Origin of the sequence: Marinobacter santoriniensis NKSG1 (assembly GCF_000347775.1) — a bacterium.
GTDB classification, from domain to species: Bacteria; Pseudomonadota; Gammaproteobacteria; order Pseudomonadales; family Oleiphilaceae; genus Marinobacter; species Marinobacter santoriniensis.
Window position 1 is genome coordinate 224,310 of record NZ_APAT01000005.1, and the last position, 56,430, is coordinate 280,739.

53 protein-coding genes (2 of these 53 running past the window's edge) are annotated in these 56,430 nt (G+C 59.5%); 32 read left to right on the top strand and 21 right to left on the bottom strand.

The genetic code is table 11. The features are described from left to right. From MSNKSG1_RS01845 to MSNKSG1_RS01870, 6 genes are all read left to right on the top strand, one after another. On the top strand, window positions 1-485 hold the 3' portion of the coding sequence (locus tag MSNKSG1_RS01845) for an enoyl-CoA hydratase (protein ID WP_008937532.1). It extends 295 nt beyond the left edge of the window; 485 of the gene's 780 nt are visible here — the last part of the coding sequence; its start codon lies beyond the left edge, outside the window; the stop codon is at window positions 483-485. A 19-nt stretch (window positions 486-504) separates the two neighbouring features. Then, window positions 505-1,584 carry an enoyl-CoA hydratase/isomerase family protein gene (locus MSNKSG1_RS01850; protein WP_008937533.1) on the top strand — a complete coding sequence of 360 codons (1,080 nt, stop codon included), beginning with the start codon at window positions 505-507 and terminating at the stop codon, window positions 1,582-1,584. An 11-nt stretch (window positions 1,585-1,595) separates the two neighbouring features. After that, complete coding sequence (mmsB, locus tag MSNKSG1_RS01855) at window positions 1,596-2,483, top strand: 3-hydroxyisobutyrate dehydrogenase (RefSeq protein WP_008937534.1); 888 nt, start codon at window positions 1,596-1,598, stop codon at window positions 2,481-2,483. A 168-nt stretch (window positions 2,484-2,651) separates the two neighbouring features. Further along, window positions 2,652-4,778: a type VI secretion system Vgr family protein gene (locus tag MSNKSG1_RS01860; RefSeq protein WP_008937535.1), complete on the top strand. Its 2,127-nt coding sequence runs from the start codon at window positions 2,652-2,654 to the stop codon at window positions 4,776-4,778. Next, window positions 4,741-5,610 carry a DUF4123 domain-containing protein gene (locus MSNKSG1_RS01865; protein WP_008937536.1) on the top strand — a complete coding sequence of 290 codons (870 nt, stop codon included), beginning with the start codon at window positions 4,741-4,743 and terminating at the stop codon, window positions 5,608-5,610. The genes MSNKSG1_RS01860 and MSNKSG1_RS01865 overlap by 38 nt, the downstream gene beginning before the upstream one ends. Then, complete coding sequence (locus tag MSNKSG1_RS01870; protein ID WP_083870914.1) at window positions 5,591-8,059, top strand: LysM peptidoglycan-binding domain-containing protein; 2,469 nt, start codon at window positions 5,591-5,593, stop codon at window positions 8,057-8,059. Before MSNKSG1_RS01865 ends, MSNKSG1_RS01870 begins: the two co-directional genes overlap by 20 nt. Here MSNKSG1_RS01870 and MSNKSG1_RS01875 read toward each other — a convergent pair. From MSNKSG1_RS01875 to MSNKSG1_RS01885, 3 genes are all read right to left on the bottom strand, one after another. After that, on the bottom strand, window positions 8,056-9,003 hold the full coding sequence (locus MSNKSG1_RS01875) for a formylglycine-generating enzyme family protein (protein WP_008937538.1): 948 nt from the start codon (window positions 9,001-9,003) through the stop codon (window positions 8,056-8,058). The genes MSNKSG1_RS01870 and MSNKSG1_RS01875 overlap by 4 nt on opposite strands. A gap of 105 nt (window positions 9,004-9,108) precedes the next feature. After that, window positions 9,109-10,038, bottom strand: a complete 930-nt coding sequence (locus MSNKSG1_RS01880) for a formylglycine-generating enzyme family protein (RefSeq protein ID WP_008937539.1) — start codon at window positions 10,036-10,038, stop codon at window positions 9,109-9,111. A 63-nt stretch (window positions 10,039-10,101) separates the two neighbouring features. Continuing rightward, window positions 10,102-11,031 carry a formylglycine-generating enzyme family protein gene (locus MSNKSG1_RS01885; protein WP_008937540.1) on the bottom strand — a complete coding sequence of 310 codons (930 nt, stop codon included), beginning with the start codon at window positions 11,029-11,031 and terminating at the stop codon, window positions 10,102-10,104. A gap of 166 nt (window positions 11,032-11,197) precedes the next feature. On the opposite strand from MSNKSG1_RS01885, the gene MSNKSG1_RS01890 reads away from it, so the two are divergent. The 18 genes from MSNKSG1_RS01890 to MSNKSG1_RS01980 all read left to right on the top strand — a co-directional run bounded on the left by MSNKSG1_RS01890 (window position 11,198) and on the right by MSNKSG1_RS01980 (window position 31,093). After that, the gene (locus MSNKSG1_RS01890) at window positions 11,198-12,298 is read left to right on the top strand and encodes an AI-2E family transporter (RefSeq protein WP_008937541.1); all 1,101 of its coding nucleotides are present in this window, start codon (window positions 11,198-11,200) and stop codon (window positions 12,296-12,298) included. A gap of 116 nt (window positions 12,299-12,414) precedes the next feature. Beyond that, window positions 12,415-13,557, top strand: a complete 1,143-nt coding sequence (locus MSNKSG1_RS01895; protein ID WP_008937542.1) for a zinc-binding dehydrogenase — start codon at window positions 12,415-12,417, stop codon at window positions 13,555-13,557. Then, complete coding sequence (locus MSNKSG1_RS01900) at window positions 13,557-14,618, top strand: proline racemase family protein (RefSeq protein WP_008937543.1); 1,062 nt, start codon at window positions 13,557-13,559, stop codon at window positions 14,616-14,618. Before MSNKSG1_RS01895 ends, MSNKSG1_RS01900 begins: the two co-directional genes overlap by 1 nt. Window positions 14,619-14,759: 141 nt before the next feature. Further along, window positions 14,760-16,409 carry an AMP-binding protein gene (locus MSNKSG1_RS01905; RefSeq protein ID WP_008937544.1) on the top strand — a complete coding sequence of 550 codons (1,650 nt, stop codon included), beginning with the start codon at window positions 14,760-14,762 and terminating at the stop codon, window positions 16,407-16,409. Continuing rightward, window positions 16,406-16,831 carry a PaaI family thioesterase gene (locus MSNKSG1_RS01910; protein ID WP_008937545.1) on the top strand — a complete coding sequence of 142 codons (426 nt, stop codon included), beginning with the start codon at window positions 16,406-16,408 and terminating at the stop codon, window positions 16,829-16,831. The genes MSNKSG1_RS01905 and MSNKSG1_RS01910 overlap by 4 nt, the downstream gene beginning before the upstream one ends. An 81-nt stretch (window positions 16,832-16,912) precedes the next feature. Continuing rightward, a complete protein-coding gene (locus tag MSNKSG1_RS01915) occupies window positions 16,913-17,704 on the top strand; it encodes an ABC transporter ATP-binding protein (RefSeq protein WP_008937546.1) in 792 nt (263 codons plus the stop codon). Continuing rightward, complete coding sequence (locus MSNKSG1_RS01920) at window positions 17,701-18,423, top strand: ABC transporter ATP-binding protein (RefSeq protein ID WP_008937547.1); 723 nt, start codon at window positions 17,701-17,703, stop codon at window positions 18,421-18,423. Before MSNKSG1_RS01915 ends, MSNKSG1_RS01920 begins: the two co-directional genes overlap by 4 nt. 79 nt (window positions 18,424-18,502) lie before the next feature. After that, entirely contained in the window at window positions 18,503-19,714 is a 1,212-nt protein-coding gene (locus MSNKSG1_RS01925; protein WP_008937548.1) for an ABC transporter substrate-binding protein, read from the top strand. 60 nt (window positions 19,715-19,774) lie between these two features. Beyond that, window positions 19,775-20,662, top strand: coding sequence for a branched-chain amino acid ABC transporter permease (locus MSNKSG1_RS01930; protein ID WP_008937549.1), 888 nt, complete (start codon window positions 19,775-19,777; stop codon window positions 20,660-20,662). A 77-nt stretch (window positions 20,663-20,739) separates the two neighbouring features. Next, entirely contained in the window at window positions 20,740-21,660 is a 921-nt protein-coding gene (locus tag MSNKSG1_RS01935) for a branched-chain amino acid ABC transporter permease (RefSeq protein WP_406564588.1), read from the top strand. 118 nt (window positions 21,661-21,778) lie between these two features. After that, window positions 21,779-22,435, top strand: a complete 657-nt coding sequence (locus tag MSNKSG1_RS01940) for a CerR family C-terminal domain-containing protein (RefSeq protein ID WP_008937551.1) — start codon at window positions 21,779-21,781, stop codon at window positions 22,433-22,435. Further along, complete coding sequence (gene hlyD, locus MSNKSG1_RS01945) at window positions 22,432-23,409, top strand: secretion protein HlyD (protein WP_008937552.1); 978 nt, start codon at window positions 22,432-22,434, stop codon at window positions 23,407-23,409. The genes MSNKSG1_RS01940 and hlyD overlap by 4 nt, the downstream gene beginning before the upstream one ends. Beyond that, on the top strand, window positions 23,406-25,082 hold the full coding sequence (locus MSNKSG1_RS01950; RefSeq protein ID WP_008937553.1) for an ATP-binding cassette domain-containing protein: 1,677 nt from the start codon (window positions 23,406-23,408) through the stop codon (window positions 25,080-25,082). Before hlyD ends, MSNKSG1_RS01950 begins: the two co-directional genes overlap by 4 nt. Beyond that, window positions 25,075-26,172, top strand: a complete 1,098-nt coding sequence (locus MSNKSG1_RS01955; RefSeq protein WP_008937554.1) for an ABC transporter permease — start codon at window positions 25,075-25,077, stop codon at window positions 26,170-26,172. The genes MSNKSG1_RS01950 and MSNKSG1_RS01955 overlap by 8 nt, the downstream gene beginning before the upstream one ends. A 1-nt stretch (window position 26,173) precedes the next feature. Then, window positions 26,174-27,256: an ABC transporter permease gene (locus MSNKSG1_RS01960; RefSeq protein WP_008937555.1), complete on the top strand. Its 1,083-nt coding sequence runs from the start codon at window positions 26,174-26,176 to the stop codon at window positions 27,254-27,256. A gap of 130 nt (window positions 27,257-27,386) precedes the next feature. Further along, window positions 27,387-28,532 carry an HlyD family secretion protein gene (locus MSNKSG1_RS01965; protein WP_008937556.1) on the top strand — a complete coding sequence of 382 codons (1,146 nt, stop codon included), beginning with the start codon at window positions 27,387-27,389 and terminating at the stop codon, window positions 28,530-28,532. Beyond that, window positions 28,529-30,088 (top strand): DHA2 family efflux MFS transporter permease subunit, encoded by a 1,560-nt coding sequence (locus MSNKSG1_RS01970; RefSeq protein ID WP_008937557.1) that lies wholly within the window; start codon window positions 28,529-28,531, stop codon window positions 30,086-30,088. Before MSNKSG1_RS01965 ends, MSNKSG1_RS01970 begins: the two co-directional genes overlap by 4 nt. A gap of 216 nt (window positions 30,089-30,304) precedes the next feature. Further along, window positions 30,305-31,093: an OmpA family protein gene (locus tag MSNKSG1_RS01980; RefSeq protein WP_040886523.1), complete on the top strand. Its 789-nt coding sequence runs from the start codon at window positions 30,305-30,307 to the stop codon at window positions 31,091-31,093. 31 nt (window positions 31,094-31,124) lie between these two features. Here the strand turns inward: MSNKSG1_RS01980 and MSNKSG1_RS01985 are convergent, their stop codons facing one another. Further along, window positions 31,125-32,168, bottom strand: coding sequence for a fatty acid desaturase family protein (locus MSNKSG1_RS01985; protein ID WP_008937560.1), 1,044 nt, complete (start codon window positions 32,166-32,168; stop codon window positions 31,125-31,127). Between the two features lie 69 nt (window positions 32,169-32,237). Beyond that, window positions 32,238-32,753, bottom strand: a complete 516-nt coding sequence (locus MSNKSG1_RS01990) for a hypothetical protein (protein ID WP_008937561.1) — start codon at window positions 32,751-32,753, stop codon at window positions 32,238-32,240. A gap of 203 nt (window positions 32,754-32,956) precedes the next feature. On the opposite strand from MSNKSG1_RS01990, the gene MSNKSG1_RS01995 reads away from it, so the two are divergent. After that, window positions 32,957-34,450: a M17 family metallopeptidase gene (locus tag MSNKSG1_RS01995; protein WP_083870917.1), complete on the top strand. Its 1,494-nt coding sequence runs from the start codon at window positions 32,957-32,959 to the stop codon at window positions 34,448-34,450. A 26-nt stretch (window positions 34,451-34,476) separates the two neighbouring features. Here the strand turns inward: MSNKSG1_RS01995 and MSNKSG1_RS02000 are convergent, their stop codons facing one another. From MSNKSG1_RS02000 to MSNKSG1_RS18625, 5 genes are all read right to left on the bottom strand, one after another. Next, the gene (locus tag MSNKSG1_RS02000; protein WP_008937563.1) at window positions 34,477-35,442 is read right to left on the bottom strand and encodes a zinc-binding metallopeptidase family protein; all 966 of its coding nucleotides are present in this window, start codon (window positions 35,440-35,442) and stop codon (window positions 34,477-34,479) included. A gap of 23 nt (window positions 35,443-35,465) precedes the next feature. Further along, window positions 35,466-35,849 carry a DUF2750 domain-containing protein gene (locus MSNKSG1_RS02005; protein ID WP_040886525.1) on the bottom strand — a complete coding sequence of 128 codons (384 nt, stop codon included), beginning with the start codon at window positions 35,847-35,849 and terminating at the stop codon, window positions 35,466-35,468. 108 nt (window positions 35,850-35,957) lie between these two features. Continuing rightward, window positions 35,958-38,594, bottom strand: a complete 2,637-nt coding sequence (gene mprF / locus MSNKSG1_RS02010) for a bifunctional lysylphosphatidylglycerol flippase/synthetase MprF (RefSeq protein WP_152638689.1) — start codon at window positions 38,592-38,594, stop codon at window positions 35,958-35,960. Between the two features lie 16 nt (window positions 38,595-38,610). Then, complete coding sequence (locus tag MSNKSG1_RS02015) at window positions 38,611-39,405, bottom strand: COG4705 family protein (RefSeq protein ID WP_008937566.1); 795 nt, start codon at window positions 39,403-39,405, stop codon at window positions 38,611-38,613. Window positions 39,406-39,420: 15 nt separating this feature from the next. Continuing rightward, complete coding sequence (locus MSNKSG1_RS18625; RefSeq protein ID WP_008937567.1) at window positions 39,421-40,074, bottom strand: hypothetical protein; 654 nt, start codon at window positions 40,072-40,074, stop codon at window positions 39,421-39,423. Between the two features lie 185 nt (window positions 40,075-40,259). On the opposite strand from MSNKSG1_RS18625, the gene MSNKSG1_RS02025 reads away from it, so the two are divergent. Both MSNKSG1_RS02025 and MSNKSG1_RS02030 read left to right on the top strand, forming a co-directional pair. Further along, window positions 40,260-40,931 carry a winged helix-turn-helix domain-containing protein gene (locus MSNKSG1_RS02025; protein WP_008937568.1) on the top strand — a complete coding sequence of 224 codons (672 nt, stop codon included), beginning with the start codon at window positions 40,260-40,262 and terminating at the stop codon, window positions 40,929-40,931. Continuing rightward, on the top strand, window positions 40,928-42,298 hold the full coding sequence (locus MSNKSG1_RS02030) for a sensor histidine kinase (RefSeq protein WP_008937569.1): 1,371 nt from the start codon (window positions 40,928-40,930) through the stop codon (window positions 42,296-42,298). Before MSNKSG1_RS02025 ends, MSNKSG1_RS02030 begins: the two co-directional genes overlap by 4 nt. Here MSNKSG1_RS02030 and MSNKSG1_RS18815 read toward each other — a convergent pair. Continuing rightward, window positions 42,190-43,200, bottom strand: coding sequence for a DMT family transporter (locus MSNKSG1_RS18815; protein ID WP_008937570.1), 1,011 nt, complete (start codon window positions 43,198-43,200; stop codon window positions 42,190-42,192). The genes MSNKSG1_RS02030 and MSNKSG1_RS18815 overlap by 109 nt on opposite strands. Window positions 43,201-43,326: 126 nt before the next feature. Between MSNKSG1_RS18815 and MSNKSG1_RS02040 the strand changes: the two genes are divergently transcribed. Beyond that, window positions 43,327-44,217, top strand: a complete 891-nt coding sequence (locus tag MSNKSG1_RS02040) for a LysR family transcriptional regulator (protein WP_008937571.1) — start codon at window positions 43,327-43,329, stop codon at window positions 44,215-44,217. A 1-nt stretch (window position 44,218) separates the two neighbouring features. On the opposite strand, the gene MSNKSG1_RS02045 is transcribed toward MSNKSG1_RS02040, so the two are convergent. The 3 genes from MSNKSG1_RS02045 to MSNKSG1_RS02055 are packed head-to-tail and all read right to left on the bottom strand — an operon-like array spanning window position 44,219 to window position 47,430. After that, window positions 44,219-44,674 (bottom strand): universal stress protein, encoded by a 456-nt coding sequence (locus MSNKSG1_RS02045; RefSeq protein WP_008937572.1) that lies wholly within the window; start codon window positions 44,672-44,674, stop codon window positions 44,219-44,221. A gap of 13 nt (window positions 44,675-44,687) precedes the next feature. After that, the gene (locus MSNKSG1_RS02050) at window positions 44,688-45,848 is read right to left on the bottom strand and encodes an HlyD family secretion protein (RefSeq protein WP_008937573.1); all 1,161 of its coding nucleotides are present in this window, start codon (window positions 45,846-45,848) and stop codon (window positions 44,688-44,690) included. 1 nt (window position 45,849) lies between these two features. After that, entirely contained in the window at window positions 45,850-47,430 is a 1,581-nt protein-coding gene (locus tag MSNKSG1_RS02055; protein WP_008937574.1) for a DHA2 family efflux MFS transporter permease subunit, read from the bottom strand. Between the two features lie 189 nt (window positions 47,431-47,619). Between MSNKSG1_RS02055 and MSNKSG1_RS02060 the strand changes: the two genes are divergently transcribed. From MSNKSG1_RS02060 to MSNKSG1_RS02075, 4 genes are all read left to right on the top strand, one after another. Next, window positions 47,620-49,395, top strand: a complete 1,776-nt coding sequence (locus MSNKSG1_RS02060) for a sensor domain-containing diguanylate cyclase (RefSeq protein WP_008937575.1) — start codon at window positions 47,620-47,622, stop codon at window positions 49,393-49,395. 159 nt (window positions 49,396-49,554) lie between these two features. Continuing rightward, complete coding sequence (locus MSNKSG1_RS02065) at window positions 49,555-50,631, top strand: TauD/TfdA dioxygenase family protein (RefSeq protein WP_008937576.1); 1,077 nt, start codon at window positions 49,555-49,557, stop codon at window positions 50,629-50,631. Between the two features lie 89 nt (window positions 50,632-50,720). Next, complete coding sequence (locus MSNKSG1_RS02070) at window positions 50,721-50,930, top strand: hypothetical protein (RefSeq protein ID WP_008937577.1); 210 nt, start codon at window positions 50,721-50,723, stop codon at window positions 50,928-50,930. Between the two features lie 261 nt (window positions 50,931-51,191). Then, the gene (locus MSNKSG1_RS02075; protein ID WP_008937578.1) at window positions 51,192-53,669 is read left to right on the top strand and encodes an amidohydrolase family protein; all 2,478 of its coding nucleotides are present in this window, start codon (window positions 51,192-51,194) and stop codon (window positions 53,667-53,669) included. 176 nt (window positions 53,670-53,845) lie between these two features. On the opposite strand, the gene MSNKSG1_RS02080 is transcribed toward MSNKSG1_RS02075, so the two are convergent. The 7 genes in view from MSNKSG1_RS02080 to MSNKSG1_RS02110 are tightly spaced (at most 40 nt apart) and all read right to left on the bottom strand, a layout consistent with a single transcriptional unit that may run on beyond the window. Then, complete coding sequence (locus MSNKSG1_RS02080; RefSeq protein WP_008937579.1) at window positions 53,846-54,220, bottom strand: DUF2306 domain-containing protein; 375 nt, start codon at window positions 54,218-54,220, stop codon at window positions 53,846-53,848. Beyond that, window positions 54,217-54,822 carry a GNAT family N-acetyltransferase gene (locus MSNKSG1_RS02085; RefSeq protein ID WP_008937580.1) on the bottom strand — a complete coding sequence of 202 codons (606 nt, stop codon included), beginning with the start codon at window positions 54,820-54,822 and terminating at the stop codon, window positions 54,217-54,219. Before MSNKSG1_RS02085 ends, MSNKSG1_RS02080 begins: the two co-directional genes overlap by 4 nt. A 21-nt stretch (window positions 54,823-54,843) precedes the next feature. Further along, window positions 54,844-55,209 (bottom strand): cupin domain-containing protein, encoded by a 366-nt coding sequence (locus MSNKSG1_RS02090; protein ID WP_008937581.1) that lies wholly within the window; start codon window positions 55,207-55,209, stop codon window positions 54,844-54,846. 40 nt (window positions 55,210-55,249) lie between these two features. Next, the gene (locus MSNKSG1_RS02095) at window positions 55,250-55,513 is read right to left on the bottom strand and encodes a hypothetical protein (protein ID WP_008937582.1); all 264 of its coding nucleotides are present in this window, start codon (window positions 55,511-55,513) and stop codon (window positions 55,250-55,252) included. Window positions 55,514-55,551: 38 nt separating this feature from the next. Then, window positions 55,552-55,971, bottom strand: a complete 420-nt coding sequence (locus MSNKSG1_RS02100; RefSeq protein WP_083870920.1) for a GNAT family N-acetyltransferase — start codon at window positions 55,969-55,971, stop codon at window positions 55,552-55,554. Window positions 55,972-55,992: 21 nt separating this feature from the next. Further along, window positions 55,993-56,310 (bottom strand): antibiotic biosynthesis monooxygenase family protein, encoded by a 318-nt coding sequence (locus MSNKSG1_RS02105; protein ID WP_008937584.1) that lies wholly within the window; start codon window positions 56,308-56,310, stop codon window positions 55,993-55,995. Between the two features lie 38 nt (window positions 56,311-56,348). Beyond that, a protein-coding gene (locus tag MSNKSG1_RS02110; protein ID WP_008937585.1) for a hypothetical protein crosses the window boundary here: on the bottom strand, window positions 56,349-56,430 show its 3' end. The gene runs 392 nt beyond the window's last position; only the last 82 of its 474 coding nucleotides appear in the window; the start codon falls outside the window, past its right edge; the stop codon is at window positions 56,349-56,351.

Consider the following 56,430-nt stretch of genomic DNA (forward strand, 5'->3'; position numbering starts at 1 on the left):
TCGCTGCGATGAACGGCTACGCCATGGGCGGTGGCCTTGAGGTCGCCATGTCCTGCGACATCCGCATCGCCGAAGAGCACGCCCAGATGGCCCTGCCGGAAGCAACCGTGGGCCTTCTGCCTTGTGGTGGTGGTACCCAGAACCTGCCCTGGCTGGTGGGTGAAGGCTGGGCCAAGCGCATGATTCTGTGCGGCGAGCGAGTGAAGGCAGACAAAGCCCTCGAAATCGGACTGGTTGAAGAGGTTGTGCCAACCGGTAAATCGCTGGAGAAGGCGCTGGAGCTGGCGGAAGGCGCCTGCGGTCAGAGCCCGTCTGCCGTTGCCCGCTGCAAGAAGCTGGTGATGAGCGCCCGGGATGGTCGAAGCCATGAGGACGGCTGGCGCATGGAGCGGGAGCTGTTCGTCGAGCTGTTCTCCACCGAAGACCAGCGGGAAGGCGTCAACGCATTCCTCGAAAAACGGAAACCGGAATGGAAGAACCGGTAAGTCCGGCGTGGGGTCCAAGATGAGTGATCAACCAATAGTATTCGAAGAATGGCAGACCGCCGACGATGCGATCATCGCCGTGGCGCGGATAAACACGCCACGCAATCTCAATTCGCTGTCGCTGGATATGATTCGTCTGCTCAAGCCGCAGCTCAGCCGGTGGGCGGAAGATCCGAAGATCTGTGCGGTCTGGCTTGAGGCGGAAGGCGATAAGGCCTTCTGTGCCGGCGGTGACATTGTTTCGCTGTATCGGAGCATGACCGAGCCGGGCGACGCGGAGCTGGGAAAAACCTTCTTCACCGAAGAGTACGAACTGGACTACCAGATCCATACCTTCCCAAAGCCACTGGTGTGCTGGGGCCACGGCATTGTGATGGGCGGTGGCATCGGACTGATGGTCGGTGCCTCCCACCGGGTTGTGACTGAGAGTTCCAAAATGGCCATGCCCGAGGTGAACATCGGGCTGTATCCGGATGTAGCGGGGGGCTGGTTCCTGAACCGGATGCCCGGACGAACCGGCTTGTTCCTGGGACTGACCGGCGCACGGATCAACGCAGCCGATGCGCTGTTCGTGGGAATGGCCGATCGTTTCATCAAGCACGAACTGAAGGCGCAGGTGATCCAGGCGCTGCAGGATCGGCAGTGGAACGGTCAGGACGCGCACCAAGTGGTGGGTGCCGTGCTCCGGGAGTTCGAACAGCACAGTGGTGGTGCCATGCCGGCGTCCTCGGTGCGGGACTACCTTGATGAAATCAATCGGGCTGCCGATGGTGACTCGCTGGAACAGGTGGTGCAGCAACTGATGGAGTTGGGCAGCCGGGAAGACTGGCTTGGCAAGGTGACTCACAGTCTCGGCAACGCGTCACCCACATCGCTGGCGCTGGTCTGGAAACATCTGCACAGCTGTCGTCTCGACAGCCTCCGGGAAGTCCTGGACAAAGAGCTGGTGATTTCCTGCAACTGCCTCGACAAGGGCGAGTTTGCCGAAGGCGTCCGGGCTCTGCTGATCGACAAGGATCTGCAGCCGAGGTGGCGCTATGCCTCGCTCTCGGAGGTTGATGGCAACTGGATTGACGATTTCTTCACAGTACAACAATAAGGGGAAGAACCATGGCAAAGATTACGTTCATTGGTCTGGGCAATATGGGTGGGCCCATGGCCTCCAACCTGATCAAGGCGGGGCATGAGGTGACGGTTTTCGATCTGTCCAAGGCGGCGGTCGAAGCGCTGGTAGCCGAAGGCGCCAAAACGTCCGATACCGCTCACAGTGCTGCAGACGGTGCGGAATGTGTCATCACCATGCTGCCCGCCGGCCAGCACGTGGAAGCTGTCTACCTCGGTGACGATGGACTCCTGGCGCGCTTGCCGGCAGATACGCTGATCATCGACTCGTCCACCATCGCGCCGGAAACCGCCCGTGGTGTCGCCGAAGCCGCGAAAGAGAAGAATCTGCCGTTCATCGATGCACCGGTGTCCGGTGGTGTTGGTGGTGCCAAGGCAGGAACCCTGACCTTCATCTGCGGCGGGGAAGAGGATACGTTCAACCGTGCCAAACCGATTCTGGAGGCCATGGGCAAGAACATTTTCCACGCCGGTCCCCACGGCGCCGGCCAGGTCGCCAAGATCTGCAATAACATGCTGTTGGCCATCCTGATGTCCGGCACCAGCGAAGCGCTGGCGCTGGGCGCCAAAAACGGCCTGGATCCGGCAGTCCTGTCGGAAATCATGAAGCAGAGTTCCGGCGGCAACTGGGCGCTGAACGTCTACAACCCATGGCCGGGCGTGATGGAGGGGGCTCCGGCTTCCCGGGATTACCAGGGGGGCTTCCTGGTGAAGCTCATGACCAAGGACCTGGGCCTCGCCTTCGACAATGCGGTGAAGAACCAGGCCTCCATCCCCATGGGCTCGCTGGCCCGTAACCTGTTCCAGCTGCACGCCGGACAGGGCAACGAAGACCTGGATTTCTCCAGTATTCAACGTCTGTACCGCGGCGAGTAACGCTCGCCGTTCACCAGTGCCTGACCGCAAGGGTTGTGGTCGGGCACTGGATTTTCCGGCAACGGGCTGGTAATTTGCTGACCTGTGAACCGGGACTGCCATCAAGGATGGGATGGCTGAAGGCCCCGGTGCTCAACGGATGACATCGCAGCTTCAAGGATTGAAGACATGCCCCATGCAAGCGGATTGCAGTTCACCGCCCGTGTCGGTGACTTTGCCCCTGATCATTTCGTCGTCGTCGGCTTTACGTTGACGGAGGCGCTCTCCGAACTCTTCCTCGGCCGAATCGACCTGGCCAGTACCGATCCCCGCGTAACCGCCGAGTCTGTTCTGGAACAGCCCGTGGATCTCGTGGTCTGGCAGGACAGTGAACCCCTGCGTCGTTTCACCGGCGTGATCAACGAATTTGCCCGGGGCGACAGTGGTCATCACCGGACCCGGTACGAAGTTGTCTTCCAGCCGGCCCTGTGGCGTCTTGGCCTGATGCACAACAGCCGGATTTTCCAGGGCCAGGCGACGGACGCTATCGTCCGGACCCTCTTGGAGGAACGGGGCATCGTCGATGCCGTGATGGATCTCAAGCGCCAGCCATCCGAACGGGAGTATTGCGTACAGCACCGGGAAACCGATCTGGCGTTCGTGGAGCGGCTTGCGGCCGAAGAAGGCTGGCATTACCGCTACCAGCATGGTGACGTCGACGGTGATACGGCACCGGGCCTGATTTTCGCCGATCATCATGGCAATGCACCGGAACTGTCACCAGTAACCTACAACGCCCGTGCCGGCGGAAGCGTTCGAACCCCCTGCGTATTCCGCTTTGAGTACCGTGAGCGGGTGCGTGCGGCGTCTGTTGTGCTCAAGGATTACACGTTCCGGAACCCCGCATACGCCCTGATGCATGAGCGCTCGGGCACAACGAACTCGCGGCATGATTATCAGCATTTTGATTATCCGGGGCGCTACAAGGCCGATGCCAGCGGCCAGCCATTCGCTGCGGCCCGCCGGGATGCCCTGCGCAATGATGCCTGCACCGCCCGGGGTGAGAGTAATCGCGCGGATTTTTTCCCGGGCGCCCGTGTGGCTCTCACGGACCACGAAGAAGAGCGTCTGAATCAGGACTGGCTGATCACGGCGGTGACTCACTCGGGGCACCAGCCCCAGGCCCTTGAGGAAGAAGGGGGCTCGGAGCCCACCCGCTACCATAATTTTTTCAACGCCATTCCCTCCGATCGGACCTGGCGACCGCTGTGTGAACATCGCCCTCTGATGGATGGTCCCCAGGTCGCCATCGTCACCGGCCCCGAGGGTGAGGAAATCCACTGTGATCAGTACGGTCGGGTCAAAGTGCGGTTCCCGTGGGACCGGTACGCCGGCAACGACGAAAACAGCAGTGCCTGGCTTCGGGTCAGTCAGGCCTGGGCCGGTGGCCAATACGGTTTCATGGCGCTTCCCCGAATCGGTCATGAAGTGATTGTCTCGTTCCTCGATGGCGACCCGGACCAGCCGATTATTACCGGCCGAACCCATCATGCCACCAACCTGTCCCCCTACACACTGCCCGAACATAAAACCCGGACCGTACTGAAAACCCGGACCCACAAGGGCGAAGGCAGCAATGAACTGCGATTCGAGGACGAAGCAGGGCAGGAACAGGTTTTTGTCCATGCCCAGAAGGATCTGGATCTGGTGACCGAAAACAATCGGACCGAGGTGGTCCGTAACGACAGCCACGTTACGACGGGCAATCACCGTTTCAGTGAGGTGGGCGGAGACAGGCATGACACCGTCAAGGGTGAACACCGCACACGGGTCGGCGGCGATTACAGTCTGATCGCGAATGGGAGTCTCCACAGTCGGTTGGGCGAAAGTCAGCTGGTGGAGGCAGGTTCCGAGATTCATCACCAGGCCGGCATCAAGGTTGTGATTGAAGCGGGGGCCGAAATCACACTCAAAGCCGGTGGCAGTTTCCTGAAAATCGATCCCGGTGGTGTGACCATCTCCGGGCCCGCTATTCGCATCAACTCGGGCGGCGCCCCGGGGAGTGGCGCGGGGCAGGCGGCCAGGGAGCCCCAGGCGCCCCAATCCATTCACTCTGACCAGCCGGTTTCCGGTGCATCGCCGGACCTGGCCCAGACGTCAACCCGAGACCTTGCGGCGCCCGCGGGGTTTGTTCCACCGGCATTGTCGGATGAACGCGGAAAACTCCTGGCCGAGGCCGCCCAGCAAGGCGCGCTATCCCTTTCGGAATGTGATTACGATGAGCATGGACGCTGCAGACTGCATCAACACTCTTGAACACGTGGCACCCCCGGTTTCCTTACCCGATGCAGCGGATTTTGCCATTGTTGACCTGGCCGCGGACGAGCAATCCCTGCAGTGCATCTACGACGCGATGATCGGGGAATCGATCCACTGGCTCAGTCTCTTCCAGAACACGCCCTGGTTTCCGCAATGGAAGCAGGGGCCGGTGCTCCTGGATCTGCGACAGGCACCGGTATTCCGGAATGCATTGATTGAACGCATGGTGACTGTTCCGAGCGGGTTGCTGGTCCGGACAAACTGGTCCATGGACGAATTTCACGCACATATCAGTCATTGCATTCACGACGGCGTGCCGATGGACGGGCACCTCCTGCGCCTGCATGAACCCCGCTGGTTTGGACCACTGCTCTGTGCCGTGGGCGACAGGCAACGCCAGGCCATCCTTGCGGCCGGAACGCACTGGTTCTGGTATGACAGCCACACCTGGCGTACAGCGATGCCGGATCCCCACGATCCGGCACCCGGAGAGCGCCCACTGCCCCGTTTATCCCTCGACAGGCTCGAGGCAACGACACCCTACTGGCTGGCGGCCGAAGCGAGGGGGTATCGCGCTCACTATGAATCGGTATTGCCGCAGGATGTATCGGCCACAGCCTGGATCCTGACCCGATTGCAGGAAGCCCATGAAGCCGGCTTTCGTCAGAGCGATTACCTGGAGCGCTGGCTCCGACTCGCCATCCGACAGGGGGCCGGGTTTCACCGTCGTTCACCGTACTCCGTGTTTCTGGAAGATGAATCCAAGACCCCCGGTTACCGATTGAGCGCCATGGAAGGCGCCATGGAGAATGCAAATGCCACACTATGAAGTACAGTCCGGAGATACCCTGTCGGCCATCGCCCGCGACCATCAGGTCAGCATTGCCGCGCTCAGGGCCGAGAACCCCCGAATTAAAGATGCGGATCACATCGAGGCCGGGTGGACCCTGTCGATTCCGCCGTCGTCTTCAGGGGCCCTTGCGATGCCGGAGCCAAAGACCGCCGGGCAACCGACGTCTTCCGAGTGCGCGGCCAAAGCCTGTCGCACGGAATATGCGGACATCATTCATGAAATGGGGGCGGGTGATGAGGCCTGGTGCCTCGCCTTGCCGGATGCCGCGGCCGAAGAGCTCTATCGGGAAATCGAGGAGATGGATGCCTTGATGGCCGAGTTCCGGGCCGCCCAGAACAAAGCTCAGGATCCAGGGAGCGACCAGCCATCGCCCGAACGTCAATGGATGATCAAGGCGGCGGAAAAAGGCGTGATCCAGCCAGACTCCGATGATCAGGAAGAACAGGAACCGGACAAGGTATCCCCGATTCGTTCCCGGATTGCCGCCATAGATGAGCAGATCCGCTGGTTCGATGACTACGATACGGATTATATCTGGTCGGCCATCAGCGCAGACGACGAGAAGCGGGAGGAAATCCTGACCACGGCCAGAAACCGGCGCCTCGCTATGCTTCGAAAACAACGAGAGGCGCTTCAGGCCCAATTGGAAGAGACGGATACGAACCGGGGCGTCCGTGGCCAGGGCGTCCAGTCCCGCGACTTTGACCCGCGCCGAAGTAACCGCGTTGAGGCGGGCATTATCGAGATCATGGTATTCAGCCGCCCCGGTCGCTGGCATTACGTCCGGAAAGGGGTTTATCGGAGGATCCTGGCCAGTTATGCCTCGATCCGTTACGTCCGTAAAACCCGGGCCATGGCGGATATGCTCAGCAACAAGTCGGCGACAGCGCGGGAGCTGATCGGCAAGATCCGGGACGATCTGAAGACCGATGCGGCCAAGAGCCCCATCGGCAATATCGAAGTCAAATTCGCGGAAGCAAAAGAAGATTTCTATCTCCTGGGCAAGGAACATTCGAAACTGACCTGGAATTCCAGCAAGGGTGAGGCGCCTTCCGAGAACCAGTTTCAGGTAGGCGCCGAGGCGCAGCTCATGCGATTTGTCATGCAGGCCAGTGCCGGTGTCAATAACTTCGATTTGAGCACCGGAGAAATCGATATCGGCACCCGGGCCAGCGCGTCCATGGCGTTACTCGAAGCCGAGGCGAAACTGGCGGAAGTGTTTGTGCCCGACGAGGCAGGCTGGGACTGCCGGTTTACCTTTCGGAATCGAAACGGGGAATTGTCGGACCTGGCGTTCGGTGCCTTTCGTCTCTCCGGCGACATCACACTCAACTGCTTCGTCGGCGGCCGGGCCGGCGGCGAAGCCAGTGCCCGGCTGAGTACCGGTGCGGCGACCTTCCTTCTCTCCGATCAGAAACGCATCAAGCCCGATCCGAATGCCGGGTTGTCGGTCTCCGGCAACGCCTTTGCCGGCGCCGAAGCTGGTGGTGCCGTCAGCGGCAAGTTCAGCTGGGTGCATCCGGATGAGCAGTTCAATACCAATGCAAACTGGCAGGAGCTGCTGAAGATCGAGGCAGGGGCGACTGTTGCGGCGGGTGTTGGGGCCGGGATGGATTTTGAGTTGGAGTTGCGTGGTGGCGAGCTTCATTTGAGCTGTAGTGGTCGTTTGGTTTTTGGTCCCGGTGCAAGCGGGAATTTTGGTACAAAGGTGGACGTAAATGCAGGTTGGGCTCTTTGCAAAGCAGTTATGGGAGTGCTTCGCGATCTTGATTATTCATACATTGAAAATATTCAAGAGGACGTGTTCAGACGGTGGTATCAAAGTCTCTACCTGTCATTAGTTGCTGAGGCGAGAGCCGCAGCAACTTTGATAAATGCACCATTCCTTGTATTTCAGAACGCCTTGGCCGGGCGAAACTCGCTTCGAGAAGAGGCGTTCACTCTTGCGAAAAAAATCCGAGAGAATCGTTTGTCTGAGGTTCTAGAATCTGATCAGGGATCTCTGACTATATATGATTTGCCACCAGAAACGCTCGGAATGTTGTGCCACACGCTGGTAGAAACGTTCATAGATACTTGGGAGGAAGAGCAGGAGAAGGCACTAATTTATATATTCTCTCACGTCTCGACCTGGCGGAAATTTTTTGAGGTCCTTCAGCATATGACGGCTGATGGTTCAAAATGTGATGCTATGCAATCCCTAGAAAAGATCTGCGCAATTCTCGACGATGGTCTGTCAAAAGGTGACAACCAGCTCAGCCGATTTCATCATTGGATTAATCATGAACTGGGATCCAATCCTAGCGATTCTCCATCTCGTGAACTGGCTTGGCTGCCGAGTGTTGCCCCCAAGGATTGGAATCGTATCCGACAAAAACTAACGGCATATAATACAAAATATGGTGGCCCCATTTCGCTAGCTTAATTATTCATAGCGCACCGAAAACTGACTAGGTTGGAGTAGAACTCAAGAGTTTTTTGATGTTCTCTAAAAACTGAAGTGTTGGCATGAGGAGCATTTATGAAGCTGCCTCCGCGAACGACATGGGACTCACCATGGAGGGGGCCTTTCGGGTTTTTGGTGGCGCTTTTATGGTAATAATCCTCTGAATAGAGATCATTAACCCATTCTGTTGCATTGCCCGTTAAATCATATAGACCTAGTGGGTTTGGTGGATACGTCCCGACGGCGCTTGTGATTGAGGTGAGCTTGGCTGAAGGATAATTTTCACCCAGATCGATTTCCCCTGTATCGGTGGCATAGAGTACATTTTGGCCTCGGTTGCGCGCCGCATACTCCCACTGGGCTTCTGTCGGTAGATCCACGGGGCGGTCGGACAGTTCGCCGACCCAAAGGCAGTAGTCTTTGGGTTCCTGCCAGTTCTTGGTCCACGCAGGCTTGTTTGGACCAAACCAGTCTTTCCTGTGCTCACGTTTGCGTAACATTCTCTTGTAAGGGGCTTTTCCCTGAATCTCGCGGAATAAATCAAAGTCGGATATTGTCGTCTCGTATTTTGCAAGGAAATAGTCGTCCAGGACGACTTTGTGGGCGAAATCGTTGTCCCGGTCGAAATCGCTCATGCAGAGCTGATCGGATCCGGGCTCACAGGGCACCTTGAATTCGCCCATCATGAAGCTCCCGCCCTCGAGGGGGACCATGTTGTCGAGTGCCCGAACCACCAGTTCGATGACCTGATGTTGCTTGCTGGACGAGAGGTCGGGGTAACGATCTTCTACCCGGGTCTGGATGGCGTCGATTTCGCTGTCGGAAAGGGTCGTGCTGGTGATGTTCGATGAACTGCTGCAGCCGGCAAGTGACAGTACCATCAGAAAAATTGAAATACATTGCATGGAATTTTCGTTTTCCATAATTGAGATCCTCATTGCGAAAGCCCACCGAGTATTGTTCTAGGTCTCACTTGGGAGTATTCCGCGTTTATTGCTATTGCCGTTTGGGGAGCGGCTACCAATTGCCTACGCTTCAGATGCGCATCTGAAACTGGTTACCGAGTCATAAAAATCGAGTGTCTTGTCGTGGTTTCGATTGACAGTGGTGCTTATCGATGGCGAGTCCAGGTTGCTGCCGCCTCTGATAACGTGACCGATCCCTTTTGGTGGGCCTTGGGGGTTAAGGTCGTCGCCCTGCTCGTAGTAATCCTCGTCGTACCGATCTTTAACCCACTCCGATGCATTGCCCATAAGGTCATATATGCCCAGAGGGTTGGGAGGGAATAAACCTGTCTTCTGTGTTTTTAGTCCTTGACCTTCGGCCCGATAGTTTTTTCCCAATTCGACCTTTCCCGTGTCTGTCGCATACAAAACATTCTGCCCCCGATTCCGCGCCGCAAATTCCCACTGGGCTTCGGTCGGCAAATCGACGGGCCGGTCAGCCAGTTCGCCAACCCACTGGCAGTAATCCTTGGGTTCCTGCCAGTTCTTTGTCCAGGCGGGTTTGTCGGGTTCAAACAGATATTGCCGGTCTTCCCGCCCCCTCAGGTCCGGTTCGTAGGGCGTTTTCCCCTGCAGTTCCCGAAACAGATCAAAGTCGGACATGGTGGTTTCGTACCTGGCGAGCGCGTAGTCGTCCAGGACGACTTTATGAGCGAAATCGTTGTCCCGGTCGAAATCGCTCATGCAGAGCTGATCGGATCCGGGCTCACAGGGCACCTTGAATTCGCCCATCATGAAGCTGCCGCCCTCGATGAAGACCATGTTGTCGAGTGCCCGAACCACCAGTTCGATGACTTGCTGTTGTTTGCTGGAGGAGAGATCGGGGTAACGGCTTTCGACCCGGGCCTGGATGGCGTCGATTTCGCTGTCGGAGAGGGTCGTGCTGGTGGTGGTCGATGAACTGCTGCAGCCGGCAAGCGACAGTGCCAGCAGAAGAGCTGAGACGCGATGCATGGAAACTCCATTTCCTAAAAGGTACTTTCCCTGGCTGTACCGAAACTTTAATTTCTCACAGGATTAGTGACTGATTCCGCAGCGAAAACTGTAAAGATCGGAATAGAAATCGAGTGAGCGCTCGTTACTCCTGAAAACTGAGGTGTTAGCCTTCGGTGAATTTACAAAGCTGCCACCTCGGGTTACATGCCCATTCCCTCGACTAGGCCCAGTGGGGTTTCGCTCTGGGCTAACTTCGTAGTAGTTCTCTGAATAGCGATCATTAACCCACTCGGTAGAATTTCCGATTAGGTCGTATAGGCCTAGGGGGTTGGGAGGGAAAGCCCCAACAGTCTTAGAGTCTGAGAAACCGTGATCTGCAGAATAGTTTCGGCCCAGGTCTATTTTCCCATTATCTGTCGCATACAAAACATTCTGCCCGCGATTCCGTGCGGCAAACTCCCACTGGGCTTCTGTCGGAAGATCCACGGGGCGGTCGGCCAGTTCGCCAACCCACTGGCAGTAGTCTTTGGGTTCCTGCCAGTTTTTTGTCCAGGCGGGTTTGTCGGGTTCAAACAGGTACTGCCGGTCTTCGCGCTCCCTCAGGTCCTGTTCATAGGGCGTTTTCCCCTGCAGTTCCCGAAACAGATCAAAGTCGGCCATGGTGGTTTCGTACCTGGCGAGCGCGTAGTCGTCCAGGGTGACCTTATGGGCGAAGTCATTGTCCCGGTCGAAATCGCTCATGCAGAGCTGATCGGATCCGGGTTCACAGGGCACCTTGAATTCGCCCATCATGAAACTGCCGCCCTTGATGGAGACCATGTTGTCGAGGGCCCGAACCACCAGTTCGGTGACCTGCTGTTGTTTGCTGGAGGAGAGGTCCGGGTAACGGCTTTCGACCCGGGCCTGGATGGCGTCGATTTCGCTGTCGGAGAGGGTTGTGCTGGTGATGGACGATGAACTGCTGCAGCCGGCAAGCGACAGTGCCAGCAGAAGCGCTGAGACGCGATGCATGGAAACTCCATTTCCTGTTAACCGATATCCTTTTCGGCGGCCATTCTACCAAAAACCCGATTCGGCGTCCCGGTAGCACATTACGGTTGTCTCATCCTGAACAGGGTGGCAAACGGGCTTGTCTAGGCACTACACTGGCCGGTCTACCGGCAGAAGGGTAAGCATCATGGACGAACAGGAATCATCACGCTCATCGCAGGAAGCGGAAAACCGGCTGATCCCCGCTGACCTGTCCATGCCGATCTATGGACTGTTCGTTCTCGGCATCTTGTACACCCTCTATGTGGCCCACCAGATCATCCTGCCGATTGTGATCGGTGTCCTGACGAGCCTGCTGCTTGCCCCCGTGGTGAAAAAGCTTTACCTGAAGTGGCGGATTCCACGCATGGTCAGTTCGCTGGTGCTGGTGTCGACAGTCCTCGCTATCCTGGTGGGCGTGGGTATGGCGGTCGCCACGCCGGCCCTGGAATGGGCGCAGAAAGCACCGGAGGGCCTGTCCAGGCTCCTGGTGGGTGACAACGAAATCATGCAGCAGATCGACAAGGTCAACCGCTCGGCGCAGCAGGTCGAAAAGTCGGTCAAGAAGCTGTCCGAGGGGGAAGCGGCAGAGCCGAACACCGTTGTCCTGCAGACAGATTCCTGGCGTAGCCAGCTCATGTCCCAGGCCCGGAATGGCATCGCTGGCCTCGCGCTGACACTTGCGTTGACCTACTTCCTGCTGGTCAGTGGTGACTCGCTGATCCGTAACTTTGTCCGGCAGTTGCCCCGAAAGCATCGCAAGACGGTGTTGAGGATCACCCATGGTTCTCAGCGGGAAATCGCCCGTTACCTGGCCGTGGTCAGCCTCAGCAATGGTTCTGTCGGGGTGCTGACTGGCCTGATCTGCTGGGCTGTGGGGCTGCCGGATCCCTCTGTCTGGGGGCTCGTGGCCGGCCTGGCACGGTTCATTCCCTACCTGGGCAACATGCTGACCATCGCCTTGCTGGCCACCGTCTCGGCCACGACGCTGGACGTTGCCTGGATGATGCTTTTGGCACCTGTGAGTTTCATTGTACTGACCACCATCGTCGGCTTTTTCCTGGAACCCTGGATTCACGGTTTCCGCATGGCCATTAATCCGGTCATTATTTTCGTCGCGATTTTCTTCTGGGGCTGGCTCTGGGGACCTCTGGGCGTGCTGCTGGCGGTGCCGCTGATGACGGTGATCCAGGTGGTTCTCAAGCAGATTCCATCGCTCCGTCCGGTTTACCGCGTGATCGCCCGCTGACGGCTTCCCGGGTGGACTAATGGATATCCGTAACACCCCCCTGACACTGACGGACCGGTCACCTATGCTGATCAGAATATCCGACCGTCAACCAACAGAGGGAGGTTTCGTTCCCAATGATCCCGAACACCATGAAAGCCATGGTTCTGACCGGCCACGGTGGCATCGAAAAGCTTGAGTACCGGGACGTCGAGACACCTCGCCCGGGGCCCGGTGAGGTCCTGGTTCAGGTAACGGCAACGGCCAAGAACAACACCGACCGGAAGGCAAGGGAAGGGCTCTATCCCACCAAGAAAGGCGAAATGACGTCGTTCCAGATGGGCGGCAAACCGACCCTGACGTTTCCTCGCATTCAGGGTGCGGATATCGCCGGGCGGGTGGTCGCCGTGGGTGACGGCGTTGACAAGGTCCGGGTTGGACAGCGCGGGCTGCTCGATTTCAACATCTATGCCGATGGCCGTCGGGACATCAACCTGACGCCGGACTATTACGGCCACGGCGCCGATGGGGGCTACGCCGAGTATGTAGCCCTGCCATCGGATCAGTTTCATCACATTCCCAATCCGGAACTGAGCGATGCGGAAGTGGCCTCCATGGGGATGTGTTCCTACCAGACCGCCATGCACATGCTCACCTCGGCCAATGTCCGCGCCGGTGAGCGGGTCCTGGTGACCGGCGCCAGCGGTGGCGTCGGGACTGCACTGATTCAGCTCTGCCGCATTATGGGGGCCATTCCCTACGCGCTCAGCAAGCAGGACAAGGCACAGGCTCTGCTGAACCTGGGGGCGGAGGCCGTGCTGGATCGCTCCGACATGGGCAGCTTTGTGGAGCGGGTCAAGTCGGAAACCGGCGGCAAGCCGATCGACGCGGTCATGGATCTGGTGGGTGGTGAAATGACGGATATCTTCATCGACACCATGATCTTCGACATGAATGCCCGCGGAACCTATCCGCGGCTGAGCATCGCCGGCGCCAGTGGCGGCAACATCAGCGAAATCCTCTGGACGCGCATCTACCTGTATCAGGTACAGATCTTTGGTGTCTCCCACGGCACCCGGGAAGAGGCGGAGCAACTGATGGCCTGGATTCGCGACGGCCATCTCAAGCCGGTACTTCATGGTGCGTTCCGACTGTCGGACCTGCATCACGCGGAGGCATACTTTGTGAACCGGGGCAGCAACTACCTCGGCAAGATTGTGATCGTTCCCGACGCCCAGTGGGACGAACACGGCCAACCCTTCGCCCTGGAGACTGCCTGATGAAACCGGAACTGACCATTCAGCTCATGGATACCCACGCCGGTGGCGATGTCAGCCGGATCGTGACGGGCGGTATTGACCTGCTGCCCGGCGACACGGTTCGCGCGCAGATGGAATACCTGCGGGACGATGCCGACGGATTGCGCAAGCTGCTGCTGGAAGAGCCGTATGGCATTCCGGAAATGTCCGTGGACCTGCTGGTGCCGGCCACCGATCCCCGTGCTGCCGCGGGCTACATCATCATGGAGGTGATGGGGTATCCGATCTACTCGGGGTCGAACACCATCTGCACCGCAACTGCCGTGCTCGAAGCCGGCATTGTGCCCAAACAGGAGGGGCGACAGCAGTTCGTGCTGGAATCCCCCGCCGGCCTGGTGCAGATCGAGGCCACCTTGCACGACGGTGTTGTGGAAGCCATTACCTGTGAGGGCCTGCCCAGTTACATCCACACCTATCAGGCGCAGATCGACGTGCCTTCGGTCGGTCGGGTGACCTACAGCGTGGCCTACAGTGGCGGATTCTACGCGCTGGTTGATGCCTCCGAACTGGGGTTTGATCTGACCCTGGACGAGGAGCGCCGGCTGGCGGAAACCGCTCATGCGATTGTTGAGGCCATCCAGGCGGAAAGGGGGTTCTCCCATTACACGCTGGGGGACGTCGGGCCACTGCCATTCCTGCATTTCATGGGGCCGGTGGAGCATGTGGCTGACGGCTATTACCGTTCCCGGTCGGCCACCTACGTTCATCCCGGCGTGATCTGTCGGAGCACCACCGGAACCGGGACGTCCGCGAGACTGGCGCTGATGAATTACCAGGGGTTGATCCGCCCCGGCGACAAGCTGGAGACGGTCTCGCTCCGAGAAACCGGATTCATCGGTGAATTCACGTCCGTACAGGAAGAGGGTGAGTACCAGGTGGTGAACAACACCATCACCGGCAAGGGCTATGTGATTGCCCGGTCGGATATCGTGGTCAATTGTGACGATCCGATGGTCGACTGCGACGGCCTTCATCATATTCTGTCCAGCCGGAAAAAAGGAGACGTCGCGCCGAGCGGCTGATTTCAGGGCCCGTAGGCCGGAATAGACCAAGATTCCAGTCTACGGGTTTTCTCTTATTCTAAAGTTGACCTTTACGTAAAGTGAACCCTGTGCTAAATCTTCAACTCGTGAATCTGATGATAAAAACAACAGGAGTTGACGATGAGCCTTCCGCAATACACCGAGGTGTACAACAACTTTGATGCGGCCGCACTGGAAGCGGACATCCTGGACGGACGTCTTGATAGCGGTCTGAACGTGTGCCACGAGATCTGCGACAAGTGGGCCACAGATCCGAACAAAGTTGCACTCTATTACGAGAAGACCGATGGCGGCGACGGCACAATGACCTTTGCCGAGCTGAAAGCGGCTTCTGCGCGATTTGCCAACTATCTCGCCAGCCAGGGTGTCGGGAAAGGGGATCGGGTTGCCGGTCTGCTTCCCCGGGGGCCGGAGCTTCTCGTGGTCATTGCGGGGGCGCTGCGTCTGGGAGCCGTCTATCAACCCCTGTTCACAGCGTTCGGCTCCGGTGCCATCGAGTACCGGCTTGAGCGAGCCGGCACAAAGCTGGTGGTGACCGATCCCGTAAACTATCCGAAACTGACCGAGGTCAAAGATTGTCCACCGGTCCTGTGCGTGAATGCATCTGATACAGGGGCAGAGGTGGCGGACTTCGAGGCCACCCTGGCGTCGCAATCGGATGAGTTCGAGCCGGTCATGATCAAGGGAACCGATCCATTCCTGCAGATGTTTACCTCCGGCACGGTTGGCAAGGCCAAGGGTGTTGCGGTGCCGGCCCGTGCGCTGCTGGCGTTCTACGTGTACATGAAGTACGCCATCGACCTGCGCGAAGACGACAAGTTCTGGAACGTTGCGGATCCGGGCTGGGCCTACGGCCTCTACTACGCCGTGGTCGGGCCATTGCTGATGGGGCACGCGACCCACTTCAACCCCGGTGCGTTCACGCCCGAATCCACTTACGACATGATCCGCAAGTACAAGATCACCAACCTCGCGGCGGCGCCCACGGCTTACCGGCTGCTGAAGGCCAACGATCAGGTCCTGCCGGAGGGTGAGAATCTCGGGTTACGTGTGGCCAGCAGTGCCGGCGAGCCGCTGAACCCGGAAGTGGTCAACTGGATCAGGAACCGTCACTACTGCCCGGTCAAAGACCATTATGGCCAGACCGAGACCGGCATGACCTGCTGCAACTTCCATGCGCTGGAACATCCGGTCCGTCAGGGTTCCATGGGGTATTCCTCCCCCGGCCACCGGGTGGTTGCCCTGAACGAGAAGAACGAGGAAGTGGGTGAGGGCGAAATCGGCCAGTTGGCCGTCGACGTCAAAGCGTCGCCGCTGTTCCACTTCGACGGCTACACCTGGGGCGAGAAAGACCCGTTCGTGAAGGGCTACTACCTCACCGGCGACATGGTGATCTCCCACGGTGATGGCAGCTACTCCTTCAGCGGTCGTGACGACGACATCATCACCACTGCCGGTTATCGGGTCGGTCCCGCCGACGTTGAAAGCACACTGCTTGAGCATGCGGCCGTGGCAGAATCCGGTGTGGTTGCCAAGCCGGACGAAAAACGTGGCTCCATCATCAAGGCCTTCGTGGTCATCAAGGCGGGTCAGGAACCGGCTGACGAGCAGGCGTTGAAGGACGAACTCCAGGAGCTCGTTCGGCACCGTCTGTCCACCCACGCGTTCCCTCGTGAGATCGAATTCGTGGATGAGCTGCCCAAGACGCCCAGTGGCAAGATCCAGCGGTTTGTATTGCGGAATCGGGCCAAGGACGAAGTTAACGCATGATCATCACGTTTGAGGAGCTCCAGGCTTTCCTCGACGAGCAGTTTCCGCAGGGGGCCGCATTCGGCTCCCTGCAGAAGCTCGGGGATGGCTGGGCGGAAATGAAGCTGGAGGTGGATGAAGAACATCTCAGGCCCGGCGGCACGGTGTCGGGCCCGGCGATGATGGGGTTGGCGGATGTCACCATGTACGCTGCACTGCTCAGCAAGATCGGGCTGGTGCCGTTGGCGGTGACCACCAATCTCAACATCAACTTCCTGCGGAAGCCGGCGGCCCATGCGCCCATCTGGGCACGCGCCAACCTTTTGAAGGTGGGGCGCACCATGGGAGTGGGGGAGGTGTTCGTGTATTCCGAAGGCGTGGAAGAGCCGGTCGCCCATTCCACCATGACGTATTCCATTCCGCCGGAAAAATATCGCAATTAGGTATTGACGTTTACGTATACGTCAATCTAATCTTGGGATAGTTAAGAAATACAACAATAACAAAAGGCAAGAATAATGCCCATGAGTGAACAGTACGTTCTCGAAACCCGTAACCTGGTCAAGGAATTCAAAGGCTTCGTCGCTGTCGACGACGTCAATCTCAAGATCCGCCAGGGCGACATACATGCGCTGATCGGCCCTAATGGCGCCGGCAAGACCACGGTCTTCAACCTGCTGACCAAGTTTCTCATCCCGACCCGGGGCAGGATCCTGTTCAAGGGTCAGGACATCACCGCGATGAAATCGGCCGCCATTGCCCGCAAGGGCGTTGTGCGCTCCTTCCAGATTTCAGCCGTGTTCCCCCACATGACGGCCCTGGAGAATATCCGCATCGCACTGCAGAGCTTCGAAGGCAATTCCTTCAGCTTCTGGCAGTCCGGCAACCGTCTCAACAAGCTCAATGAGCGGGCCATGGAACTGCTTGATGCGGTCGGGCTGACCCGCTACGCCAATACCACCACCGTTGAGCTGGCCTATGGCCGCAAGCGGGCGCTGGAGCTGGCCACCACCCTGGCCATGGAGCCGGAGTTGCTGCTTCTGGACGAGCCGACACAGGGCATGGGCACCGAAGACGTGAACCGCGTCGTGGAACTGGTGCGCAAAGCCGCCGAGGGGCGCACAGTGCTGATGGTTGAACACAACCTGGGCGTGGTGAGCAAACTGTGTGACCGGATTACCGTGCTGGCCCAGGGCGCCGTCCTCACCGAAGGTGACTATGAAACGGTATCGGCAGATCCCCGCGTTCGCGAAGTCTATATGGGCACTGATGCCAGTGGTGAGCGCGGTGCGACAACAACGGAGACCGAAGCATGAGCCAGGGAACAGGCAGGGAATACGAGCAGTTGCGCATTTCCGGGCTGCACGCGTTTTATGGTGAATCCCACATCCTGCACGGGATTGATCTGGTGGTGAACCGCGGCGAGCTGGTGACCCTGCTCGGGCGCAACGGTGCCGGCCGCAGTACCACCCTGAAAGCCATCATGAACATGGTGGGCCGCCGCACCGGCTCCATCATGATCAACGGGGAGGAGACCATGTCTTGCGCTCCCCATCATATTGCCAGGTTGGGTGTCGGGTATTGCCCCGAACATCGGGGCATTTTTTCGTCACTCAACGTCCAGGAAAACCTCACCCTGCCACCGGTGGTGCGTAGCGGTGGTATGAGCCTGGAAGAGATTTACACCATGTTCCCCAATCTCTACGAACGTCGTTTCAGCCAGGGCACCAAGCTCTCCGGTGGCGAACAGCAGATGCTGGCCATGGCCCGCATCCTGCGCACCGGCGCCAACATGCTCCTGCTGGACGAGATCACCGAGGGCCTGGCCCCGGTGATCGTGGAGAAACTCGGGGATGTCCTGATCGCTCTGAAGGAAAAAGGGCTGACGATTGTGTTGGTGGAACAGAATTTCCACTTCGCGGCGCCTTTAGCCGACCGCCATTACGTGGTCGAGCATGGTCAGATCATGGAAGAGATACGCGCCGACGAGCTGAGTGCCAAACAGTCGGTGCTAAACGGCTATTTGGGGGTCTGACCCCGGATAGAAATGCTAGCGCAAGCTAAAAAAGCAACAACAACCCGAACCGACGCAAGACAGTAGCGGAGATACAACAATGACAATGATTAAAAAGCTTCTGACCTCAGCCGTTGCATCCGCCCTCATGGTGAGTGGCGCCCAGGCGGAGATTAGCGACAACATGGTAAAAATGGGTTACCTGGCGGATATGTCCGGTACCTACCGGGACCTGGCCGGCCCGAACGGCCTGAAGGCCATGGAAATGGCCATCAAGGATTTCGGTGGCTCGGTCAAGGGCGCCAAGATTGAAGTCGTCAGCGCCGACGACCGGAACAGCCCGGACGTGGCGTCGAGCACCGTTCGCCGCTGGGTTGAAAACGACAAGGTCGACATGATCGGCGGCATGGTCGCATCGTCCGTGACCATCGCGGCCACCAAGATCCTGGAAGAGAACAACAAACTGGGCATCGTGTCCGGTTCAGCCGCGTCCAGCATCACCAACGAGCATTGCACGCCGAACCACATTCACTACGTCTACGACACCTACGCGCTGTCCATCGGTACCCCGACAGCCATCGTGCAGGAAGGCGGCAAGACCTGGTTCATCCTGACCGCTGACTACGCGTTCGGCCATGCCATGGAAGCGGACGTTACCCGTGTCGTGGAAGCCAATGGCGGCGAAGTGGTCGGCAGTATCCGTCACCCGTTCCCGACACCGGACTTTTCGTCCTTCATCCTGCAGGCACAGGCCTCCGGTGCTGACGTAATTGCCCTGGCCAACGCCGGCGCAGACACCACCAACGCGATCAACACCGCCAGTGAGTTCGGTGTGACCCAGGGTGGCCAGACCCTTGCCGCACTGGTTCTGTTCCTGAGCGATGTTCACGCACTCGGCACCGATGTGGCCCAGGGCATCCAGCTCACCACCGGCTGGTACTGGGACATGAACGATGAGACCCGCGCCTGGTCCGATCGCTTCATGGAAGCCACCGGAGCCCGTCCGACCATGGTTCACGCCGGTATCTACTCCAGCACCATGCAGTACCTGAAAGCCGTGGAAGCAACCAATTCGGACGACTCCCAGACTGTGCGCAAGTACATGATGGAGCATCCGATCAACGACATGTTCGCCAAGAACGGCAGGATCCGGGAAGACGGTCGCATGGTGCATGACATGTACCTGGCCGAGGTCAAGACCCCCGAGGAATCCTCCGGTGAATGGGACCTGTACAACATCGTACGGACCATCCCGGCAGATGAGGCGTTCCGTCCACTCTCCGAGAGCAAGTGCAAACTGGTCAGCATGTAATCCGGAAAGTAACAACGGCTCCCCGTGCGGCGCGCGGGGAGCCAGAGTGGAGTTAGCAACATGTCCATGATTTTCGGCGTGCCTGTGGCAGTGCTGTCGGGCCAGCTTCTGATCGGAGTTATCAATGGCGCCTTCTACGCGCTGTTGAGCCTGGGTCTGGCGGTGATTTTCGGCCTGCTCAAGATTATCAATTTCGCCCACGGCGCCATGTACATGCTTGGTGCCATGGTCACGGTCATCATGTTTGACGCCCTGGGTGTCAATTACTGGGTGGCCCTGTTCCTGGCGCCTGTCCTCGTTGGCGTTTTCGGTATGCTTATCGAGTACTTCCTGCTTCGACGAATTACCGGCCAGGACCACATCTACAGCCTGCTGCTGACCTTCGGCGCAGCGCTGATGATCCAGGGGATTCTGACCAATATCTACGGCGTATCCGGCCTGCGGTATTCCATACCGGATCTGTTCAAGGGTGGCGTCAACCTCGGTTTCATGTTCCTGCCGTACTATCGCGCCTGGGTCATTTTGGTGGCCCTGATTGTCTGCTTCGGCACCTGGTTCATGATCGAGAAAACCAAACTCGGCGCCTACCTCAGAGCGGGCACCGAAGATGCCCAGCTGATGCAGGGCTTCGGTATCAACGTGCCTTTGCTGATAAGCCTGACCTACGGTTTCGGCGTCATGCTCGCGGCATTCGCCGGTGTGCTGGCGGCACCCATCTACTCGGTCACCCCGGTGATGGGGTCACACATACTGATTGTGGTGTTCGCGGTGGTGGTGATCGGCGGAATGGGATCGATCGGTGGTGCAATCATCACCGGTGTACTCATGGGGGTCATCGAAGGACTGACCAAAACCTTCTATCCTCCGGCTTCGTCCGCTGTCATCTTTCTGGTGATGGTGGTGGTTCTCATGTTCCGGCCTGCCGGCCTGTTTGGTAAGGAGGCCTGACCATGAACGAAACAGTCAAACAGACCGATATCCAGAAGGCGATTCTCGAGCAGCAACAATCCGAGCATCGTAAAAAGATGATCTTGAACGGTGTTCTGCTGGTGCTCCTTCTGGTGGCGCCGTTGGTCATGTACCCGGTCTTCCTGATGAAGATCCTGTGTTTCGCGTTGTTCGCCGTCGCTTTCAACCTCCTTCTGGGGTATACCGGACTGCTGTCCTTTGGCCATGCGGCGTTTCTGGCAACCGGGGGCTACACCACCGGCTACCTGCTGAGTAATGTGCCCGGGCTGTCGACCGAACTGGGAATCCTGGCGGGTACTCTGATGGCCACGGTGCTCGGGTTCGGCTTTGCGTTGCTGTCGATCCGCCGGCAGGGCATCTATTTCGCCATGGTGACCCTGGCGCTGGCCCAGCTGGTGTTCTTCTTCTTCGTTCAGTCGTCCTTTACGGGCGGCGAAGATGGCATGCAGGGCATCCCGAGGGGAGAGCTGTTCGGGCTGATCGACCTGAACGACAACCTGAACCTGTACTACTTCATCCTCGTGGTGTTCCTGGCCTGTTACCTGCTGGTACAGAGAACCGTCGGCAGCCCGTTCGGGCAGGTGCTCAATGCCATCAAACAGAACGAACCGAGAGCTATCTCGCTGGGCTACAACGTCAACCGCTACAAGATCCTGGCGTTTGTGATCTCGGCCGCCCTCGCTGGGCTCGCGGGTTCCATGAAATCAGTGGTGTTCCAGTTGGCGTCTCTGAACGATGCTCACTGGCATACCTCCGGTGAGGTCATCCTGATGACACTCGTGGGCGGCGCGGGCACCCTGTTGGGGCCGGTCGTGGGGGCCACCTTCGTGGTGAACGTGGAATACCAGCTCGCCCAGGGCCCGCTCCGGGACTGGGTCGATCCGATTCTCGGCGGCATCTTCGTGCTGACGGTCATCGCCTTCCGCAGTGGCATTGTGGGCGAGATCCAGAAGTTCATGAGGAAGAATCTGAGTTGAGGCGATTGATCCAGTAAGTGCTCATGAGGGCCGCGCATCGCGCGGCCCTTTTTGTTTGCGCTCGCGGGAAAACAGGATTATCCTGATACTTAATCAATCGATTAACTAAATTAAAATCATGCCCCAGGATTCCCGTAAACAACAGGGCGACACCACCCGGGACGCTCTGATAAAAACCGCCACCCGCGTCTTCGCGGAACTGGGCTATTACGGCGCCAGTACCCGTGCCATCGCCAAAGCGGCGGACGTCAATCAGGCCCTGATCGGCTATCATTTTGGTGGTAAGAAAGATCTCTATCAGGCGGTTTTCGTGGCCATAGCCGAAGCGCTTGAGCAAAGAATGACCGACAGACTGGAACAGCTGAAGGCTTTGTTGGCCGAACCGGATCCCTCCCGCGAGGACTGCCTGGCGGCCATGGAGACATTTTGCGGCGGCCTGGTTGAACTTATGCTGCAACCGGAAACCGAATACTGGTCCCAGCTGATTCTCCGGGAGCAACAGCATCCGGGGCCCGCCTTCGACATCCTGTATGAACGCTTCATGAGCCGGGTGTTGGGTATTACCACGCGGCTGGCCGGACACCTCAGGCCGGAACTTGAGAGTGAAGAGGTCAAGCTGCTGGTCATTACGGTGCTGGGCCAGATTCTGGTCTGGCGCTTCGCCCGCACGGGTATACAGCGTCAGATGGGCTGGAACAATCCGGACATCGAGGCCATAAAACATCGCGTGTTCACCAACATCCGCCTGTTGTTGGCAAAGGAGCCTTTTGAATGAAGAAACCCCTGATTGCACTGGTCGTGCTCGCCGTCCTGGCGGGCGGCGGATACGCCTGGTACCAGAGCCAGCAAACGGATAACGGCCCGCTGACACTCTATGGCAATGTGGATGTACGGGAATTGTCCCTTGGTTTCCGGCAGGGCGGTCGTGTGACGGCGCTGCATGTGGATGAAGGGGACAAGGTCAAAGCCGGTGAGCTGTTGGCCGAGCTGGATGACGAACCCTTGCAGAATGCTTTGGCTGCGGCCCGGGCACAGGTGGATCAGGCGCAGGCGGCCCTGGCACGACTGGAAGCGGGCAGCCGGCCCCAGGAAATCGAGCAGGCAAAGGAAGCGGAGCGCCAGGCGGCCGCAGTCTTCTCCAGCCGACAGTTGGAATTCAAGCGGCTGAAGGAGCTGGCCAATTCCGGCGCCACCAGCCAGCAGGCGCTCGACAGCGCGCGCTACGCCCTGGATGAGGCCCGGGCGAGGCTGGGCGCCGCGCGAGCCACTCTGTCCCTCTTGGAGGAGGGGCCAAGGCAGGAGGACATCAGTGCGGCCCGGGCACAACTGGAATCCGCGAAAGCCCACGCGGCCCAGGCGGAAACGGCGCTTTCGGATGCCCGTCTGGTTGCCCCGAGCGACGGTGAGGTGCTCAGCCGTGTGGTCGAGCCGGGGGCCATGGTCCAGCCGGGCAGTCCGGTGTTCAGTCTGGCGTTGCGCGATCCGGTGTACGTTCGCGCCTATGTCAGTGAGCCTCATCTGGGCGATGTATCACCCGGTACTGCGGTTTTGGTGACGGCGGACGGCAACGGCAACCAATACCATGGGCAAGTCGGCTTCGTGTCGCCCCGCGCCGAATTCACCCCGAAAACCGTTCAGACCGAGGAACTGCGTACCGAGCTGGTCTACCGGCTTCGCATCGTGGTCAACGACGCCGACGATCGCTTGCTGCAGGGTATGCCGGTCACCATTACCCTTGACCAGCCATGACCGCGATCGTCCTCGACGACGTCCATAAGGCGTTCGGGAAGACCCAGGCACTAAAGGGCATTTCCGGAGAGATTGCCGCCGGTCGGCTGACCGGCCTGGTGGGGCCGGATGGCGCCGGTAAAACCACGCTGATCCGTATGATGGCGGGCCTCCTGAAAGCGGACAGCGGTGCGCTCCGGGTCGCAGGTCTCGATCCCGTTCATGACGGCATGGCGCTGGCGGAATCCGTGGGCTACATGCCGCAACGTTTTGGACTTTACGAAGATCTCACGGTACAGGAAAACCTGAACCTGTATGCCGAACTTCGGGGACTCCCCAGGGATGACTACGACGCCACGTTTGAACGGTTGCTCGATTTCACCCGCCTCGGCCCCTTCACAAAGCGTCTCGCAGGCCGGCTTTCCGGAGGCATGAAGCAGAAGCTGGGGCTGGCCTGTGCACTCATTACGTCGCCCGAGGTCCTTCTTCTGGACGAGCCGGGCGTGGGGGTCGATCCGGTCAGCCGCCAGGATTTGTGGCGGATGGTTCAGGCCCTCACCGGAGAAGGCATGGCAGTGATCTGGGCCACGGCCTATCTGGAAGAAGCCGAGCGCTGCGAAGATGTCCTGCTGCTGAGCGAGGGCCAGTTACGTTTTCGGAGTGAACCCGGCGAACTGACCCGGCGCCTGCAGGGCCGTTGTTTCCGGCTGAAAGGCAGCGAGGAGAAGCGGGCATTGCTGAGGCAGGTCCTCGCCCGTAAGGACGTCCGGGACGGCACCATTGAGGGTGATCGAATTCGTGTGGTAGTGGATGAGGGCGTCGATGGCGATGCACTGGCATCACTTGGTGATGTGGAAGAAGTCGCTCCGCGCTTTGAGGATGCATTCATAGACCTTCTCGGGGGCGGACCGGGTGGCCATTCTCCGCTGGCCGACCAGATGCCCGACGTGCCGGAACTGAAAGACCCGGTCTCCTGTCAGCATCTTACCCGTCGGTTCGGCGAGTTCGTGGCGACGGACGACGTCAGTTTCAATGTTCGCCAGGGGGAGATCCTCGGCTTGCTGGGCCCCAATGGTGCCGGTAAATCGACCACCTTCAAGATGTTGTGCGGTCTGCTCAAGCCCAGTAGCGGAGAGGCCCGTGTGGCCGGGCTGGACCTGCGCAGCGCCGCCAGTGACGCCAAACTCAAACTGGGCTATATGGCCCAGAAATTTTCGCTGTACGGCCTGCTCTCGGTGCGCCAGAACCTGGTGTTCTATGCCGGCGTCTACGGTCTCCGGGGCGAGGAGAAACAGAACCGTATTCGCGAGATGATCGACGGCCTCCAGCTAGGGCCGCTGCTCGACAGTGCTCCCGATCAGCTCTCCCTGGGGTTCAAGCAACGCCTTGCGTTGGCATGCGCCCTCATGCACCGACCGCCGATCCTGTTTCTCGACGAGCCCACCTCCGGTGTGGATCCGATCACCCGCCGGGAATTCTGGACTCACATCAACGGCCTGGTCGGCAAGGGCGTGACCGTGTTGGTGACCACCCACTTCATGGATGAAGCCGAGTACTGTGACCGGGTTGCGCTGATGCACCGGGGGCGGGTGATTGCCCTGGATACACCGGACAATCTCAAGGCCCAGGCGGGGCAGGGAGCCAGTATGGAGCAGGCGTTCATTCACTTGATTGAGGAGCAGGACGATGCGTAGCCGCCGGCTCTTTGCCCTGATCAAGAAGGAAAGCCTGCAGATGATCCGGGACCCCTCCGCCATCCTCATTGCTTTCGTCCTGCCGGTGGTGCTTCTGTTCCTGTTCGCCTACGCGGTGTCGCTCGATATCCGGCAGCTTCACCTGGGGGTGGTGCTTCAGACCGACAGTGCCCAGGCCCAGTCCCTGGCGGCGGAGTTCAGCGGTACGTCCTATTTTCAGGTGTTGCCGGCCCGCCATCGGGACGAAGTGACTCCGCTGTTGGTCAGCGGTGACCTGAAAGGGTACGTGCTCATTCCACCCGATTTCGACCAGCGCCTCGCCCGTGGAGAATCATTGATCCAGGTGGTTACCGACGGGACCCAGCCCAACACCGCCAATTTTGTCGCCGGTTATGCCCGGGGGGTACTGGTGAACTGGCTGGCGGATCGGGGCCTTCGATCCCCGATCAAGCTCGAAGCCCGGTTCTGGTTCAACCCCGAGGTGGAAACCCGCAAGTTCCTGGTGCCGGGTGCCATCGCCATTATCATGACCATGATTGGTACCCTGCTGACGGCGCTGGTGGTTGCCCGGGAGTGGGAGCGGGGGACCATGGAGGCGTTGCTGTCCACGCCGGTCCGGATTCCCGAGATCCTGCTCGGAAAACTGCTGCCGTATTTCGGCTTGGGGCTGATTGCGACCCTCGGCAGTACCCTGCTGGCCATCCATATTTTTGACGTCCCGCTTCGGGGCAGCTGGGGGACGCTGTTACTGGTCTCTGCGTGTTTCCTTGTGCCGGCACTCGGGCAGGGGCTGGTCATCTCGGCGCTCGCCAAGAACCAGTTTATAGCCGCCCAGGCAGCGTTGTTCTCGGGTTTCCTGCCGGCTTTCCTGTTGTCCGGATTCCTGTTCGAGATCGACGCCATGCCCGCCCCGATCCGAGTGCTGACGCACATTGTGCCGGCGCGTTATTTCATCGAATCCCTGCACAGTGTGTTCCTGGTCGGCGACGTGTGGCCGCTGCTGATCAAAGACATACTCGCCATGCTGGCCATTGGCGCGGTGATGTTTGCCATCGCCCGCGCCAAAACCCGCAAGAGCCTGGAGTCCTGATATGAACGGATCCCGGTTGCTTGCCCAGATCATCAAGGAATTGCTCAGCCTGCTGCGCGATCCGAGGGCGCGGGCCATCCTGATACTGCCACCGTTGCTGCAGCTGATGATCTTTTCCTTCGCCGCCACCCTGGAAGTGCGCAACGCGACCGTCGCCGTGTTCAATGAAGACACTGGCCAGCCCGCCCAGGAATTCGTGACGGATGTCACCAGCGCCGGCTTTGTGGGGCACGTCATCACGGTGCACAGCCGGCAGGAGCAGGATGAGCTGATTGAACAGGGGCGTGCGTTGCTGACCCTGCACATTCCCGAAGATTTCTCCCGGCACAGGCTGGCGGGGCAGCCGTCACCGGTCCAGGTCATCCTGGACGGCCAGCAGGCGAACGCGGCCCAGGTGGCTCTGAGCTACCTTCAGGCCATTGCCATGGAGCAGGGCAACCGGATTGAGCCCATGGTATTGCGTCATGCCTTCAATCCCAATCTGATCTACCAGTGGTACGTTGTTCCGAGCCTGTCGGGCATTCTGTCCATGTTGATCGCGTTGGCGGTGACGGCGCTGTCGATTTCCAGGGAACGGGAGCTGGGCACGTTCGATCAGTTACTGGTGTCGCCCACCACACCGCTGGAGATCATCCTTGCCAAGTGCCTGCCGGCGGTGCTGATGGGCTTTGTGATGGGCTCGGTCATGATTACGGCCGCGTTGCTGCTGTTCCAGGTGCCGTTTACCGGCTCCCTGCTCTGGCTGGCGGGCGCGCTGGTGTTGTTTATCATCTCGGTGGTGGGCATTGGTCTGATGGTGTCCGCCGTGTCGGAAACCCAGCAGCAGGCCATCCTCGGCGTGTTTGCCCTTGCGGTTCCGATGGTACTGATGTCCGGCTTTGCCACCCCGGTGGAAAATATGCCGGATTTGCTCCAGTGGATGGCCCAGGCCATTCCCCTGACCCATTTTCTGGTGATTGTGCAGGGCAGTTTCCTGAAATCGATACCAGCGGATGTGGTGATCTCCCACCTTTGGCCCCTGGCCCTGATTGCGCTGGTGACGCTGTCTGGCGCCACGCTGGTGGTCCGAAAACGCCTGCACTGATTGTCCATCCTGTGAACCGCTTGCCTCGGAAATCCGTAATTTTTGTTCCATAGAAAAGTGAGCATGCTTATAATGTTCGACCTCTAGGCAAGGTTAAAACAAATACGAACCCAGTTTTCGGGAACCGGACATGACAGAAGAGAACAGCACAGCCACGAACCCCGGCCGCCTTCGGCGTCTTTCCGGGCGTGCCAGCGTACGATTCGTCCTACTGGTAATCGTCCCGCTCATCCTCCTGGTGTCTGCGGGCGTCTTCTATCTGGTGGGCGGCCGTTTCGTGGATACAGAAAATGCCTATGTGCATGCGGACATGGTCTCGGTCGTGCCCGAGGTCTCCGGCACCATCACCGATGTGGCAGTGAAGGAAAATCAACCGGTCCGGGCCGGGGATCGTCTGTTCACCATCGACCCCAAGCGCTACCGCATTGCCGTGGATCAGGCCGAGTCCGCCCTCGCGGATGTCCGGACCCAGATCGAAACCATGAAGGCCCAGTACGAAGAGCAGAAGCAGCAGTTACAGATTGCCCGCAGTAACCTGGCGTTCGCCAAGCGTGAATACCAGCGTCAGGTAGAGCTCTCCCACAGTCATGCCGTGTCCGATTCCGTCCTCGACAGCTATCGTCACAAGCAGGAACTGGCCGCGCAAAGTGTCGAGCAGGCCCGAAAGGGGCTGGATCGCCTGAAAGCGGGGCTGGCCGGCGACCCTGATATCGCCGTCACAGACCATCCCATGTACCGAAAGGCCAAGGCGGCCCTGGAGTCTGCCCGGCAGAACCTGGCGGACACCAACGTCGTGGCCCGTTTCGATGGCATCGCGTCGAAAACCCCGGTTGCCGGTCAATACGCGGGGCCGAACCGTTCTGCCATGAGCCTGGTATCGGTGAACAATGTCTGGATTGATGCCAACCTCAAGGAAACCCAACTGACCCACGTTCGTGAGGGGCAAGCGGTCGACATCCACGTGGATGCCTACCCGGACCTGGACCTCAAGGGCCACGTAGGCAGCATTGCAGGCGCTACCGGTTCCGAATTCTCGGTATTGCCGGCCCAGAACGCCACCGGCAACTGGGTCAAGGTGGTTCAGCGGGTGCCCGTGCGCATTGAGCTGGACGCGCTTCCGGAAAAGGCGCGTCTCCGGTCCGGAATGAGCGTGTCGGTGGAAATCGACACCGGCTGGCACCATCGGGGCCCGGCCTTCCTCGCGCCGTTAACCTCCTGGATGCAGGGCGCCGTGGCTACGGCCAAAGCGGACGAACGGACCGGGGCTGACCGGTGAGTCCACAGGCGACGGAGTCGGGAACCAGCCTCAACCGGGGGCTGATTACCGTGTCGATCATGCTTGCAACCATCATGCAGGCGGTCGACACCACCATCGCCAACGTGGCCTTGCCGCACATGCAGGGCAGCATGTCGGCGACCTCCGAACAGATCGCCTGGGTACTGACGTCCTATATCGTCGCGGCCGCCATCATGACCCCCATGACGGGATTCCTGTCCGCCCGCATCGGCCGCAAGCGGCTGTTTATTGCGTCAGTGACCGGATTTACCATCACCTCCCTGTTATGCGGCGTCGCCGGCTCTCTCGACCAGATCGTCCTGTTCCGTCTGTTGCAGGGCATTTTCGGGGCCGGGCTGGTGCCGCTGTCCCAGTCGGTACTTCTGGACACCTTTCCAAAGGAGAAACACGGCTCCGCCATGGCCATCTGGGGTGTGGGCGTGATGGTGGGTCCCATCCTCGGTCCAACCCTCGGTGGCTACCTCACCGAGTACTATAACTGGCGCTGGGTGTTTCTGATCAACCTGCCGGTGGGGGTTCTGGCCCTGGCGGGTATCCTCATGTTTGTTCCCGAGACAGAGAAGATGAAGCGGCGGTTTGACCTGTTCGGCTTCACCTTGCTGTCGCTGGCCATCGGCTCCTTGCAGTTGCTGCTCGACCGGGGGCAGAGCCTGGACTGGTTCTCGTCCACCGAAATCATCATCGAGACCATGGTGGCGGCGATCTGCTTCTACATGTTCATTGTGCACATGATGACGGCTAAAGAACCGTTCCTGGAACCGGGCCTGTTCCGGGACCGAAACCTGGTCATTGGGCTGGTGTTTATCTTCATCGTTGGTGTGGTGCTGCTGGCCACCCTGGCACTGCTTCCGCCGTTCCTGCAGAACCTGATGGGCTTCCCGGTGATCACCACCGGTGAGGTACTGGCGCCGCGGGGCATTGGCAGCATGATCGCCATGCTGCTGGTGGGTCGGCTGGTAAACCGGATAGACGTGCGACTGCTGGTGGGCTTCGGCCTCACTCTGACGGCCATCTCGCTGTTCGAAATGGCCCAGTTCAACCTGAATATCAGTCCCATGGCACTGGTGCACACCGGCATTGTTCAGGGCCTGGGGCTTGGGTTTGTGTTCGTGCCCCTGAGCACCATTACCTTCTCCACCCTCGATCAACGCTACCGCACCGAGGGCACGGCCATGTTCAGCCTGATGCGGAACATCGGAAGCAGTATCGGGATTTCGGTGATGGTGGCCTGGGCCGCCCGTAATACCCAGACCAACCACGCCGTACTGGGCGAGCAGCTCACCCCGTTCCGGGAACCGGTGCAGAAACTGATGGAAGGCCAGGGTGTGGGCATGAGCAGTGATCAGGCCCTGGCCATGCTCAATGGAGAGCTTACCCGGCAGTCGGCGGCTATCGGTTACCTGAACGATTTCCAGGCCATGGCCTGGATGACTCTTGCAGCGATTCCGCTGATCCTCTTGTTCCGCGGAGCGTCCCGAAAGCCCGACGGCAAGGATAGCGGGGACAGTCAAAAAGCGACACCGCAGGAAGCCTGAGTTCGGCAGGGCCGATGCCCGCGAATTAATCGATCAGGAGCAATACGTCAAAGCGCAACGACTGCTGGAGGAGGCCACTGTTGACGCCCAGCTGGCTGCTGCACGTTCCCAAACGGAGAGGGCCCAGCAGGCGGTCGCTGAGATCAACAGGAATATCGAAAACCTTCAGAATCGGCTTGAAATGGATGAGCAGTGAGCCGGGATAAGGAGATTGAGATGATGAAGCGTACACTATCCATTGGCATCACCGCCGGACTGCTCACGCTTATGGCCGGCTGTGCCAGCACCCCTCCGAACAATGCCAAGCTTGAAGAGGCTCGTGCAACCTACCAGAGCATTGAGCAGGATCCGGATGTCGCTCGCAGCGGCGCGAACCAACTGCGCAGCGCCAAAACCCAGCTCGACAGGGCAGAAGCCCTGCTCCAAGCCGACGCCGACAACGCGGAGATTGAACACGCCGCTTACCTGGCCAGTCGGCATGCAGAGATTGCGCAGCAGCAGGGGATGCGGGCGGCCCTGGAGGATGAGATCAGTTCCGCTCAGGAGCGCCGCAAGCAAATGATGCTTCAGATGAAAACGGAGGAGGCCAATGCACTCCGGGCGCAGATGGAAGCTATGAAGGCCGAAAAAACGGACCGTGGCATGGTCCTGACACTGGGAGACGTGCTGTTTGATCTCAATAAGGCAGAACTGAAGGCATCCGCCGGCCGCACGATTGACCGGCTCGCTGAATTCATGCGTGAGTACGAGAATCGTCGCGTACGGATTGAGGGTTATACCGACAGTACAGGCGACGAGGCGTACAACCAGCGTTTGTCAGAACGTCGAGCCGAAGCTGTCCAGGACGCTCTGATGAACAAGGGTATTTCGAGCAACCGGATGGAAGTGGAAGGTTACGGAGAGGCGTACCCCGTGGCCAGCAATGATACGGCGGCCGGGCGACAGCAGAACCGACGTGTGGAGATCGTGATCTCGGACGAGACTGGTGAGATCAAAGCTCGTTGAAGGTCGCCGGGCAACGTGTGTGTTTACGCCTCTATGCACCCTGGCCAGCCTCCCGATAGGTCACCATTCGTTGTTTTTCTTCATCCCAAAGGGCATATCGGAAGCAGTCTGATATGTCCCTGGGGGCAAGCGACGTTGTTAACGGTGCCTGAAGCTCAGGAATCGCCGCCATGACTTCGGGCAGGCGGTAGAAGGGAATTCGGGAATTCAGGTGATGAATGTGATGGTAACCGATGTTTCCGGTAAACCACTGCAGAACCGGATTCACCTTCATGTAGCTTGAGGACTCCAGCGCCGCCCTGTAGAACGTCCAGGCTTCGGGGGAGGCGATCTGCATTCGCCGGAAGCTGTGCTGGGCAAAGAACAGGTAGCAGCCCATTGCGGAGGCAATGGTCATAGGCAGCAGAATGACAAAGAAGACCAGGCTGAACCCGCCCAGAAACCGCAGAACGGCGATCAGGCCAAAATGGCTGATGAGCGCTACCAGGGAGTCGAGGTGTTTTCGGGGCGCGCGAAGCAACGGTATGAGCGTAATGTTCAGACCAAAAACGATGGGATAGCTCAACAGCACTACCAGAGGGTGTCGCTGGGCGCGGTAGGCAAAGCGTTGCCATGGGGTAGAAGCGCGCCACATACGAGTGGTAATGAGGGGGAAAGCGCCGACGCTGGCCTCAGATATCTGCCCGACATGGCCGTGGTGATAGTTATGGCTTGCCAGCCAGGAACGAGTTGGAGTGAGGGCCAGAGCCCCATAGGTAATGAACAGCCAGTGGGCGAGCCGGGAGCCCTTGAGAATCGCACCGTGCAGGTAATCGTGGAAGGTGATGAAGCAGCGAACCATCAGCAGACCACCCAATACTGAAAACACCGTTCGCAGCGGCCACCAGGAAACGACCCCGGCAATCGTCAGAGAGGCGATCATCAACGCAAAGGTGGAGCCTACATACCACCAGCTTCTGGCCGCAGACTCTTCACGGTAGGGTTTGGTGGCATTAAGTAGTTCCCTGTCTACCCGGATGCCTTCGCTGTGTTCCGGCAAGTCGAATGCTGGTTCCGGGTCGCTACTTTGACTCATCACGTGTCCCTCCCTGACTTTTTCAGGGTAGAACTTTCGGTAGGGGGTTTCCAATAACGGCGAGGGTGTCTATCCCCGAAAACTCCGGCCCAGTGACTGCCGCCAGAAGAAGCCCAACGCTATCGACAGGGCGCCAAAAACCACCGTCCCGACCCCACAAGCGACGCGTGTCCGCCTCGCGAGGTCCAGCAGTTCTTTCCCTTTGCTGATTTCCAGCGCTCCGGCTTCCAGTCGCCTTTCACCAGCGGTCACCGCGCGCTCTCCCCGGGCGACCGCCATGCCTCCTGCCTCGATCTTCTGCTTACCCTCATCAAAGCCCTTGCCGCCCGTCAGTTTGTCCGCAAGCACCAGGAGCAGGTTATTCTTTGCATCCTCGTACGCCTGCTTACCCTCCGACAAAGCCTGCTCGCCGGCTTTTAATTCGGCTCTCCCTTCCTTCAGTGCTGCCCGTCCTTCTTCAAGCTGTTTTTCGCCCTTGGCCAACTGGCTTTCCCAAACCGGAATCTTCTCGTTGAGAAGCAGATAGCCTGCCAAGGAGGCGAGAGCCAGGAGAACGGCGAGCAGTAGCACCAATACCTTGGCCATGATCGTTCCCTCTGCATTCCTTCCATTTTGACCGTCCTGATGTCTTCATTTGTAGCAGTAAAATTACCGCCACGCGCGGGACCGCATCTGGAAAGATCGTTCGTCGCAGTTCAGAGGGCTTCTTTCAGGGAACAAACGGTGTTCAGGCGGATAACCGCTATGCTTAGGAGAGAGCAAACTCATAACCGATAGAGTAACCAACCATGACACCTGAACTGCCAACAATGCCAGAGTTCCGGCTGGAAACCGACCATCGGGTACCAGCTTCCTGGGATTTCGACATCGGTGTGAGCCTGGTGCTCCTGGTGCCTGAAAAACATCCCGAGGTTCTGGCGAATACCCCCTGGGCCGATTTCCTGAAACTGCGCCTCGCCGATTTCCCGGACGATACCAGTCCGATCATGATTTCCGGTCCCAAAGGTACCCGTGCCGGTATTGCACAGATATCGGATAACGTCAGTGCGTTCAAGGCACTGAGCCAGGCAAGAGCGCTGATCACTCCTCTTATGACGGAGCGCTCCCATATGATCAAGGTAATCAGCCTGCTGGGTCAGTCGCAACGTGCCTGTGTGATGGCCGAAGCGCTGGTTGCGGCCGCCTGTGCGGCTCTTTTTCAACTGCCGAAAATCTCGGATTCTGCCTCCGACAAATTCCCCCTGGCGGCCATGTACTTCTATGGCGATTTCGAAGGCGCTGACTTTGCCCGCGCCAGGGCCACGGCCGAAGGCAACAATATGGCGCGCTGGCTGACCCAGCTGCCGGGGAACTATCTGACTCCGGGGATATACCACGATTACGCTGAAGCACTGGCAGAGGAAGAAGGATGGGACGTTGAATTCTATAATCTGAACCAGTTGAAACGGCTGGGGGCCGGCGCTTTCCTGTCCGTGGTCGAGGCAAGCCCTGTGCGGGACGCCGGCATACTTCGGCTGCGCTATCGACCAAACGGAGCGCAAGAGCATCCACTTGCTCTGGTCGGCAAAGGCATCTGCTTCGACACCGGAGGCAGCAACCTCAAGGTGGGCGGCAGTATGCTGGGTATGCACGGCGATATGCAGGGCAGCGCCGTGGCCCTTGGAACGCTTCTGGCCCTGACCCGCCTGAAATTTGCCCACCCGGTAGACTGCTGGCTGGCGCTGGCGGAGAACCACATCGGGTCAAGAGCCGTGAAGTGCAATGACGTCGTTACCGCATTGAATGGCACCACCATCGAACTGATCAATACCGATGCCGAGGGCCGCTTGGTGCTCGCCGACACCCTGGCTCTGGCCTGCCGGGAAGAGCCGAGAGCCATTCTGGATTACGCCACCCTGACCGGTGCCGTCGTCGCAGCGCTCGGCCAACGCATGGCCGGTGCCATCACCAACCGGCGTGAGTGGGTGGAACCCCTCATCCAGGCGGGGGAGCAATGCGGTGAACGGATCTGGCCCTTCCCCTATGAGGACGATTACGACGAAGACCTCAAATCCGAAGTCGCCGATACTCTCCAGTGCCGGACAACCGGCGCGGGCGACCACATCTATGCGGCCCGCTTGCTCGGAAAATTCGTGGATAAATCCGTTGGCTGGGTTCATGTCGACATGGCCTCAACCGGCACCCATAAGGGCGGGCTGGCTCAGATTCCCAGCGACATCCAGGGGTTCGGAGTGCGTTTCGGGGTTGAATGGCTCAGCCGGATTGCCGAGGGGCCCAGCTGAACCATTGGTCGGGTCCTGGAGCCTGTCTAAAGCCCCTGGGCGCCGCGGCGAAGCCAGTTGTGAACGAACGCCAGCTTGCGCTGCGCCGTTTGCGACAGCACAAACGGATAAAGATCCGACAGTCCCATGGAGCGATTAACGTGGTTGACCCGGATCGCCAGCGAGGCGGCAACATGGATCAGTCGTGCCGTGTCCGGCTCCGAGTACGGGTCCCATTGCGGGCCGGGCACTTCCTGTGAGGACAGCCCGGAAGAAATAAAACTGTCGGTGATGTCGGTCAGGTGAAGCAGGTGTGCTGCCGTCTCGGCCCAGTCCTCGTGGGGGTGCGCGGAGGCATAGGAGGTGAGGTAATACTCCCGCCAGTCGGCTGGTGGCCCGTTGTAATAGTGATGCTCCAGCGCCGACGGGTAATCAACCCGTTCGTCACCGAACGTGTTCCGAAACGCTTCCAGAAAGTCCTCCCGCAGGCTCAGGCGCCACCAGAGCATGTGGGAGATCTCGTGGCGCATATGGCCGACCATGGTTCGGTAGGGTTCCTGAAGGGCCTGGCGACGGGTCGTCCGCACGACCGGGTCCGCCTCCGCGACACTGATGGTAACCACGCCGTTGGCGTGCCCCATGGCCACCGGTGTCAGTCCCTCGGCCAGCATATGAAAGACCGGACGTGTGCCCGGGTCTTCCGGCCGGAACCAGTGCCAGCGCCCGAGGTTATCGAGTGTCCAGCGCTTTGCCGCTTCGGTGGTTGCCCAATTGGACATGGCATTGGCAATGCTGGGGTCCGGTGCCAGCGCTGTCATCTCGCAGGAACGGCAGAATGCGCCTTCCCTGGGCGCAATCCAGTTGCACCCGATGATCTCCCGGTTGGCACAGAACGGCCGCATGGGCAGGAATTCCCTGGCCTGAGGATCGTAGGCAACAGGCATGCCGTCTGCGGTGGTCAGGTTATCGAACCAGAGTGATCCGGACCCAACGGGATTGGAAAATACCTTCATAGTGCACCTGCTCCTCCAGCGGATCAGAAGCTCGACATGTCATCCTGAAGATCGCGTTTCAGCTCTTCCGCCCCGGTGATCCAGAGTGTGTCATCCACCCCCGGAAACACGCCAACTTCAAGCCCGTCCCGGGTCAGCCCCGGCACCCACTTCCGGAAGAAATCCGGCATCGAAATGCTTTTCGGGGACAGATCGTCGGAGCCTTTGGCATACCCGGCGGCAAAGGCCTCACTGGGCCAGACCGGCAGATAGGCCACGCCGTCTTCCTCCGAAACGATCTTCAGAAAACGGTTATCCGCATTGACCAGTATCCAGACCTCGCGCTCTTCGAGTACCTCATTCAGGAAATAGTCGTAGCGGCCCTCGCCATCCATCTCGAGTATTTGCGCTAACGGGTCACTGCTCATGGGGGCTCCAGGTTTTTGAAGAAGGTTGTCGGGCTGTCAGAACATCAGCGTAACACGTAGCGGGGGCCAGATGAGCCGTCCAGATCGATCGGGCCAATATCTTTTATGTCACCGTAAAAGTCGCCAGTAGCTGCCGGCGGATAAGGCGGCGATATCCGCCAGAATCAGAAGCAGGGAAGACTCGCCCGGATAGGCGATGTAGCGTGACTCCCAGACCGGGTGGAACTTGGCCTTGAAGGAGCGGATGCCCCCGAAATTGTAAAAGGACTCACCGTGCCGGTAGATGATCCGGCCGAGACGCGCCCACACGGGAGAAACCGGAGACACTTCCAGGCCGGACAGCGGCGCCATGCCGAGATTGAACCACTGGTAGCCCTGCGCCTGTCCCCAGAGAAACAGGTGGGCGAACAACCCATCCATCGCGCTCCGGGGTGCGAAAGAGGCGAAACGCATCAAATCCACCGAAAGCTCTTCTCCGGAGGGGCCGCACAGGAGGTTGGCAAAGGCGAGAATGCGGCCCTCCTGCTCAAGAACGGCCACGGGCATGTGTGAGAGGTAATCGGCATCGAAAAAGCCCAGTGAAAATCCCTTCTCGCTCGCTGATTTGCTGGCCAGCCAGTCGTCAGAAACGGCCTTGAGCTGAGGCATGATAGCGGGCACCTCGGCGGCATCGACGATCCGGAAATCAACGTGCTCTTTGGCCAACCGGTTGATGGCCAGCCTGAGGTCCCGGTATCGCCGGCCTTGCAGTGAGAAGCCCTCCAGGGGGACCCGTGCCTCTTCACCAAGCTTCGCGAAGCTCATGCCCAGCTCCGCATAAAGGAACAACTGCTGCGGTTTGACCTGGTAGAACACCGGCACCCCGCCAAAATCGTCTGCGTGTTCCACAAAGTCCCGGATCAGCGCCTGGGCAGGAACAGTGGGCCCGACCGGATCGCCCAGCGATACCCAGGTGCGGCCACGAATACCGTACATCACAAAGGCAGTGTGGTCCGGGTTGAACCACAGTGCCTTGTCCCGAAGGTAGACCAGCAGGGGCAGGGTGTCTGCCTGGGCATTGATGATGCGGGTTGCGTCTGCGATCGCCTCGTCGGAGGAGAGCTCCGCCACGGGAGACACAGGACGCAGCAGGCGCCAGAGACCAAAACCCATCAGCGCCACCGCCGCCCCGACGCTGGCACGCAGGAACCGGGGCGCATCCTTGTTCAGCGCCACCTGCCACCACAGGTCGTTGGAATATTCGACATGCCGGAAGGTAAAGAAACCGAGCCAGATCGAACTGCCGAGGGCAGCCACAATGGCAACGATCCAGCCGGGTGAGAAGCGGCCATTAAACAACGTCGTGCTTCGGTCGAACAGGTTCCGGCAGGGGACCAGCGCGACCAGCACACAGGCGAGCACCATGGCTTCTTCCCAATCGGCGGCCTTCAGCAGACTCGCCATGATGCCGGCCAGAAGTGCAGCAACGACAAGGTAATAACCCAGGCGGATGCGGCGTGAAATAGCCTGTGCGAGCACAAGCAGTGCGACGCCGACGAGGCTGCCAATAAAGTGCGAGGCCTCGAACAGGCCAACCGGGAGGATGTCTGCCAGCCAGAGAAGCCGTGACTGATCCGCCGGGGTTGCGCCGGATGCCAGCAACAACAGTCCTGCCAGGAATGTGAACACGGACAGCGCCCGGGGGGCGAGTCGGGTGGAGTAGCCGCCGAGCGACTTCCCGAGAGTAACCAGCTTTTCACCCCGGTGTTGTGCTTCGTCGCCGAGCAAGACCAGCAAGGCGAACACCAGCGGAATGATGTAATAGATCAGGCGGAACAGGATCAGTGCGGCAATGATCTGATCCACGGGCAGGTAGGGCCCGAGAAACAGGAGCATGGCCCCTTCGAAAACCCCGAGGCCCCCTGGCACGTGACTGATCAGGCCAAACACCTGGGCCGCCAGAAAGGCCCCCAGCAAGGTCCCGTAAGATGGCCCGCTCTCCGGCAGGAGCGTATGGAGTACGGCGGCGGCCAGGGCCCAGTCCGCCATGGATACCAGCACCTGCTGAAACGCAACGGGCGGCGTGGGGACACGGATTTCGAAACCACGTACCTGAAACGGCGCCTTGCGTAACGCGGAAAGGACGAGATAAGCCGTCGCAAGGGCCAGACAGAGGCCGCCCAGCCACGGCACGCTGGCCCGGATGAGCCCGCTCTGAATGGGCGGGGTCGGCTGGAAGGCCAGACTCCACCCGGCCAGCGCGAGCAAGCCGAGCCAGTAGGTACTCGAATTGAAAACGATGATGCGCGCGAGGTCCGCCGCGGATACTCCCCAGCGCGAGTAGAAGCGATGTCGCACGGCGGTTCCGGACAGTACCGCGAACCCGACACTGTTGCTGATCGCATAGCTGGTCAGGGCGGTGAGGGCAATCCGGGCACGGGTGACCTGGCCACCCAGATAACGGAATGCCAGCTGGTCGTAGAGACTCAGGACCAGGTAGTTCAAAGCGGTAAACAGCAGTGCCAGCAAGAGGTGGCTGGTCGGGAGTGCGTGGAGCGCCTGCCGGACTTCCCGGTAACTCACCGACTGTAATTCACGGTGAAGAATCCAACCGGAAATAATCAGGAGCAGGGCCCCTGCCAATGGTGGCAGCCAGGCCCGTAACCGATTCTTGAGGGCACTTGCCCGGTGTGTTTTCAATCGACTGTTACCCACGTTACGGACAGGATCCCCCGGAGAGTCTGCCACCATCACAGATGGTGGCATGGATACCGTTAGGTGGCTAGCTGGTGGGGACCAATTCCCGGTCTTTGCCGGTCAGTGTCATCCAGGCGACGACCGCTGCAATGACCCCGAGGAAGATCAGGCTGGTATCGATGGTGCCGAAGCCCAGTCCACCATAGTTCACCGGCTGTGAAAGCATGTCACCAAACGAAGCGCCCAGTGGCCGAGTCAGGATGTACACCAGCCAGAAGGCAAGAATGGCATCGAGGCCCAGCAGAAAATACCCGATCGAGAGCGACAGGATAATACTTCCGAAAAGAACCCCCGTTGCCATGTAGCCCAGTCCGAACTGCTCGGAAACCAGATCGCCGGCGGCAGTGCCCAGTGCGAAGGTAAACAGGATCGCCAGCCAATAGAAGGCTTCCCGGCGCGTGGTCACAATCGTGTGGATCGAAAGCGTGCCCTCGCTCCGGTACCAGGCGGCAAAGGTCGCGGCCAGCAACGCGCTGAACGCAACGGTACAGGTCACCAGACTCACCCCGAGGTTGTCGACGAGGTTATCGGTGATGAGGGTGCCGACGATGGAGATCAGGACCACCGCTGACCAGTAGGTCCAGGGAACGTATCGCTTCCGGGAGAACTGAAGGACCAGGGCAGCGATTAGCACGCCGGTCATGATGAGAGACGTGGTGGTCAGGCCTAACCCGAGGTTGACTGCCAGGTAGTCGGCAGCGGTTTCCCCCATGGTGACGGCCATGAGTTTGATGATCCAGAATCCCGCCGTTACCTGGGGGACCCGGTTCGGACGGAGGTCGCCCTTTGTGCTCTGATACGTCTCGGTATTTGTCGTCATCGTGTATGCCTCCGTTCAGAGAGATTGTTTGGCCAGTGCGAGTGCCTGGGCAGAGAAGCGATCCGAGCGAACGTCATCGTCAGCGTTGCAGCGCTCCGTGGCCTGACTCTGCAGCGTCCTGGCCTGCTTGAGATTGGCATCGGAAAACGCGCCCTGATCGAAGACATCCCGGAGATCCCGGAGCATGACCTCGCAGGGCAGGGGGTGCCCGCCGGCGTCGGTAACGGCGATGCCCGCGATCGACTGGATACCCGCACCGGGGGCGTTGTTTCCGGGGTTGGCAAGGGTTTTCGACAGGTTGTCGAGCGCCTGGTTAACCCGTGGTACGGTCGGACTGGTCGTTCTCAATTCCGCAAATGCCTTGTCCGCTGCGGCGTCAACGTTGCCCCAGGCGGAGGGTGCCTGGGGACGAAGTTTTGATTCCTCGTCATCCCATTTGGTCTCGAATCGCGTGATGCGCTTCTCCGCAGCCGTCATGTCACCTTTCGAGGCCAGCTTCCGTGTTTCTTCTACAATGGATTCGTACTCGGAAAGATCCCCGAGCGATCGGTTGGCCGAATGGCTGGAGCCGTCTGCGGATTGGCTCTCGGTGTGATGCGTCACCTCTATCGTCGAAAATGCAATCACAGGAACCGCGATCAGAAAGGCGGCGAGCAGGAATTGCTTCATCGGATACTCCGTTGTGTGTGAATGTCGGAGTTCAGTTATATCCGCTTTGAAATACCTGCCGCTGAAAGGCTCTATACAAATCTGTATAGAAAGCGAATATCCAGGGCGGACGCTATATTCGGAGTGCGTTTTCTGGCTAAATCCCGGTCTGTGTGACAGCAATTGCGTGAAGGGGTGGGGAACCGTTGAAGATTCTGGTAATCGAGGACGATCAGCTGACAGGCCCATACATCGCCGACGGTCTCAGGGAGGAGGGGCATGTTGTGGATCTGGTCGCCGATGGTTCACAGGGGTTGATGGAAGCGGCGGCCCGGAAATACGACCTCCTGATCGTGGACCGCATGCTTCCCGGGCTGGATGGCACATCGATTGTGCGTACCCTGCGGGGTGCCAAATCCCCGGTGCCCATTCTGATCCTGACGTCCCTGGATGGCGTCAGCGACCGGATCGAGGGCCTGAATGCCGGTGCCGATGACTATCTGGTCAAGCCGTTCGCGTTCGGGGAACTCTCAGCGCGGGTAGCGGCGCTGGGCCGTCGCCCGCCGCCGTCTGAGGAACCCGTGGTGCTGGCCGCCGGCGATCTTGAAATGAACCTGCTTTCGCGCAAGGTGACCCGCGCCGGTGTCGAGATTGATCTGCTGCCCCGCGAATTCGCCCTGCTGGAGTGCCTGCTTCGGCGAAAGGGACGGGTTCAGACCCGGACGATGCTGCTGGAAGCCGTGTGGGACCTCAGTTTCGACCCGCAGACCAACGTGGTGGAAACTCACATCAGCCGGCTCAGGTCCAAGGTTGATAAACCCTTCCAGAGAGATCTGATCGAAACCGTCCGCGGCTCCGGTTACCGGATAGCAGGATGACCATGCTTCGTTCAACGCCACTGAAACTCACCAGTACCCTGATTGTTATCTTCACGCTCTTCACCCTGTCCGGTTTTGGCGCGGCTTACCTGTTTACCCGCGCGTCCGTCGACGAGGAGATCTCGGCGGATCTGGAGCAGACGGTGCAAGCGGTCCGGTCCGTATCCGAGCAGGACGAGATCGAGGAACGCATCTCCGAAATTGCCGCATCGACCAGCCCGGCAGACATGCTCCTGCGCTACGATGTCCCGGGAAAGCCACCGGTCGGGACGCTGCCTGCATCGGTCACTGTCAGGCCCGACAGCATCGTGGAAGGCAACCGCCTGCCGATAGCGGGCGATGCCGCCGCAGGCAGTTATCTCGCGTGGAAAGGCAGGGTGGGCGATGGCGATCTGACCTTGCTGGTTGGCCGGGATGGCCTCGACGAATTGGGTAATACCTTCGCGCTTGTGCTGCTGTGGAGCCTCATCCCGGCATTATTGCTGGCGACCGTGACCGGCGGTTTTGTGGCCCGTAAAGCCCGAGACCGGCTGGATGCGATCGAGTCCACCCTGAAACAGCTGACCTCCGGTCAAAACGCCGCCCGGGTGCCGCTGTCCGGTGATACCGGTGATGACCTTGGCCAGATTGCCACCGCTGTGAATCGCATGGCAGAGGCGCAGGAGGCATCGATCGAAGCCCTCCGCCAGGTGTCCGCCGACATTGCCCACGATCTCAAGACCCCCATCCAGCGGGTTGCCGTATTGCTCGACCGCCTGGATGACGGCACGTTGGATGACGCGGCGCAGAATACCGTCGGAGCGGCCCGGGAAGAAACCGCCCAGATCATAAAGACCTTCCAGACGCTGCTGCAGATTGCCCAGATGGAGAGCGGCCAGATCCGCTCGACGTTTTCCCCGGTAGACCTCGCCGCCCTTACCCGGGACCTGGCGGAAATGTACGAGCCCGCTGCGTGTGACAGTGGCCACCGGATCAACGTCGAGGCGGATGATCCGGTGATGGTGACGGGGGACCGCAATCTCCTGGCCCGGCTGATAGCCAACCTCATTGAAAATGCGTTGCGGCATGCTCCGGGCGGGACCCTGACACTTCGAGTTGTGTCCGGCCCGTCCCCGGAACTCGTGGTGGCCGATGAGGGGCCGGGTATTCCCGCATCAGAGCGGGAACGGGTCCTGCGGCGGCTATACCGGATGGAGCGGAGCCGTACCAGCGAAGGCAGTGGCCTGGGCCTGAGCCTGGTCGCAGCGATTGCCGATGTTCATGACGCGGAACTCACACTGGGCGACGCCGGCCCGGGACTGGAGGTGAGGGTCCGGTTTGGTGCGTCGTCCACTGCCTCGGCCGGTGCCAATCGAATTCCGGACTGAACCCGCCGCAGGAACAGATTGTTCAGGACCAGCGCCGTAATCACCAACAGTGCCCCGATAAGCTCCGTCGCCGAGAACGCATGACCTTTCAGGGCGCCAATCGTGAACGCCGTGATGGGTACGAAGTTGATGAACAGCACGCCGTTCACCGCCCCCAGCATACGGATGCCGGTATTCCAGCTCAGCACGGCGACCACGCCGCCCATGATAATCAGATAGCTCAGGGGTGCGGCGAGATTCACCAGCGTCGTTGCCGAGGGCGTCCGGATGATGCCCGCTGCTGTCAGTGTGAGGGATATGGACCCCAGGGTGATCACCCCCATGGCGCAGGTGATGGCGGTATAGCGAAGCGGCGACCAGCTCGGAAACCGGGCGCCGCCCATGGTATAGCTCACCCAGCATACCGCGCCGGCCAGGAAGAGCAGGTCCCAGTGTGCCTCGCCGCCGGAGAAGGCTTTGACCGGATCACCACCGGTAATCACCAGGAACACGCCGGAAAAGGCCAGCAGAATCATCATCAGTGTGAACCCGGCAGGGCGGGTGCCCTGGAGGAGCCAGGTCAACAAGACGGTGATCATGGGCATGGTGGCCATGATGACAGCGCCATGTTCGGGCCGGGTGTGGGCCAGACCGTTGAAGGCCAGCAGATTGAAACAGGCAAACCCCAGGCTGCCCAGCAGGAACAGGGTCGGTAACCGGCCTTCTGTCCTTAAACTGCCCTTGCCCTCCCGGGCCAGTAGCAAAGCCAGGAAAATGATCGCAGCGGCACCATAGCGAATCCAGGTCATGTAATACGGGTCCAGAATGGCAAGCGCCGGTTTGGCCACAGGAAACATGCCACCCCACGACATGGTAGCCGCCAGAAGCAGGAGAACGGCAAAAAGGGTTTGACGCGGATTCATGAACGGTCCTTCCGGTTGAAGTGAACGGGAGCAATTCAGGGAAGGAAGCTTAACTGTTTCCCAAAAGAAGATAATCTGGCTAAATAGAAAATTATTTTTTCGAAAAATTCAGTAATAGGCGCTCTCATGAACCTCGATACCATGGCGATCTTTGCGGCGGTCGTCGAACATGGCAGCTTCTCGGCGGCCTCCGAGGCGCTGGAGCTCTCTACTCCCGTGGTCAGCAAGCGGATATCCGCCATTGAGCGATCGCTGGGGGCCCGGCTGCTGAACCGGACGACGCGCCGGCTCAGCCTGACGGAGGCCGGCGAAGTGTTCTACCAGCATTGTGTCCGGGTTGTGGCGGAAGCCCGCGAGGCCGAAGCATCGGTGATGGATCTCAATAACTCACCGCGCGGGTTGCTGCGGATTACCGCGCCGGTGAATTTCGGCTCCCATCAGATCGCCGGCCTCTTGCCGGGATTTCTGGAAACCTATCCGGACATCCGGGTCGAGATGGATCTGAGCGACCGCCAGGTGGATCTGGCGGAAGAGGGGTTCGACCTGGCGATCCGGATTACCCCCAGCCCCCAGCCGAACCTGGCGGCCCGACAACTGGCCTCGGCCCGACGAATCCCCTGCGCCGCTCCCGAATACTGGCGGGAACACGGACGGCCTCGCGTACCGGCGGACCTGAAAAAACACAACTGCATCGTGTATCGGCCTGTCCCGGCGTTCAATCAGTGGTATTTCCATGGACCGGAAGGCGGGGAGACGGTCCCCGTATCCGGCAACCTGATCGTCAATAATACCGAGGCGATGTTGCGGGCTGCCGTCGGAGGCCTGGGGGTGGTCATGCTGACCTCGTTTACCCTGGAACGGTATATGGCGACGGGGCAGCTTGAACCCGTGCTGGAAGGCTTCGAATCGCCGGACACGGACATCTACGCGTGCTACCTGCCCAACCGGAACCTGTCCACCAAGGTTCGGGTGTTCATCGATTATCTGGTGAGCCACTACGGATCAGGAATCCACTGATTCAGCGGCGTTGATCGTCCTCCGGATGCAGCGCCACCAGAACACTGCAGTTCGCCTCGTCAATAAGGCGCCGGCTGAGAGAGCCCTGCCACCAGCGCGCCAGTGGGCTGCGATGTTTATGGCCCACCACGATCAGGTCGGCCTGGATCTTCCTGGCCAGGTGGCTGATCTGTTCCACAGGCTGTCCGAGGGCGATGTGGCCGTTTGGCTCCCGGATACCCCGATTACGAATCTGTTCCAGGCCTTCGTCCACCAGCCCGGTCAGGTCGGAAATTTCGCTATTGGCGATCTCTTCCAGGGCATAGATGCCCTGAGTGAACGCGCAGGACCTGGCCACCTCCATCACTGAAACCAGGTGAACCCCGGCATCACAGAGAGCCGCCAGTTCAATGCCTTCGGACAGCGCAGTCCGGCCTTCCCGGGAACCGTCGAATGCGAGCACAATGGTCTGGTACATGGAACTCTCCCTGTCAGTCTGCAGTGCCGGTTTTGCCGGCGTTGTCCCGAATGTCCACGTTCACTACCACCATCATGCCGGGGCTGAGCCGTTTGGTCGGGCCATCGTCGATCTCGATGCGCACCGGAATGCGCTGGGTAATCTTGGTGAAATTGCCGGACGGGTTGGGATTGGGCAGCAGGGCAAACTGGTTGGTGGCCGCACTGCCGATGGAGCGGATATGCCCCCTGAACCGGGTGCCCGGGAGTGCGTCCACCTCAATATCCGCCGGTTGGCCCACCCGCAGGTCGCCGATCTTGGTTTCCTTGATCTTCGCTTCCACCCAGACATGGCCGGGGCGGTGCATCATCAGGATCGGCTGTCCTGGCGATACGTATTCGCCCGGTTCCACAAAGGTCTTGTCGACTACGCCGTCCTGTGGGCTACGCACAGTCAGGTCGTCTAGCTGAACCTGCTGATGGTGCAAATCTGCCCGCGCCTCGGAGAGTTTCTGGCGGGTCACCTTCAGCTGTGCCTTGAGCAGATCCGGATTGGGTACGCTCATCTGCGGCGACGACATCATCCCGATCTGGGCATTGTCGAGAGCCGTCTTGTCGATGGTCACCTGGCGTTTGGCCCGCTCGTAATCCGCCCGTGCGGAAAGGAAGTTGTAGTAGTCCTCGTCGAGGGTCTGCGCCGACACCGCGCCGGATTTCGACAGATCGCGGGAGCGGTGGTAAGTCTTCTCCGCTGAATCCAGAACTGCCTTGGCGGCCTTCAGGGTGGACTGGTCGGCCTCCAGTTCGTCCCGGGTTTCACGGATGCCTCCTTTGAGCTGCTGGCTGGCCAGGGCCAGACGCTGTTCCTGATAGGTCAGCTCCGCTTTCATGCCGGCCACCCTGGCTTTCAGCGAGGTCAGGCGAAGTTGATCCGGCCGACTGTACAGCTGCGCCACTGTCGAATCTTTCTGCAGGGAGTCGCCCTGGATCAGCGAAAACTCCGTGAGCCGTCCCGGCAGGCGGCTGCTGACAGTGATTTCGTTGGTAGCCACCTGGGCGTCGTCCGCGGTGACGTGGGTGTACTGGGTGTAGATCCACTGGCCGATCCAGCCAGCGGCTGCAAGAACCACCACCAGTACCGCAACGAGTTTGAGCTTTCCCAGGGGATTGCCCTGGCGAGCGATGTTATCAACCATATCAGTCAGCTTCCCATTTCGGAGAGTCGGTTTCGCCGGACCAGCCCGACCAGCGGCTGAGCAGGCAGGAGGGAACAACAACCAGTATCAGGCCGGCGACGACGGCCCAGAAGCCGTCCTGATACGCGAAGATGCTGGCCCACAGTGCGTCCATGTTGCCCAGTGCCCGAAGTGACGCCGCCTGCTGGTAAACGGCATTGGTTCCGGCCGCTGCATAAGCGCTCTGCAACTGCGAGAGCGCCTGCATGGCCATGGGGTTGCCGGCGTTGAGACCATCCGTCAGGTGAGCGCTGTGGAACAGGGTGCGCTGGTCCATCAGGGTCACCAGCGTGGCAGTTCCAAACGCACCGCCCATTTGCATCGCGAAATTGATCGCGCCGGAGCCGAAACCGATCAGCCTTGGCGGCAGTGACGAAATGGCCCGTGACAGAGTTGGCGGCGGAAAGGCGGCCATGCCCACGCTGAGCAGGGCCATGGAGACGGCCAGTGACGAAAAGGAGGTAAAGCGGTCCACCTGCGACATCTGATACACGGCGAAAATGGCGAAGGCCAGGCCGGGCAGTGTCAGGTAGTGCGGTGGCACCCGATCACTGAGTTTGCCCACGATGGGGACCAGGATCGCCAGAACCAGCGTGGACGGAGTGAAGAGGATGCCTGCTTTCACCGGATCGTAGTGCAGGATGGCCTGCACGAAATTGGGCAGCAGATACATGATGCCGTAAAACGCCCCACCGAACAGAAAGAGGGATGCCGCGCCCATCAGGAACCCCTTGTTTCGGAAGATCGCCAGATCCAGCAGCGGTTTGTCCACCCGGCGTTCCCACCAGATGAACAGCCCGGCAATCAGCATTGAGGCGACGATCAGGCTGATCACCCCATTGCTGTGCCACCCCCAGCGCTGGCCGTTCGACAGGGCCGTGAGCAACGCAAAGATAGCGATAAACAGCGAGCCGGCACCGAACCAGTCAAACGGCGGGCGAGGCCCGGAGCTTTCCCGTGGGGGCAGAAAGAAATACGCCATCACGATGGCCGCCATGCAGATGGGAGGCACGATAAAAAACACGTAGCGCCAGTTGTAGGTTTCCACCAGCCAGCCACCGATCACCGTGGCCAGCGTCAGTGGCAAACCGAGGCTCATGCCGTACATGGCGGTGGCCATGCCGCGCTGGTTTGCCGGGAATACGGCGAAGAGGGCTTCAAGGGCGACGGGGCGAATCAGGCCGGTCATGGCGCCCTGAATGATGCGGGCTGCAATGATGGCACCCATGCCCGTCGCCAGGCCGCCCATGAACGACGCCGCGATGAAAATCATCAGGACGGTAATGTAGGTTGCGCGCTGGCCAAAGGCACTGACCAGCCAGGGGGCCACCAGCAGTGCCACCGTGGTGGCAGCAAGAAAACCGGTCGAAAGCCACTGCACCTGGTCGGCACTCATGCCGAACGCGCCTTTGATGTAGGGCGTGGCAACGTTGACGATGGTGATCGACATGCCCAGCGCCACAAGCCCCAGCAGCACCGTCAGCGACGCCAGCCACTGGTACTTGGGACCATAGCGCTCGAACAGGATGTCCACTTGTGTCATGAGACCCCACAGGCTGTTCGAGAGAGAAAGCCTTTCAGTCTATAGCCTGAGAATGATTAGTAAAACACCTATACGGTGACGGAATCGTAATAGACCATCCCGGATCCGAGAGGGCGATCATGCCCGAAATGACATATTCCGGATTTGCATATAATCTAGGCATATCGATATAAGCGGATACACATTTAAGTGCGACAGCATTGGCCCGTCCTGTTCCTCCTGATCATTCTGAACCTGACAACCTGCGCTCTGGCGGAATCCGTTCACGACACAGGGTCAGTGCCGGTCATTGACGCTCAAGCCGACTACCAGGGCGCAATGGTCGACCGGGTAGCCTTCCTCGCTGAACCGGGAAAAGCACTCTCCGTTGACGACGTGCAGTCTCTGATTCGCAGCAATCCAGCTGTGCTGAAGCGTCCCGATAACGGGGTGTTGGCCAATGGCATCAATTCCGGGGCGATCTGGCTGGTGGCCGATGTTCGCAATCCCACCGATCACACCATTTTACGGCGTGTGTCCGTGGGAACAGGCTGGCTGGAACAGGTCGACTTCTTTTTCCTGCGCAAAAACCGGTCGCCACAGCATGCGGTTGGCGGCGATCGTATTCCGCTGAATGAGCGCACCCTCGCCAAACGCTTGCCCAGCGCCGATTACCGGTTTCCGCCCGGCGAGACCCGTCTGTTCCTGAGGGTTGAAACCGCAGACCCCATGTTGGTGTCGCTCTATTTTTCCAGTATTGCCACCAACCACAGCCGAGAGCAGTCAGAGGCAGTGTTCTACAGCTTCGTCTATGGCGTCATGTTCGCGCTTTCGGCCTATAACCTGATGCTGTTCACCGGCCTTCGTCAGCGGCGTTACCTGTACTACTCGCTCTATACGGGCAGCTTTGTCGTGATGACGGCGTCCTACAACGGTATTGGAATGGCCCTGCTCTGGCCCGACGCGGTGGCCTGGCAACAATGGGCGCCGCCCCTGCTGATGCTGTGTTTCACCAGTTCCGGCCTGGCCTTTGCGACGAACTTCCTGAGCACCCGGGACCACCGACCCTGGCTCCACCGAACCATCCAGGCACTCGGTGTGTCTTATTTTGTCCTTTTTGGAGCCTTTTTTGCGCTCGATGAACAGGGACTGGCGCTGCGCCTGGCCTTCCTGGTTGTACCGATCTTCAGTGCACTGATGCTCTTAATGGGCGTGTCCAGTTGGGTGAGTGGCAACCGGACGGCACGCTATTTCATGCTGGGGACACTGGTTTCTGCGGTTGGAGCCTCGATTACGGCCCTGACGGTCGTTGGCATCATTTCCTATACCCAGCTTGGCTACTACGCCGTGGATATCGGCATGGTCGTGGACGCCCTGTTGTTGATGCTGGCGCTGACGGATCTGGTTCGAAAAAACGAAAAAGCCCGGATGGCGGCCGAGCGAACAGCCCAGATTGATCCGTTGACGGGCCTGAACAATCGACGCGGTTTTTTGCCTGTCGCTGAATCACTCTGGAGCCTGATCGCGCGCAAGAACAGGAATATCTGCGTGGCCATGATCGATATCGACCATTTCAAAGCCATCAATGATCGCTATGGCCATGCTGCCGGCGACAAGATTTTGAAGAAAGTGGCCGGCGAGCTGGATCACTCCCGGCGCCAGGGCGATCTCCTGGCCCGCTGGGGCGGCGAGGAATTCACGCTGCTGCTACCGGAAACCGACCAGAAGGAGGCCCTCAAGGTGGCCGAGCGTTTCCGTCACAACATTGAGCAGCTTACCGTCAATGACCGCGGCAGGGTGATTCGATGCACCATCAGCATCGGTGTCGCCAGCCGCCACTCCGAGCATGTCACTCTGGACCAGGCGATCGCCGTGGCGGATGAGGAACTCTACCGGGCCAAGATTAAGGGGCGGAACCAGGTCTCTGCCGGCCCGACCTCGGACGACCCCAGGAGCACCCCTGCATCTGCTGAAGACCGCTGTTAGCCGGCCAAAGCCAGCCGATCCCTCAGTTTGCCCGCCAAAAAACATGTCCCCGTTCCGGGATGGACTTCAGCGAACTTCCCGGGGAAGCGCAGTGGGTTTGTCAATACAGCTTACTGAGTTAGGCTGACTGGAAAATGACCAGCAAGGTGACTCACGACTATGGGACAAGCCTCGGAAGAACCCAGTGGTATGCAACCGACCATACCTCCGCTCGACCCTCACCGCGTTTCACTGATTGAAAAGGAAGGGTTGAGGGTCAAACAACTGGAACCCATTGGTGTGGAGATCTATGGCGCCGATGTTCGCTCCAGGCTTCCCGAACCTGTCATCGAGGCGTTGGAAGTGGAAATGGCGAACCGGGGATTCATCGTTTTTAAACATCAGACGGATCTCACGCCCGATGAACTGATCAATGCCAGCAAATGGTGGGGCGACCACGAAATCCATTCGACTCACGGCGTCCACCCGGCGACGCCGGGAAGGAACCGGCACATCTTCCGCTGTTCCAATGATGCGCGCCAGGGAATCCTCGGTGTTGGCCCGCAATGGCACAATGACGGCAGCTTCGAAGCAGCGACCTTCTCGCACAGCGCCTATTACATGGCCCGGGCGCCGGAGCATGGTGGCGGAACCCATTTCGCGCACCAGGGCGCTGCCTTCGATGCCCTGCCAAAGGAAAAACAGGCATTCTGGGAACGTCTCGTGTCTGTTAACTCCGCTTCCAGCGTCACGCATCCTCTCGTGCACACCCACCCGATCTCCGGGCGCAAAAGTGTATGGCTCCATCTGGGGATGACCGGTGCCGTTATCGAGAGGCTCCCGGAGGAGGGGGTTCCTATCGATGAGCTGAAGCAACAGTCGGCAACGGCCGACAAGTTTCGTCTGCTGAACGCGGACGAAATGAAGGCCCTGTTCAACGACTATAACGACCTGCTGAACGAGTCCTTCGATCGGGGGTACGGAATAAAGTACCACTACGATACCGGGGATCTGCTCTATATCGATAACTGGGCGGTCGCTCACAGGGCGTCGCCGGAAGCGCATATGCCGGCCGAACAGCAAGGGCTGAGGATTATGGATCGCGTGACGATCAAGGCACCGCAGGATCTGGCGCCGCACTTTGGTCTGCCGCAATATATCAATATGGCGGGCCCCCATCCCTTCAATAAAGATGGCGTCTGGCAAGCCGGTGGTGTGGGATTCCGCTGGAAAGACGACATCCGCATGCAAAACTGAGTTGTCCGTGGTCGCGGACGAAATACAGGGTGAGGTCTGATATCCAGCCAATTCCTGCTAATGTATGCGTTCCCTCAAGAGGATCTTTTATGACAGAAATACCCCAAAAGAAGTCTGGTACCAGTGGCTATTCCTGGAAACTGTCTGCCGTTGCCGCCGTGGCGTCGGTGATTGGGGCCGTGTACACCTTTGGCGAGGTGTCACCGATCATCACTGGCTTGATTCTCCTCACCGCCGTTGGCTGGGGCTTTACCGCCAGAGACAACAAGCGAGGCGAGGAAGAAGATCAGCGCCAATAGGCGCGTGCCCATCATTGTCCCCGTTGTTGTAAACCGCCATTTCCCCGCCTCTGCCTTAGCCGGATTGTTCGCCTCGTTGGCGAGCCACCACCCTGTCTACCGATTGGCCTAATGTGACGCAGTTCACATTTTAGGGCTGTGCTAAAAACGGGAGCCAGATCAGACCAACTGATCAAAAAAGGAACCCGGAGGGAGGTTCCTCAGGCTCAGGGAGTCAGTCTCGAACTCCCGAACTCCTACAAAAACAAGAAAGAGGCGACAATGAAACACGGAATCCATCCTGTTATCAGGGCATGGCTGGTTGGCAGTGCCCTGGCGCTCAGTGCTTGCGGGGGCGGCTCTGACAGCCCACAGACCCCATCCAATACCACCACCACGACGACATCGCCGGAGACCCCCTCGGGGCCCGTTGCGGGTGATACCGTCGAGCGAACCGTGGCCCCGCCCGATCGCTATCGGTTTGCCAACGGCTGTTATCAGTTGCAGCGGGGCGACCACTACCTGACCACCTCCGCCGATGGCAGTCAGTACACCACCACCGCGGATTCGGCCCAGGCCAGCGGTTTTTACCTGAAACCGACCGCGCTGGGGCGTTACCTTCTGCTCTCCGACTATCAGCGAGTGACCGGAGGGCAGGGCGACAAGACCCTGCTGGGCATCAGCGATCCCATGGGGGAATTCCTCGACGAATCCGGCAACTTTGTGGGTGAGGTGAGTTACCTGGTTGCGGGGCTGGGGGATATGGCCAACTTCTTCCTCGATCCCGTTTCGCCGCTGGGCGATGCGGTCCGGGATATCGGCGAAAGCCTGGCACTGACCGGCGACCGCATCGGCGATGTCGACGTGAACCCGCAGCTTGGTCAGGTGCACGAGGCGAGTGACCTCGCCGTGTGGGAGCTGTTGCCCGCCCGGGAGGATCGCTTCCAGCTCTCCTCGCTGGTGACCGGGCTGCTGCTGACCGCGTCCGACCAGGGCCTGGGGCTGAGTTCCCCATCGCTCGCGGATGAGACCAGTGAGTTTCATCTGGTACCGGCCTCCGGCTGTGCCAGCTATCCCGAAGCGGAACTCAACGCCTCGGTTCCCGGCAAGGCGCCGGCGGTGTATCTCAAGGAAGTGGACCGCTTCAAAGGCATCCGGGGAATCGACAACGACGATATCTTTGGCTATGTCGACGCCCACAGCCATGTTTCCGCCTACGAATTCATCGGCGGCCGGGTCAACTACGGCGACCCGTTCCACAAGTTCGGCGTTGACCACGCGCTGGACGACTGCGCCGTCAACCACGGCCCGGAGGGCATGACCGGTATCGTTGAGCAGGTCACCAGCACGCTTGGGCCCCACGAAACCCAGGGCTGGCCCACCTTCAACTACTGGCCCCGGCACGATTCCCTGCAACACCACCAGAGTTACTACCGCTGGATCGAGCGGGCCCATCTGGCGGGCATGAAGATCCTCGTGAATCACCTGGTGCACAACGAACTTCTGTGCCAGATCAACCCGCAGAAGCAGAACGACTGCGACACCATGCCGGCCCTGGAGCTCCAGGCCCAGCGAATGCATGAAATGCAGGACTACATCGACGCCCAGAACGGCGGCCCGGGCAAGGGCTGGTTCCGCCTGGTTGAAAGCCCGGCCGAAGCCCGTGACGTGATCGCCGACGGCAAGCTGGCGGTGATCCTCGGCGTGGAAACCTCCAAGGTGTTCAACTGCGGCGAGTTCCAGGGCGTGGCTGAATGCACGCGAGAGCAGATCACCGAACGCCTGGACCGGCTCTACGGCATGGGCGTCCGCACCCTGTTCTCGGTGCACAAGTTCGACAACGCCTTCGGCGGCCATCTTCCGGATCTGAGCCAGGGAGTGGGTATTGGCCCCGTACTCTACGCCGGCAACCTGGCGGAAACCGGCCACCCCGTCGAGTTTGAAACCTGCCCGGCCGAGGCCGACGAATACAGCGGCCTGGAGCCGGACCAGAATCCCGAACCCCTGGGCCCGCTGGGTTTGATGGAGCAACTGCTGTTCCAGCTCGACTATCTGGGCGACCGCTTCCCGGAAACCCCGGAGGAATTCGCCGACTATGATCCCCGTGCCGGCACCGATCACCTGTGCAACCGCCGGGGCCTGAGCGATCTCGGTGAATTCCTGATCCAGGAACTGATGCGCCGGGGCATGATGATCGAGACCGATCACATCAGCCGCAAAGCCGCCGCCCGCATCCTCGAAATCACCGGTGCCCAGAGTTACCCGGTGATCAACAGCCACGGCGGCTGGGGCGGCACCGAACGCCTGCGGGACCGCATCGCGGCCCAGGGCGGCGTCTCAAGCTCCTTCGGCAGTGTCCGTGAGCATTGGGTGGACCAGCTGACCCGCGATGGCGAACGCCCCCGGGATGACGCCTACAAGGTGGGTCCCTTCGGTGGCGCCGCCATGGCGTCAGACGTGAATGGCATTGCCTCCCTCGCGGGTAACCCCGGCACGCCGGACCAGGCCGCGGACCTCTATCCCTTCACGTCGGTGGATGGCCGGGTGGTGTTCGACGCCGAACGCACCGGCGACCGGGTGTTCAGCCTCTACGACGGCCGTGGCGTTGCCCATTACGGCCTCTATCCCGACCAGATTGAAGACATGATCCGCTTCAGCGATCGCCCGAAAGAGCAGGTGGATGAAGCCGTGAACCAGCTGTTCACGTCGGCCGAAGCCTACCTGCGCATGTGGGAGCGCGTTGAGCTGGCGGCCCGCTGAGGCAAGGCACGAACGCTAAAGAGGGGCCCAGGGACGGGCCTGAACTCAGGTATGACTCAGTTTACTCCTGCAAAACAGCCGGGTTTGCCATTGCGCCAGGTCCGGGGATGCCGGAGCCCAAGCTTTTGCGGTCCGGATATTCAAAATCAACTTCTTCATCGGATAGCCCGGTTGAGTTATACCGCACCAAAAATCCATTCATGGATCAGACGCCCTGGCATCAGGGTACCGATCGCGGCTCCCACCACGCCGAAAAAGGCGCCTGCGGCATAGGCTTTGTGTCGACGGATATTGCCCTTCCGCGCGGCTGCGATGGACGCCACCACGCAGATCAGTGTCCATATGGAGAGCAGGTGAATGGGGCTGTAGCCCCACAATACGTCCATCAGTCCGGTCAACCAGAATGACGACACGGCGACTACCACCATGGCAATCATCCATGACCACCCAACGGCTCGATGGAGAGGGGTTCCCTTCTGACCGAGCAGTTGGGAGGTGCCGGCAAGCAGGGCCCACACGGCAGCAGAGAGATGAATATAGGTAGCCGTCATAACTTCGCCTCGGTTCCGGACGAAAGCCTGCTCTTAAGCCGATGCCTGATATCCGGCCATTCGCTGGCAATGATGCTGAAGCAGGCGGAATCCCGGGAGCGCCCGTTGGGCATCACCATGTGGGCCCTGAAAACGCCCTCGAAGGTGGCGCCCAGTCGCTGAATCGCGGCCCGGGACTGGACATTGAGCACATCCGTCAGAAACTCCACCCGCAGGCATTCCAGTTGCTCGAACGCATGCTCAAGGAGCAGCAACTTTGATTCCGTGTTGATGCCGGTACGCTGGGCACTGGCGGACAACCAGGTGGATCCGATTTCCACGCGGCGATGGGGCGGGGTAATGGCCCGATAGCGGGTGGTTCCGACAACCCGCTCGGTGGGTTTGTGAACAATCACGAAGGGCAGATAAATGCCTTTGTCCTTGCCCTCCAACGCTTCCCGGATATAGCCCTCGGTTGCCTCCAGGCTGGCGGGCACGATGGTGAGATCCGAGTTCCAGAGCTCACCGTCCGAGGCGGCGGCAAACAGCGCGTCGCGGTGTGAGGGTTTCAGGGGTTCGAGCCGGACAAGCTGCCCTTCGAGTGTGACGGGTGATACGTCCATGTGATGTCCTGTTTTGATCCGTCAGATCCAGACGTCATTCTCGGCGGTCTGGCTGGAAGTTTCCTCGCCGGTATTCACCACTCCGCGGGGTTCGATCAGCAATACCTTGGCCTCGTGCTCCGCGTAGGGCTTGTGTTCAACGCCTTTCGGCACAACGTACATTTCGCCCTCAGACAGTGTGACCTGGCCATCCCGGAAATCGATTCTCAGGATGCCTTCGAGAACGATGAAGGTCTCGTCCGTGTCCTTGTGATCGTGCCAGACAAAGTCGCCCTGCAGTTTCACGACCTTGAACTGGTAGTCATTCATCTCTGCGATCACCTTGGGTGACCACTGCTCGTCAAAAAGGCCGAGCTTGTTTTTAAAATTGATCGCCTGGTAGTTCATGGGAGTTCCGGTTGAATAGGGGATGTGCCGGTGGTTCCGGTTAGTCGCCAAAGATAATATCGCCAAGCAGGTCCGCCGAGCTATAGTCGTTGTACTCCTCCTCGATGATCTGTGCTTTACGCTCTTCAAACGACCGGGCCATGGATTCGTCGCCGTGCTTGCGCCAGGCGTCCGCCATGTCCTGATTGACCTTGATCGCATTCTCGGTTGCATCGTAGTGGCTTGTTGCACAGCCCTGGAGCTGCATTGCCAGCAAGAAAAGGCAGGCCAGCAAAGGTTTGTTAAGGACATCCTTGTTGTTCATTTATCTCTCTCGTTTTTCATAAGAATGAGTGCAGAGCGTTATCTTTCAAACACATGCTGCTGTTTCAAAAGCTCAAAGCCAAGTGCCTCATAAAACCGATGGCTGGGCTCCCGCTCTGAATTGCAGCGAACCCGGAGTTTCATGCCCTCGGCTTCCGCCCATGCGGTTGCCTTCTGAACCAGTCCGCTTCCGATCTTTGCCCGCCGACAATCTGGCTTCACCACCAGGCCGCCGATTTCGATAAACGGTGGCACCCCGACCCGTAATGCGGCGAAGGCGTGCAGCCAGCCGGCAATCGCCCCATCCATTTCCGCAACCCACACCCGATGACCGTCCGTTTGAAGGAGGTGGGTAAAGTGGGATAGGGCAGAGGAGGTGCTCCGAGCTTCGGGAGAGAAGCTGGTGCCCAAGCGGGTGATTGCAGTCGCGTCTTCAGCGGTGGCAGGTCGGATATTCACATGGACCTCATCAGGTGGGAGTTAAATCCCATAGTCCCGTTCGACTTTGGCGATTCGGACTTTGAAGGTTGAGTACCACTGTTCATGCCCGAGGCGCTGGGCTTCGCGATGCTCGGCGTTGCGCTTCCAGTTTTTGATAGCGTCGAGGCTTTCCCAGTAGGAGACGGTAATGCCTAATCCCTCTCGGACTGATTCGATACCCAGAAACCCAGGCTGGTCAGTTGCCAATTCAACCATGCGGTCTGCCATTTCAGCGTAGCCGTGATCGCCTTCGGTGCGGTGGTTGCTGAAGATGACGGCGTAGTAGGGTGGTTCAGGGGTTTGGGCGATATCAGACATAGATTTTTTTCTGGTTTAACACCATGCGAAACGGCCGGTTAAATATTCTCCAAGCGACTATCACTGCACCATACTTGCTCATCGCCGTGTAGGGAGTTGTAGACTATTCGAACCGAGAAT

Bases quoted from the DNA above. Each gene is read 5' to 3' on its own strand.
- MSNKSG1_RS01965 (WP_008937556.1), top strand. From the start codon at position 27,387: ATGACAGAAGAGAACAGCACAGCCACGAACCCCGGCCGCCTTCGGCGT.
- MSNKSG1_RS01980 (WP_040886523.1), top strand. From the start codon at position 30,305: ATGATGAAGCGTACACTATCCATTGGCATCACCGCCGGACTGCTCACG.
- MSNKSG1_RS02030 (WP_008937569.1), top strand. From the start codon at position 40,928: ATGACCATGCTTCGTTCAACGCCACTGAAACTCACCAGTACCCTGATT.
- MSNKSG1_RS02050 (WP_008937573.1), bottom strand. From the start codon at position 45,848: ATGGTTGATAACATCGCTCGCCAGGGCAATCCCCTGGGAAAGCTCAAA.
- MSNKSG1_RS01850 (WP_008937533.1), top strand. From the start codon at position 505: ATGAGTGATCAACCAATAGTATTCGAAGAATGGCAGACCGCCGACGAT.
- MSNKSG1_RS01950 (WP_008937553.1), top strand. From the start codon at position 23,406: ATGACCGCGATCGTCCTCGACGACGTCCATAAGGCGTTCGGGAAGACC.
- MSNKSG1_RS01860 (WP_008937535.1), top strand. From the start codon at position 2,652: ATGCCCCATGCAAGCGGATTGCAGTTCACCGCCCGTGTCGGTGACTTT.
- MSNKSG1_RS01985 (WP_008937560.1), bottom strand. From the start codon at position 32,168: ATGAGTCAAAGTAGCGACCCGGAACCAGCATTCGACTTGCCGGAACAC.
- MSNKSG1_RS01895 (WP_008937542.1), top strand. From the start codon at position 12,415: ATGATCCCGAACACCATGAAAGCCATGGTTCTGACCGGCCACGGTGGC.
- MSNKSG1_RS01880 (WP_008937539.1), bottom strand. From the start codon at position 10,038: ATGCATCGCGTCTCAGCTCTTCTGCTGGCACTGTCGCTTGCCGGCTGC.
- MSNKSG1_RS02075 (WP_008937578.1), top strand. From the start codon at position 51,192: ATGAAACACGGAATCCATCCTGTTATCAGGGCATGGCTGGTTGGCAGT.
- MSNKSG1_RS02090 (WP_008937581.1), bottom strand. From the start codon at position 55,209: ATGAACTACCAGGCGATCAATTTTAAAAACAAGCTCGGCCTTTTTGAC.
- MSNKSG1_RS01900 (WP_008937543.1), top strand. From the start codon at position 13,557: ATGAAACCGGAACTGACCATTCAGCTCATGGATACCCACGCCGGTGGC.
- MSNKSG1_RS18815 (WP_008937570.1), bottom strand. From the start codon at position 43,200: ATGAATCCGCGTCAAACCCTTTTTGCCGTTCTCCTGCTTCTGGCGGCT.
- MSNKSG1_RS01920 (WP_008937547.1), top strand. From the start codon at position 17,701: ATGAGCCAGGGAACAGGCAGGGAATACGAGCAGTTGCGCATTTCCGGG.
- MSNKSG1_RS02040 (WP_008937571.1), top strand. From the start codon at position 43,327: ATGAACCTCGATACCATGGCGATCTTTGCGGCGGTCGTCGAACATGGC.
- MSNKSG1_RS01940 (WP_008937551.1), top strand. From the start codon at position 21,779: ATGCCCCAGGATTCCCGTAAACAACAGGGCGACACCACCCGGGACGCT.
- MSNKSG1_RS02065 (WP_008937576.1), top strand. From the start codon at position 49,555: ATGGGACAAGCCTCGGAAGAACCCAGTGGTATGCAACCGACCATACCT.
- mmsB (WP_008937534.1), top strand. From the start codon at position 1,596: ATGGCAAAGATTACGTTCATTGGTCTGGGCAATATGGGTGGGCCCATG.
- MSNKSG1_RS02095 (WP_008937582.1), bottom strand. From the start codon at position 55,513: ATGAACAACAAGGATGTCCTTAACAAACCTTTGCTGGCCTGCCTTTTC.
- MSNKSG1_RS01925 (WP_008937548.1), top strand. From the start codon at position 18,503: ATGACAATGATTAAAAAGCTTCTGACCTCAGCCGTTGCATCCGCCCTC.
- MSNKSG1_RS01935 (WP_406564588.1), top strand. From the start codon at position 20,740: ATGATCTTGAACGGTGTTCTGCTGGTGCTCCTTCTGGTGGCGCCGTTG.
- MSNKSG1_RS01865 (WP_008937536.1), top strand. From the start codon at position 4,741: ATGAGCATGGACGCTGCAGACTGCATCAACACTCTTGAACACGTGGCA.
- MSNKSG1_RS01995 (WP_083870917.1), top strand. From the start codon at position 32,957: ATGACACCTGAACTGCCAACAATGCCAGAGTTCCGGCTGGAAACCGAC.
- MSNKSG1_RS02085 (WP_008937580.1), bottom strand. From the start codon at position 54,822: ATGGACGTATCACCCGTCACACTCGAAGGGCAGCTTGTCCGGCTCGAA.
- MSNKSG1_RS01955 (WP_008937554.1), top strand. From the start codon at position 25,075: ATGCGTAGCCGCCGGCTCTTTGCCCTGATCAAGAAGGAAAGCCTGCAG.
- MSNKSG1_RS01885 (WP_008937540.1), bottom strand. From the start codon at position 11,031: ATGCATCGCGTCTCAGCGCTTCTGCTGGCACTGTCGCTTGCCGGCTGC.
- MSNKSG1_RS01875 (WP_008937538.1), bottom strand. From the start codon at position 9,003: ATGGAAAACGAAAATTCCATGCAATGTATTTCAATTTTTCTGATGGTA.
- MSNKSG1_RS02015 (WP_008937566.1), bottom strand. From the start codon at position 39,405: ATGACGACAAATACCGAGACGTATCAGAGCACAAAGGGCGACCTCCGT.
- mprF (WP_152638689.1), bottom strand. From the start codon at position 38,594: ATGCCACCATCTGTGATGGTGGCAGACTCTCCGGGGGATCCTGTCCGT.
- MSNKSG1_RS01870 (WP_083870914.1), top strand. From the start codon at position 5,591: ATGCAAATGCCACACTATGAAGTACAGTCCGGAGATACCCTGTCGGCC.
- MSNKSG1_RS01910 (WP_008937545.1), top strand. From the start codon at position 16,406: ATGATCATCACGTTTGAGGAGCTCCAGGCTTTCCTCGACGAGCAGTTT.
- MSNKSG1_RS01990 (WP_008937561.1), bottom strand. From the start codon at position 32,753: ATGGCCAAGGTATTGGTGCTACTGCTCGCCGTTCTCCTGGCTCTCGCC.
- MSNKSG1_RS02070 (WP_008937577.1), top strand. From the start codon at position 50,721: ATGACAGAAATACCCCAAAAGAAGTCTGGTACCAGTGGCTATTCCTGG.
- MSNKSG1_RS01960 (WP_008937555.1), top strand. From the start codon at position 26,174: ATGAACGGATCCCGGTTGCTTGCCCAGATCATCAAGGAATTGCTCAGC.
- MSNKSG1_RS01930 (WP_008937549.1), top strand. From the start codon at position 19,775: ATGTCCATGATTTTCGGCGTGCCTGTGGCAGTGCTGTCGGGCCAGCTT.
- MSNKSG1_RS02080 (WP_008937579.1), bottom strand. From the start codon at position 54,220: ATGACGGCTACCTATATTCATCTCTCTGCTGCCGTGTGGGCCCTGCTT.
- MSNKSG1_RS02055 (WP_008937574.1), bottom strand. From the start codon at position 47,430: ATGACACAAGTGGACATCCTGTTCGAGCGCTATGGTCCCAAGTACCAG.
- MSNKSG1_RS02045 (WP_008937572.1), bottom strand. From the start codon at position 44,674: ATGTACCAGACCATTGTGCTCGCATTCGACGGTTCCCGGGAAGGCCGG.
- MSNKSG1_RS01890 (WP_008937541.1), top strand. From the start codon at position 11,198: ATGGACGAACAGGAATCATCACGCTCATCGCAGGAAGCGGAAAACCGG.
- MSNKSG1_RS02105 (WP_008937584.1), bottom strand. From the start codon at position 56,310: ATGTCTGATATCGCCCAAACCCCTGAACCACCCTACTACGCCGTCATC.
- MSNKSG1_RS02000 (WP_008937563.1), bottom strand. From the start codon at position 35,442: ATGAAGGTATTTTCCAATCCCGTTGGGTCCGGATCACTCTGGTTCGAT.
- MSNKSG1_RS01915 (WP_008937546.1), top strand. From the start codon at position 16,913: ATGAGTGAACAGTACGTTCTCGAAACCCGTAACCTGGTCAAGGAATTC.
- MSNKSG1_RS18625 (WP_008937567.1), bottom strand. From the start codon at position 40,074: ATGAAGCAATTCCTGCTCGCCGCCTTTCTGATCGCGGTTCCTGTGATT.
- hlyD (WP_008937552.1), top strand. From the start codon at position 22,432: ATGAAGAAACCCCTGATTGCACTGGTCGTGCTCGCCGTCCTGGCGGGC.
- MSNKSG1_RS02005 (WP_040886525.1), bottom strand. From the start codon at position 35,849: ATGAGCAGTGACCCGTTAGCGCAAATACTCGAGATGGATGGCGAGGGC.
- MSNKSG1_RS01905 (WP_008937544.1), top strand. From the start codon at position 14,760: ATGAGCCTTCCGCAATACACCGAGGTGTACAACAACTTTGATGCGGCC.